Annotated in this window: 46 protein-coding genes, 1 pseudogene and 1 riboswitch; of the genes and pseudogenes, 9 read left to right on the top strand and 38 right to left on the bottom strand. The window is 27.9% G+C overall.

Features of this window, described 5'->3' with window-relative positions; genetic code table 11:
* The first annotated feature begins 284 nt into the window (after nucleotides 1-284).
* Complete coding sequence (locus ACYUCG_RS10395; RefSeq protein ID WP_332830384.1) at nucleotides 285-692, top strand: secondary thiamine-phosphate synthase enzyme YjbQ; 408 nt, start codon at nucleotides 285-287, stop codon at nucleotides 690-692.
* A 280-nt stretch (nucleotides 693-972) separates the two neighbouring features.
* A pseudogene (locus tag ACYUCG_RS10390) lies at nucleotides 973-1,488 on the top strand (cell wall-binding protein); the annotation flags it as partial.
* 411 nt (nucleotides 1,489-1,899) lie between these two features.
* On the opposite strand, the gene ribH reads toward ACYUCG_RS10390, so the two are convergent.
* From ribH to ACYUCG_RS10365, 5 genes are all read right to left on the bottom strand, one after another.
* Nucleotides 1,900-2,361: a 6,7-dimethyl-8-ribityllumazine synthase gene (gene ribH, locus ACYUCG_RS10385; protein ID WP_110020996.1), complete on the bottom strand. Its 462-nt coding sequence runs from the start codon at nucleotides 2,359-2,361 to the stop codon at nucleotides 1,900-1,902.
* A 126-nt stretch (nucleotides 2,362-2,487) separates the two neighbouring features.
* Nucleotides 2,488-3,687: a bifunctional 3,4-dihydroxy-2-butanone-4-phosphate synthase/GTP cyclohydrolase II gene (locus ACYUCG_RS10380; RefSeq protein WP_283704010.1), complete on the bottom strand. Its 1,200-nt coding sequence runs from the start codon at nucleotides 3,685-3,687 to the stop codon at nucleotides 2,488-2,490.
* 152 nt (nucleotides 3,688-3,839) lie between these two features.
* The gene (locus ACYUCG_RS10375; RefSeq protein ID WP_283704009.1) at nucleotides 3,840-4,493 is read right to left on the bottom strand and encodes a riboflavin synthase; all 654 of its coding nucleotides are present in this window, start codon (nucleotides 4,491-4,493) and stop codon (nucleotides 3,840-3,842) included.
* Nucleotides 4,494-4,514: 21 nt separating this feature from the next.
* Nucleotides 4,515-5,612 (bottom strand): bifunctional diaminohydroxyphosphoribosylaminopyrimidine deaminase/5-amino-6-(5-phosphoribosylamino)uracil reductase RibD, encoded by a 1,098-nt coding sequence (gene ribD, locus ACYUCG_RS10370; RefSeq protein WP_283704008.1) that lies wholly within the window; start codon nucleotides 5,610-5,612, stop codon nucleotides 4,515-4,517.
* A gap of 361 nt (nucleotides 5,613-5,973) precedes the next feature.
* A riboswitch (FMN riboswitch) is annotated at nucleotides 5,974-6,089 on the bottom strand.
* Between the two features lie 88 nt (nucleotides 6,090-6,177).
* On the bottom strand, nucleotides 6,178-6,846 hold the full coding sequence (locus tag ACYUCG_RS10365) for a peptidoglycan recognition protein family protein (RefSeq protein WP_460268574.1): 669 nt from the start codon (nucleotides 6,844-6,846) through the stop codon (nucleotides 6,178-6,180).
* A gap of 345 nt (nucleotides 6,847-7,191) precedes the next feature.
* On the opposite strand from ACYUCG_RS10365, the gene ACYUCG_RS10360 reads away from it, so the two are divergent.
* Entirely contained in the window at nucleotides 7,192-9,378 is a 2,187-nt protein-coding gene (locus ACYUCG_RS10360) for a stage V sporulation protein D (protein ID WP_164808545.1), read from the top strand.
* Nucleotides 9,379-9,829: 451 nt separating this feature from the next.
* On the opposite strand, the gene treR is transcribed toward ACYUCG_RS10360, so the two are convergent.
* From treR to ACYUCG_RS10320, 8 genes are all read right to left on the bottom strand, one after another.
* Nucleotides 9,830-10,537, bottom strand: coding sequence for a trehalose operon repressor (treR, locus tag ACYUCG_RS10355; RefSeq protein WP_003471465.1), 708 nt, complete (start codon nucleotides 10,535-10,537; stop codon nucleotides 9,830-9,832).
* 264 nt (nucleotides 10,538-10,801) lie between these two features.
* Entirely contained in the window at nucleotides 10,802-12,469 is a 1,668-nt protein-coding gene (gene treC, locus ACYUCG_RS10350) for an alpha,alpha-phosphotrehalase (RefSeq protein WP_460268573.1), read from the bottom strand.
* Nucleotides 12,470-12,672: 203 nt separating this feature from the next.
* Nucleotides 12,673-14,094: a PTS system trehalose-specific EIIBC component gene (gene treP, locus ACYUCG_RS10345; RefSeq protein WP_460268572.1), complete on the bottom strand. Its 1,422-nt coding sequence runs from the start codon at nucleotides 14,092-14,094 to the stop codon at nucleotides 12,673-12,675.
* Nucleotides 14,095-14,441: 347 nt separating this feature from the next.
* Nucleotides 14,442-15,545: a DUF4179 domain-containing protein gene (locus tag ACYUCG_RS10340; RefSeq protein WP_460268571.1), complete on the bottom strand. Its 1,104-nt coding sequence runs from the start codon at nucleotides 15,543-15,545 to the stop codon at nucleotides 14,442-14,444.
* Complete coding sequence (locus tag ACYUCG_RS10335; protein WP_460268570.1) at nucleotides 15,538-16,113, bottom strand: sigma-70 family RNA polymerase sigma factor; 576 nt, start codon at nucleotides 16,111-16,113, stop codon at nucleotides 15,538-15,540. The genes ACYUCG_RS10340 and ACYUCG_RS10335 overlap by 8 nt, the downstream gene beginning before the upstream one ends.
* 258 nt (nucleotides 16,114-16,371) lie before the next feature.
* Nucleotides 16,372-17,925 (bottom strand): ABC transporter permease/substrate-binding protein, encoded by a 1,554-nt coding sequence (locus ACYUCG_RS10330; protein ID WP_460268569.1) that lies wholly within the window; start codon nucleotides 17,923-17,925, stop codon nucleotides 16,372-16,374.
* Nucleotides 17,918-19,054, bottom strand: a complete 1,137-nt coding sequence (locus tag ACYUCG_RS10325; protein ID WP_460268568.1) for a betaine/proline/choline family ABC transporter ATP-binding protein — start codon at nucleotides 19,052-19,054, stop codon at nucleotides 17,918-17,920. Before ACYUCG_RS10325 ends, ACYUCG_RS10330 begins: the two co-directional genes overlap by 8 nt.
* Before the next feature lie 1,285 nt (nucleotides 19,055-20,339).
* A complete protein-coding gene (locus ACYUCG_RS10320) occupies nucleotides 20,340-20,996 on the bottom strand; it encodes an FMN-dependent NADH-azoreductase (protein WP_460268567.1) in 657 nt (218 codons plus the stop codon).
* Nucleotides 20,997-21,305: 309 nt separating this feature from the next.
* Between ACYUCG_RS10320 and ACYUCG_RS10315 the strand changes: the two genes are divergently transcribed.
* Entirely contained in the window at nucleotides 21,306-23,747 is a 2,442-nt protein-coding gene (locus tag ACYUCG_RS10315) for a heavy metal translocating P-type ATPase (protein WP_460268586.1), read from the top strand.
* A gap of 115 nt (nucleotides 23,748-23,862) precedes the next feature.
* Here the strand turns inward: ACYUCG_RS10315 and ACYUCG_RS10310 are convergent, their stop codons facing one another.
* Both ACYUCG_RS10310 and nanJ read right to left on the bottom strand, forming a co-directional pair.
* Nucleotides 23,863-24,504 (bottom strand): TasA family protein, encoded by a 642-nt coding sequence (locus tag ACYUCG_RS10310; RefSeq protein ID WP_283684274.1) that lies wholly within the window; start codon nucleotides 24,502-24,504, stop codon nucleotides 23,863-23,865.
* A gap of 143 nt (nucleotides 24,505-24,647) precedes the next feature.
* Nucleotides 24,648-28,169, bottom strand: a complete 3,522-nt coding sequence (nanJ, locus tag ACYUCG_RS10305) for an exo-alpha-sialidase NanJ (protein WP_460268566.1) — start codon at nucleotides 28,167-28,169, stop codon at nucleotides 24,648-24,650.
* 209 nt (nucleotides 28,170-28,378) lie between these two features.
* Between nanJ and ACYUCG_RS10300 the strand changes: the two genes are divergently transcribed.
* A complete protein-coding gene (locus tag ACYUCG_RS10300) occupies nucleotides 28,379-28,642 on the top strand; it encodes a DUF1294 domain-containing protein (RefSeq protein ID WP_115649513.1) in 264 nt (87 codons plus the stop codon).
* Between the two features lie 317 nt (nucleotides 28,643-28,959).
* On the opposite strand, the gene speB is transcribed toward ACYUCG_RS10300, so the two are convergent.
* The 5 genes from speB to ACYUCG_RS10275 form a co-directional block, all read right to left on the bottom strand.
* Nucleotides 28,960-29,817, bottom strand: a complete 858-nt coding sequence (speB, locus tag ACYUCG_RS10295) for an agmatinase (RefSeq protein ID WP_057257315.1) — start codon at nucleotides 29,815-29,817, stop codon at nucleotides 28,960-28,962.
* A complete protein-coding gene (gene speE, locus ACYUCG_RS10290; protein ID WP_003449853.1) occupies nucleotides 29,804-30,655 on the bottom strand; it encodes a polyamine aminopropyltransferase in 852 nt (283 codons plus the stop codon). The genes speB and speE overlap by 14 nt, the downstream gene beginning before the upstream one ends.
* Nucleotides 30,656-30,669: 14 nt before the next feature.
* Nucleotides 30,670-32,124 carry an aminotransferase class I/II-fold pyridoxal phosphate-dependent enzyme gene (locus ACYUCG_RS10285; protein ID WP_460268565.1) on the bottom strand — a complete coding sequence of 485 codons (1,455 nt, stop codon included), beginning with the start codon at nucleotides 32,122-32,124 and terminating at the stop codon, nucleotides 30,670-30,672.
* Nucleotides 32,125-32,141: 17 nt separating this feature from the next.
* A complete protein-coding gene (gene speD, locus ACYUCG_RS10280; RefSeq protein ID WP_060796698.1) occupies nucleotides 32,142-32,957 on the bottom strand; it encodes an adenosylmethionine decarboxylase in 816 nt (271 codons plus the stop codon).
* 312 nt (nucleotides 32,958-33,269) lie between these two features.
* Nucleotides 33,270-34,820: a nitrite/sulfite reductase gene (locus tag ACYUCG_RS10275; RefSeq protein WP_460268564.1), complete on the bottom strand. Its 1,551-nt coding sequence runs from the start codon at nucleotides 34,818-34,820 to the stop codon at nucleotides 33,270-33,272.
* A gap of 249 nt (nucleotides 34,821-35,069) precedes the next feature.
* Between ACYUCG_RS10275 and ACYUCG_RS10270 the strand changes: the two genes are divergently transcribed.
* Together ACYUCG_RS10270 and ACYUCG_RS10265 are read left to right on the top strand one after the other, a co-directional pair.
* Nucleotides 35,070-35,300 (top strand): hypothetical protein, encoded by a 231-nt coding sequence (locus ACYUCG_RS10270; RefSeq protein WP_060796696.1) that lies wholly within the window; start codon nucleotides 35,070-35,072, stop codon nucleotides 35,298-35,300.
* A 13-nt stretch (nucleotides 35,301-35,313) separates the two neighbouring features.
* Nucleotides 35,314-35,529 carry a hypothetical protein gene (locus tag ACYUCG_RS10265; protein ID WP_060796695.1) on the top strand — a complete coding sequence of 72 codons (216 nt, stop codon included), beginning with the start codon at nucleotides 35,314-35,316 and terminating at the stop codon, nucleotides 35,527-35,529.
* A gap of 147 nt (nucleotides 35,530-35,676) precedes the next feature.
* Here ACYUCG_RS10265 and ACYUCG_RS10260 read toward each other — a convergent pair whose 3' ends face one another.
* Nucleotides 35,677-37,068 carry a peptide MFS transporter gene (locus tag ACYUCG_RS10260; RefSeq protein WP_060796694.1) on the bottom strand — a complete coding sequence of 464 codons (1,392 nt, stop codon included), beginning with the start codon at nucleotides 37,066-37,068 and terminating at the stop codon, nucleotides 35,677-35,679.
* Between the two features lie 404 nt (nucleotides 37,069-37,472).
* The gene (locus ACYUCG_RS10255; protein WP_460268563.1) at nucleotides 37,473-38,606 is read right to left on the bottom strand and encodes an AI-2E family transporter; all 1,134 of its coding nucleotides are present in this window, start codon (nucleotides 38,604-38,606) and stop codon (nucleotides 37,473-37,475) included.
* Nucleotides 38,607-38,860: 254 nt separating this feature from the next.
* Between ACYUCG_RS10255 and ACYUCG_RS10250 the strand changes: the two genes are divergently transcribed.
* Nucleotides 38,861-39,313, top strand: a complete 453-nt coding sequence (locus tag ACYUCG_RS10250) for a MarR family winged helix-turn-helix transcriptional regulator (protein WP_003471180.1) — start codon at nucleotides 38,861-38,863, stop codon at nucleotides 39,311-39,313.
* A 114-nt stretch (nucleotides 39,314-39,427) separates the two neighbouring features.
* Here the strand turns inward: ACYUCG_RS10250 and ACYUCG_RS10245 are convergent, their stop codons facing one another.
* The 15 genes from ACYUCG_RS10245 to ACYUCG_RS10175 form a co-directional block, all read right to left on the bottom strand.
* A complete protein-coding gene (locus ACYUCG_RS10245; protein ID WP_460268562.1) occupies nucleotides 39,428-40,108 on the bottom strand; it encodes a TrkA C-terminal domain-containing protein in 681 nt (226 codons plus the stop codon).
* 35 nt (nucleotides 40,109-40,143) lie between these two features.
* A complete protein-coding gene (locus ACYUCG_RS10240; RefSeq protein WP_060796691.1) occupies nucleotides 40,144-40,332 on the bottom strand; it encodes a hypothetical protein in 189 nt (62 codons plus the stop codon).
* An 8-nt stretch (nucleotides 40,333-40,340) separates the two neighbouring features.
* A complete protein-coding gene (locus ACYUCG_RS10235) occupies nucleotides 40,341-41,456 on the bottom strand; it encodes a 4-hydroxybutyrate dehydrogenase (RefSeq protein WP_460268561.1) in 1,116 nt (371 codons plus the stop codon).
* Nucleotides 41,457-41,766: 310 nt separating this feature from the next.
* Nucleotides 41,767-42,180, bottom strand: a complete 414-nt coding sequence (locus tag ACYUCG_RS10230) for a hypothetical protein (protein ID WP_060796689.1) — start codon at nucleotides 42,178-42,180, stop codon at nucleotides 41,767-41,769.
* A 210-nt stretch (nucleotides 42,181-42,390) separates the two neighbouring features.
* Complete coding sequence (locus ACYUCG_RS10225) at nucleotides 42,391-43,032, bottom strand: manganese efflux pump MntP (RefSeq protein WP_060796688.1); 642 nt, start codon at nucleotides 43,030-43,032, stop codon at nucleotides 42,391-42,393.
* Nucleotides 43,033-43,557: 525 nt separating this feature from the next.
* Complete coding sequence (locus ACYUCG_RS10220; RefSeq protein ID WP_460268560.1) at nucleotides 43,558-43,698, bottom strand: hypothetical protein; 141 nt, start codon at nucleotides 43,696-43,698, stop codon at nucleotides 43,558-43,560.
* Between the two features lie 468 nt (nucleotides 43,699-44,166).
* A complete protein-coding gene (locus ACYUCG_RS10215; RefSeq protein ID WP_460268559.1) occupies nucleotides 44,167-44,694 on the bottom strand; it encodes a hypothetical protein in 528 nt (175 codons plus the stop codon).
* A gap of 169 nt (nucleotides 44,695-44,863) precedes the next feature.
* Nucleotides 44,864-45,043: a hypothetical protein gene (locus ACYUCG_RS10210; protein ID WP_060796686.1), complete on the bottom strand. Its 180-nt coding sequence runs from the start codon at nucleotides 45,041-45,043 to the stop codon at nucleotides 44,864-44,866.
* Nucleotides 45,044-45,123: 80 nt separating this feature from the next.
* A complete protein-coding gene (locus ACYUCG_RS10205) occupies nucleotides 45,124-45,792 on the bottom strand; it encodes a response regulator (RefSeq protein WP_460268558.1) in 669 nt (222 codons plus the stop codon).
* Nucleotides 45,792-47,342, bottom strand: coding sequence for an ATP-binding protein (locus ACYUCG_RS10200; protein WP_240297671.1), 1,551 nt, complete (start codon nucleotides 47,340-47,342; stop codon nucleotides 45,792-45,794). The genes ACYUCG_RS10205 and ACYUCG_RS10200 overlap by 1 nt, the downstream gene beginning before the upstream one ends.
* A gap of 295 nt (nucleotides 47,343-47,637) precedes the next feature.
* A complete protein-coding gene (locus ACYUCG_RS10195; RefSeq protein WP_003455390.1) occupies nucleotides 47,638-48,636 on the bottom strand; it encodes a 2-hydroxyacid dehydrogenase in 999 nt (332 codons plus the stop codon).
* A gap of 303 nt (nucleotides 48,637-48,939) precedes the next feature.
* A complete protein-coding gene (locus ACYUCG_RS10190; RefSeq protein WP_460268557.1) occupies nucleotides 48,940-49,989 on the bottom strand; it encodes an AEC family transporter in 1,050 nt (349 codons plus the stop codon).
* A gap of 254 nt (nucleotides 49,990-50,243) precedes the next feature.
* Entirely contained in the window at nucleotides 50,244-51,125 is an 882-nt protein-coding gene (locus ACYUCG_RS10185; RefSeq protein ID WP_283684299.1) for a hypothetical protein, read from the bottom strand.
* Nucleotides 51,126-51,590: 465 nt separating this feature from the next.
* Nucleotides 51,591-53,447, bottom strand: coding sequence for an ABC transporter ATP-binding protein (locus ACYUCG_RS10180; protein WP_283684301.1), 1,857 nt, complete (start codon nucleotides 53,445-53,447; stop codon nucleotides 51,591-51,593).
* The gene (locus ACYUCG_RS10175) at nucleotides 53,440-55,737 is read right to left on the bottom strand and encodes an ABC transporter ATP-binding protein (RefSeq protein WP_460268556.1); all 2,298 of its coding nucleotides are present in this window, start codon (nucleotides 55,735-55,737) and stop codon (nucleotides 53,440-53,442) included. Before ACYUCG_RS10175 ends, ACYUCG_RS10180 begins: the two co-directional genes overlap by 8 nt.
* Before the next feature lie 322 nt (nucleotides 55,738-56,059).
* On the opposite strand from ACYUCG_RS10175, the gene ACYUCG_RS10170 reads away from it, so the two are divergent.
* The gene (locus tag ACYUCG_RS10170; RefSeq protein WP_057230759.1) at nucleotides 56,060-56,506 is read left to right on the top strand and encodes a MarR family winged helix-turn-helix transcriptional regulator; all 447 of its coding nucleotides are present in this window, start codon (nucleotides 56,060-56,062) and stop codon (nucleotides 56,504-56,506) included.
* Nucleotides 56,507-56,638: 132 nt separating this feature from the next.
* Here the strand turns inward: ACYUCG_RS10170 and ACYUCG_RS10165 are convergent, their stop codons facing one another.
* Nucleotides 56,639-57,433, bottom strand: coding sequence for an HAD family hydrolase (locus tag ACYUCG_RS10165; RefSeq protein WP_460268555.1), 795 nt, complete (start codon nucleotides 57,431-57,433; stop codon nucleotides 56,639-56,641).
* Nucleotides 57,434-57,671: the final 238 nt, after the last annotated feature.

Raw genomic sequence — 57,671 nt, 5'->3', positions numbered from 1 at the left:
CTGATTATTACTTCATTTAAAAAATTTCAAATAAATAATTATTTTATAAATACATCTGTGAAAGAAAAAACACTATAAAATTTCTCTCATCTAAAAAGCTTCTCCCCTTAATCTTTTTATCCTCTTTATCAAATATGAAATCAAACATACTACTTCCTCCAATATAAGTTCTTCATATGCCATTCTATCCACATTTATTAATATTAAACCTAAGAATATTATGTTATTTCAAATAAAAAAATATTATATAATGTTTATATATTAAGATTTAAAGGGGTGTTTTTATGAATAATTTTTTTAAACATACACTAGAAACTCATACACCTCAAAGTATGAGTAAAATTACATCTTATATAAGAGAGGATATAAAAAATAGTAATATTGAAAATGGAATTGTGGTTGTTTATTGTCCACACACTACTGCTGGTATAACAATAAATGAAAATGCAGACCCTGATGTTGTTAAAGATTTAATTTATGGATTTGAGAAAGTTTATCCAACTAATGATCATAAATACAGACACTTTGAAGGCAATTCACATTCACACCTTAAAAGTTCTACAGTTGGAGTATCTCAGCAATTAATATTACATAGAGGTAGATTAATCCTAGGTCAATGGCAAGATGTATATTTCTGCGACTTTGATGGTCCAAGAAACAGAACTTTTTATGTTAAGATTCTTAAGGGATAATATTTAATTAATTTATTATTAATTATATTTTTAATAATATTCATCCAAAATTTTCTGTTTTTTAGTATAATTTACTTAAACAATTTGTTTTAGGGGGAATATTATGAAAATCAATCACAGAATAACATCGATTGTATTAACACTTGGACTAATATCTTCAAGCATATATACAATCAATGTAAATGCAGAAACACTTAATTCAAAAATCCAAGTATCAAACTTAAATTTATCTAACTCATATAACATAAAAAATGAAAATTTAATTAAATCTTCTAAAGAAGGTTGGATTAATACAAATGGAATATGGTACTTCTATAAAAATGGAATTATGCAAACTGGTTGGTTAAATGATAATGGTATTTGGTACTATTTAAATAACAATGGCTCTATGGCTACAGGTTGGTATAAAGTTGATTCTAAATGGTATTATTCAAATTCTAACGGGATTATGCAAACTGGCTGGCTAAATGATAATGGCACTTGGTACTATTTAAACGACAATGGTTCTATGGCTACAGGTTGGTATAAAGTTGATTCTAAATGGTATTATTCAAATTCTAATGGAGTTATGCAAACTGGTTGGCTAAATGATAATGGCACTTGGTACTATTTAAACGACAACGGCTCTATGGCTACAGGTTGGTATAAAGTTGATTCTAAATGGTATTATTCAAATTCTAACGGGGTTATGCAAACTGGCTGGCTAAATGACAATGGTACTTGGTACTATTTAAATAGTTCTGGTGAGATGGTTACTAACACAATTATTGATGGTTGGAAAATAGATTCTAACGGTATAGCAACACCATTAAAAGATGAAAACCATTCTATTGTATATGTAACTCCAAATGGTAAAAGCTATCACTATAGCAAAGATTGTACAGCCTTAAAAAGAAGCTCTTCTATCCTTGGCATGAGCCTTAATGAAGCTATAAATAAAGGAAAATCTGATCCTTGTAACTTATGTGTTAAATAAACAAACTTTAACATTGAGTTTCTTTAAATAGTTATTCTTAATTTTAATATAAATACTTTTATTATAAGTTCAAGCTATAGAATCTTTAATTTTATAACTTGAACTTATATGCTTAATCTTAGTAGTTTAACATAATTATATTAATTAGCACCTTTCATTTTACAATATATTTTTAACCATTAATTCTACATATTAATAAGTTTATATTAAATGCTAAATTAACTTTGGAATTTATATATTCTCTAAAAGATTTGCCATTTCAATGGCTGCCATAGCTGCATCAAACCCTTTATTCCCAGCTTTAGTTCCGGCTCTTTCTATAGCTTGTTCTATATTCTCAGTTGTTACGATTCCAAAGATAACTGGTACTTCAGTATCTAAGCTTACATTAGCTATTCCTTTTGATACCTCTCCACAAACATAATCATAATGACTGGTAGCTCCTCTTATTACTGTTCCTAAACAAACAACTCCGGCATATTTTCCTGACTTAGCTAACTTTTTAGCTATTAATGGTATTTCAAAAGCTCCTGGAACCCAAGCAAGATCTATATTCTCTTCCTCTACTCCATGTCTTTTAAAAGCATCTAAAGATCCCCCTATAAGCTTTGATACAATGAATTCATTAAATCTACCTGCAACTATAGCAAACTTTTTATCTTGACCTATTAAATTTCCTTCTAAAATCCTCATTCTAATCTCTCCTTTAAACATTTTTATACTTCAAGTATTTTTTTAATTCTTCGTATCTAATATTGATACTTTTTTATCTACTTTTAATCTATCTTTAAATCTAAAATTTTAAATAACTCTATAAAATTACTGCATTATTAAATGGTGCATTTTCTCTTTCTTAGTTTTCAAATAAAACTCATTTTCCTCATTACACTTTATTTCTATAGGTACTCTTTCTACTATTTTAAGTCCATATCCCTCTAAGCCAGTTATTTTTTTAGGATTATTAGTCATTAACCTGATTTCCCTTACACCTAACTCTTTTAAAATTTGTGCTCCAACACCATAATCTCTAAGATCTTCTGGAAATCCTAAGGCTATATTAGCTTCTACAGTATCTAATCCTTCATCTTGCAGCTTATAAGCTTTCAACTTATTTATAAGACCTATTCCTCTTCCTTCTTGTCTCATATAAAGTAATATTCCTTTTCCCTCTTCATTTATTTTTTCCATAGCCCTATGAAACTGCTCTCCACAATCACATCTTCTTGATCCAAAAACATCTCCAGTTAAACACTCTGAATGCGCTCTTAATAATACTGGCTCCTCTGATTTTATCTCTCCTTTAACTAAAGCCACATGATGCTCTCCTGTAAGTTTATCTATAAATCCAATAGCCTTAAACTCTCCATATTTAGTTGGCATATTAGTTTCAACAACTCTATAAACAAAATTATCTCTTTCTGTTCTATAAGCAATTAAATCTTCTATAGTTATTATTTTCATATTATGAATCTTTGCAAATTCTAATAATTCATCAGTTCTAGCCATAGTTCCATCATCTTTCATTATTTCACATATTACCCCAACTTCTTTTAATCCAGCTAACTTTGCTAAGTCAATTGCCGCCTCTGTATGCCCAGCTCTCTTTAAAACGCCACCATTCTTAGCTATTAAAGGGAATACATGTCCTGGTCTTCTAAAATCCTCTGCTTTACTTTCTTCATTTATTAATTCTTTAATTGTATGAGCCCTTTCAAAGGCTGATATTCCTGTAGTTGTATCTTTATAATCTATAGATACTGTAAAGGCAGTTTCATGATTATCTGTATTATGTGAAACCATAGGATTCAACCCTAAATTTTCAGCTATCCTCTCACTTACTGGAGCACATATTAAACCCTTTCCATAAGTAGCCATAAAATTTATCTTTTCTCCAGTAACAAGTTCTCCAGCCATAACTAGATCCCCCTCATTTTCTCTTCCCTCATCATCAATAACAATAACCATTTTCCCATTTTTTATATCTTCTATTGCCTCTTCTATTAAATTAAACTTCTTCATATTTTTCAGGAGATAAAAATCCCCAACACCACCTTTCAAGAATTTTTAAAATTATTAGATATTGTTTTTTGGTAACTGATATATCTACTTTGTAAAATCAAACTTGATCTAAAACAATATATTAAAATAAATATTAAATTTTAAAATACAATTTAAATAAACCCATTAATAGTTAAAAACTCTTCTGTTAAAACAGACTTTTTCTTTCTATTGTCTTTATTAAATCCTAAAAGCTTTTCAACATACTTACCAATAGAGTCACATTCTATATTTACTAAATCACCAATTTTTCTTTTAGTTAATGTTGTCTCTTCCTGGCTATGAGGAATTACTGAAACTTTAAAACTTTCCCCTTTAACCTCTGCAATAGTTAAACTTATTCCATCAATAGCTATAGAGCCTTTATAAACTATATATTTGCTTAACTCATATGAAACTTTAATTTCTACCCATATTGCTTCCCCCTCATCTTTAAAAGAAATTATTTCTCCAGTGGAATCAATATGGCCAGTTACTATATGTCCATTAAATCTGCCATTAATACTCATGGCTCTTTCTAAGTTCACATTACTTGATTTTTTTAAATTTCCAAGATTACTTTTTCTTAAGGTTTCTCCCATAACATATGCAGTAAAATAATCTTTTCCCTTAGTTGTTATAGTTAAGCAAACTCCATTTGTTGATATACTATCACCTATCTTTGTGTCCTCTAAGACCTTATTAGCTCTTATTTTCAGTAAAGATGATTTTTCATTTTTATCTATGCTTATAACTTCTCCTATTTCTTCTACAATACCAGTAAACATATTATTCACTTCCTTTTTCTATTAACTAAGGCTACATTCAATTAAAATATCATTATGAAAGGTCTTCAAATTTACTTCAGGAAATTCAAAGGCATCTAAAACATTTCTTATTCCTTCCCCTTCAACGGGAGTAATAGCATTTTTTCCTCCAAAAACTTTTGGTGAAACAAAGGCATATATCTTATTTACTTTTTTATTTTCTAAAAAAGTAAAATTTAAAATTCCTCCTCCTTCAATAAGAACTGAATCAATATTTTTTTCTTTTAAACACTCTAAAACCTGATTAATATTAATTTTTCCTTCATCTAAATTTACTTCTATTACCTCTATACCTTTATCTTTTAATTTTTCATTTTTTATCTTATCCTTTTTATTTGTTGTAAAAATTAAGGTTTTTGACTCACTTTGATTTTTTAATATTTCTGAATCTAAAGGAATTCTTAATTTACTATCAAGTACTATCCTAAAATGCTTTCTTTCTAACTCTTTATTTTTATTAAGCCTACATCTTAAATCTGGATTATCCTTTAAAACAGTGTTTATTCCAACCATTATTGAACTATATTTATTTCTTAAGGAATGAACAAACTCTCTTGACTTTTTATTAGTTATCCATTTTGATTTAAAATCCTTAGTTGCTATTTTTCCATCTAAGGTCATTGCCCATTTAAGTGCAATAAAAGGTCTGTTCTCCTTAATATAAAAATTAAATATCTCATTTAATCTAATACATTCCTTTTCTAAAACTCCTACCTTAACTTCTATTCCTGACTCTCTTAAAATTTTAATACTCTTTCCTGATACCAAAGGATTTGGGTCTAAGGTTCCAACTACTACTCTCTTAAATTTATTTTTAATTATGGCTTCTACACATGGAGGAGTTTTACCATAGTGACAACAAGGTTCTAATGTAACATATATTGTTGCTCCCTCAGTAGATTTAATAGAACTATTAATAGCATTAATTTCAGCATGATTTCCTCCAAAAAACTCATGATATCCTTGTCCTATTATTTCTCCACCCTTAACAATAACAGCTCCTACCAAAGGGTTTGGATTTACATATCCCTCTCCTTTTCTAGCTAATTCCAAAGCTTTTTTCATAAAAAATTCATCCAAGTTATCCTCTCCTTCCAAATTCTTCTTTAGAAGTACCTAATAAAAAATAAAAGCCCTGAGTAAATTTAAACTCAGGGCTTTTATTAGTTATCCAAGTAATTGAAGTTATTTAAATAGAATCTTAAAATTTTAATTAATATATCTAAGAATATTAGTCTTAATAAAATTTTAAACTGATTTAAATAAATCCTTTAAATATATTTCTAAAAATAAAAATTTTAACCAATTCAAAATAATTGATACAGATATAAATAGTATAAAAAGTAAAGCTCTGAACAAAAAAATGTTCAGAGCTAAAGATTCTAAAGCACAACACTCCATTTAATATGCATATAAAACATAATAAAAAGATAACTTATTAGATATTCTTCTTTCATCCAGACTTTACTGTCGGCCTCGGAGTTTCACCGAATCATGCTAAACTAGCTCGCGGGCTTTACCGCCGGTAGGGAATTTCACCCTGCCCTGAAGAATTTTATTAAATTATATCTATAAATTACCATTTAAACTTTTTCATGTCAATTCAGTATTAAGTTTATAAAATCTAATTCTCACTATATAATCATCACATATTCTTTATTTCCTCAATAATGCTACTTTTTATATTATCCATTGGAAAAAGTTTGCCTGGACATAAAGTATCCACAACTTCCCTGTGTGGAAGTATATCTTTTATTGGATATTTTAAGCTTAAATAAGTTCCTAATCTAACAAGTGAATTTTTTTGTGCTTCATTTAAACCCTCTTTTTCAAAGTTTCCTTCAATGCATATTCCTAAGGTATTATAATTTGCATTTTTCGCATGGGCTCCTATTACATTTTCATCTCTACCTTTATAAATTGTCCCATCCTCTCTTATATAAAAATGATAGCCTATTCCACTCCATCCATTATCTAAATGAAACTTATGAATATCTTCTGGAGTTTCTGGTGAATCCGTTGCTGAATGATGAATAATTAATCTTTTAGGTGAATTCCCCTTTTTAAGCCCACTTCCCCATTTATAATCAACTTCCTTTATATCTAATTCCTGTCTCATTTTTTCTAACTCTCTACTTGAAATATTCTTTTTATAAGCATCTCTATAACTCTCATCTTTATTAATTTTAGAAAAAACAAAGAAAATACTCCCACAAATAATCAATATAATACTAATTAAAAATATAAGTCTTCTTCTAAAAATCTTTTTTCTTCTCTTTGATAAATTAATATTCTTAATTTTAGTATGCTCCAACTCTGCTCTTCCCCCTTTTATTTTTTAATATAGCACCCCAATATTTCAGCTCCTATTTTAAAATATTAAAAAACACCATAGTATTTAAAAACCTTATATGTAAATAATAAACAAAATTCTTTTTAATCTCTACCTTATTTTTAAGAATTTACATTTTGTTGCCCCTATAATTTTTTATTCCATACTTAAAATATTTTAAATCCTAACCTTAAATTATTATGAATCTTACTATACACATAAAAATAAACTTTTATTTTAAATAAGCTTTTTTTTAAATTTTATAATTAATTTCTTATTTAACTAATATTATGTATAGATAAGTTTTTTTGGAGGAGGTATTTAATATTGAAAAGATCATATAGAGATATGGCCATAATAAGAAAAAGACTTTCGTTTATCCTAGCATTTATTATAATTATGTGTTTTATACTAAGCATTAGATTATCTTATGTAATGATAGTTAAAGGACCTGAATATGCAGAACTAGCTGTTGAACAATGGACAAACGAAGTTAAAATATCTGCAAGAAGAGGAAAAATACTAGATAGAGATCTAAATGAGCTTGCTGTTAGTTCTAACGTTTATAGAGTTGACTTCAACCTAAATGCAATTAGATCTTATACAAAGAAAACTGGAAAAACTAATGAAGAATTAGCTTTAGAAATTTCTAAGGTTCTTGAAATGGATAAGGATACAGTTTTAAAAAAATTAGAATTTAAACTTCCTTCTGGAGCTCCTGCTGGTGCTGCAATCCTTGCTAGAAGAATAGAAAAGGAGAAAGCTGATAAAGTTAAAGAATTAGAAATACCAGGAGTAATGGTTTCTCCAGATACTCAAAGATACTATCCTAATGATAATTTTCTTTCTCATGTATTAGGTACTACTAACTCTGACGGTGTTGGACTAAATGGTATTGAGCTAAAATACGATAGAGTTTTATCTGGAAGTCCTGGATTAAAAATAACTGAGATGGTTAAAGACGGTGCTGAATATCCTTATACTATTTCTAGATTTACAGCCCCTGTAGATGGCAAAGATGTAGTCTTAACAATTGATGAAAAATTACAATACTTTGCTGAACAAATCGCTGAAATAGGTTTAGTACATCATAATGCTGATGCAGCATCAGTAATAATAATGAATCCAAACAATGGTGAAATCTTAGCTATGTCTAACAAACCAGACTTTAATCCAAATAAACCTTATGATGGGGCTGAAAATTTTTCAGGAAATACTTCCTCAGATAGAATTCAAAAAATGTGGAGAAATAGATCTGTTTCAGACTCCTTCGAACCTGGTTCTATTTTTAAGATAATAACAGCTTCCGCTGCAGTTCAAGAAGGGGTAGCTGGTAAGGATGAAACCTATACCTGTAGTGGTGGTCTTCAAAAAGGTGATAGATTCATTAAATGCTGGAAAAGAGGTGGCCATGGCACTCAAACCTTTGAAGAAATAATACAAAATTCATGTAACGTTGGATTTATGAATTTAGGAGAAAAATTAGGCGCTGAAAAATTAAATGAATATATTAAAAAATTTGGTCTTGGTAAAAAATCTGGTGTAGATTTACCTGGTGAATCTCCTGGAATAGTTAAGAAAACAGAAAATATAACAGATATGGACTTAGCAACTATTTCTTTTGGTCAAACTAATACTGTTAACCCAATTCAATTCATGACTGCAGTTAATGCCGTTGCCAATGGTGGCACATTAATTCAACCTCATGTTGTTAAAGAAATAAGTTATATAAATGAAAATAATGATAGAGTTATAGATGAAACCTTTGTCCCTAAAAAAACAGAAAATTTAATAAGCAAAGAAACTGCTGATCAAATAAAATTAGCCCTAGAAAATGCAGTAAAAAATGGATCAGCCAAAGGAGCTTATAAAGAAGGATATGGAGTTGCTGGTAAAACAGGTACTGCCCAAAAAGTTAATCCTGAAACTGGTGGATATGGTGGAGGATATGTAGCTTCCTTTGTTGGTTTTGCTCCTTATGATAATCCACAAATATCTGTTATGGTATCTGTTGATAATCCTAAAAATGGAGAATATTATGGTGGTAGAGTTGCAGCACCTTTAGCTGGAATGCTATTCCAAAATATATTTAACTATATAGATTTAACAGAATTCCACTTAGATGAAAAACTTCCTGAAAAAGAAACTGTTATAATTCCTGAAGTTCGTGGATTACCTATAAATGATGCTACAAGTATGCTAAAAGAATTAGGTATATCTTACGAAATAGAAGGTGAAGGTGAATTTATAGTTGAAAGTAATCCTGCTCCTGGCTATCCAATATCTCCTGATACAAAAATAACCTTAATAGCTGGTGATAGTTCAAACTTAAATAGTGATGTTATAATTCCAGACTTTAAAAACTATTCTAAAGAATCTGCTGAAAAACTTCTTAATCAGTTAGGACTTATAGGAGAATTTGTTGGTGAAGGACCATCTGTAACTAAGCAAAGTATTTCACCTGATGAAGTTGTAAATGGAAATTCAAAAATTACATTAACCTTAGGATATTAAAAATTTGTTAATGTAAAATGTATACATTCCTTATTTAAATAATTATTTAATGGTTAAAATTATTTAATTTCAAAATATAGGCTTAAATATTAAAATTATTTAATTCCATTTATTTGACATTAAATGCAAAAAGTTTTATAAATAATTTGTAAACATTATTAACTTTTTTTTAAAAACTGTTTGATACTTAAGTGGCTTTCCTAAATTAGCCTTTACTACATCGAAACTTTTTCCTTTGCTATTTTAGGTGTTAAACATTATTCAGTCAATGAGAGTACGTAAAGTGCTCTCATTTTTTTATTTAAAATAATTAGTAATTCTAAAAGAGGCTTATATCAAAATAACTTTTAATAAAACTTGCAAACATTCTAAAGCTCATCTAACTACTCTTTTTATAATGTTTGCAAGTTTTATTATTATATTTTGATACAGCCTCATCACCATTTTAAAGCTATCTTCTTGCAAAATCTACAAACTTAAATTTATCTGGTCTATGTCTTGACTCTGTATATTGAAATAATTTTCTTCCTTCTAAATATGTATAACTTTTAACCACAGCTACCATATCATATCCTCTTAAATCTAAAAGTCTTTGATCTTCCTCAGTAGCAGTTTGTACTGTTATCTCTTTTTCAGCATAGGCTATTTTTAACCCTAATTCTCCCTCTATATATTTATATAAAGAATCCTTGCATATTTCTTCTGTAAGTCTTGGAACAAACTCTGCATTTAAATAGTCCTTATCTAAAATTATCTTTTCACCATCAATATTTCTAACTCTTACTACACTCCAAACATATTTATTAGGAGAAACCTCTAATTTTTTCATAAGGCTATCACTAGGACTTTTTAATGTTAATTCCTCTAATATAGTTTCGCACTCTTTTCCTAAGCTATTTTCAATCTCTTTAAAGCTCTTTATACCTGACACAGGAAAATCAAATTTATTCATATCAAGTACAAAGGATCCCTTACCTTTAGATTTTTCAATATACCCATTTTGCTCTAATAAATTTAAGGATTTTCTTACAGTATCTCTAGATACATTGTATTCATCCATAAGTTGTGATTCTGAAGGCAATTTAGTATTTGCTTCAAAAATTCCACTATCTATTTTTCCAACAATATCATTATATATTTTTAAATACTTACTAGACATATTTTAAACTCTCCCCAACCTATAATTATAACTTTTACTACTTTTAAAACTTCTTATAACAAATAACTCAATATTTATTATTACCTATAAATATTAAAATTCAATTATATTTTAACATAATAGTAAGTTTTAAGTGAATTTCAAAAAAATAAAGGAGTTGCATCTTATTTAAAATACAACCCCTTCTTAATTTGTAATATATAATTGATGCGCAAAGTATATCTTTTATACTATTTAAGCCTAAAATTTTTCAATTATTATATATTACTTTTCTAATTTATAAACTATTGATTCATATGGTCTTAACTTTAAATTTAATAAATCTAATGTACTCTCCTTATAATTAGATATTAAAATACTCTTATTGTAATTTTCTAGCCCTTCAATTTCCTTTGATAAATCTACTAAGCACTCTTCTCCATAGAAGTTATTTATAACAAGTAACTTTTCACCATTATAATTTCTTTCATAAGCATAAACTTTAGGATGATCTTCTAAAAGCTGAATGTAATCTCCATAAGCTATTACATCTTCATTCTTTCTTAATTCAATAAGTTTCTTATAATGATAAAATACAGAATTCTTATTTTCTAAAGCTCTTTCAACATTTATTTCTCTATAATTATTAGCAATATTTATCCAAGGAGTTCCTGTAGTAAACCCAGCATTTTTTTCTTCATTCCATTGAACAGGAGTTCTTGAATTATCTCTTGATTTACTCTTAAGGATTTCCATTATTTCTTTTTCATCAATTCCCTCTTCTTTTAAAATGTTAAAATAGTTTATTGATTCTACATCCCTATAATCTTTAATACTTTCAAAGTTTGGATTTGTCATTCCAATTTCTTCTCCTTGATATACATAAGGAGTTCCACTCATCATATGAATTGAAGTAGCTAGCATTTTTGAAGATTCATTAAAGTATTTCTTTACATCTCCAAATCTTGAATTAACTCTTGGTTGATCATGATTACACCAGAAAACAGCATTCCAGCCTCCTCCATTAATCATTCCTCTTTGCCAATTATTAAAAAGTTTTTTTAATTCAATAAAATCAAAATCCATTAAAGACCATTTTTGACCATCTTTATAATCAACCTTTAAATGATGAAAATTAAATACCATTGATAATTCTTTTTCCTTAGGATTAGAATATTTTATACAGTTTTCTATAGTTGTTGATGACATTTCACCAACAGTTACTATTTCTACATCTTTACCAAAAGTTCTTTCATTGAGTTCTTTTAAATACTCATGTATTCTATGTCCATCAGTATAAAATCTTCTTCCATCACCTTCATAATCATTTTCAAATTTTTCTGGCTTAGAAATAAGATTTATAACATCTAATCTAAATCCTTTAACCCCTCTATCTATCCAGAAATTCACCACTTTATAAATTTCTTCTCTTAACCCTTTATTATCCCAGTTTAAATCAGCCTGTGAAACATCAAATAAATGTAGGTAATACTCTCCTAGCTCCTCAACATACTCCCAAGCATTCCCTCCAAACTTTGAAATCCAATTTGTTGGTGGTTCTCCTTTTTTTCCTTCTTTAAAAATGTAATAATTTTTATATTTTTCTTCGCCCTTTAAAGCTCTTTTAAACCATTCATGCTCTGTGGAAGTATGATTAAAAACCATATCAAGCATAATATCTATATTTCTACTTTTAGCTTCCTTAACTAGCTCTTCAAAATCTTCCATTGTTCCATATCTAGGATCAATTTTATAATAATCTGCTATATCATATCCATTATCTTTTTGAGGAGATACATAAAATGGAGTCATCCAAATATAATCTACTCCTAAAGTTTTAAGATAATCTAATTTTTCAATTACTCCTCTTAAATCTCCAAGACCATCTCCATTTGAATCCTTAAATGATTTTGGATATATCTGATAAACAACACTTTTCTTAAAATCTTTCATAATTCACACCTCACACAACTTGTACGTATAAGTTATTTTAAATATATTCTAATTCACTCTTTCTGTCAACACTTGTTAAATTTTAAATATAATTTCTAATTATATTTAAATACGTAATTTAATAGATCTTACCTAGTATTTCATGTATTATTTCACCTAAAATCTATATAATCAAAAGGTGGAGTCCCCCCCACCTTTTTATATTATTTTGAAGCCATGTTAGCTAATTTTGTCTTTGAGAACACTATTGTTAAGATGAATGGTACAACTATTGCTATTCCCATTGCAACTAAATACATTAACATACTAGATGATTGCATTGATAAGATCGCTGGTAATCCACCAACTCCTACTGAGTTTGCCATACATCCCATTGCCATTGAGAACATACCAGAAACCCCTGCTCCAATCATAGAGGCTATGAATGGATATAGATATTTTAAGTTAACCCCAAACATTGCAGGTTCAGTTACCCCTAAATATCCTGAAATACATGCTGGTATTGATATTTGTTTTTCATCTTCATTTTTTCTATTTACATATATCATAGCTAAAACTGCTGATGCTTGAGCTATATTTGATAATGCAATTATTGGCCATAAGAATGTTCCACCTATATCACTTATAAGTTGTAAATCAACTGGTAATAAAGTATGGTGTAATCCTGTTATAACTAATGGTGCATAAATCATTCCAAAAATTCCTGCAAATAACCATCCAAATGATGATGTTAAGCCTGCCACTATAGCTCCTGATATTACGCTACCTATTTTCCAACCTATAGGTCCTAAAACAGTGTGTGCTAATAATACTGTTGGAATTACTGAGAAAAATGGTACTATTATCATTTGTATAGGTCCTGGTGTAATCTTCTTAAATAATCTTTCTAAGTAAACAAAAGTGAATCCAACCATGATTGCTGGTAAAACTTGTGCTTGATATCCTATCATTGGAACTTGAGCAAATCCAAAGTCCCAAACTGGAGCAGCGGCTCCATTACCTGCACTATATGCATTTAATAATTGTGGAGATACTAAAGTTATACCAATAACTATTCCTAGCATTTGATCTGCTCCCATTTTCTTAGCAATTGACCAAACAACTCCTACAGGTAAGAAGTGGAATATTGCCTCCCCTATTAACCATAAGAAACTATGTGTTCCTGCCCAGAATTGAGAAATTTCAACTAAAGTCTTAGTTCCATCTTCAAATAATTTCATATCTCCGATTACATTACGGAATCCTAATATAAGACCTCCAACTATGATAGCTGGTATTAATGGAGCAAATATTTCTGCTAAGCCTGCAACTGCTCTCTGAACTATATTCATATTCTTCTTGGCAGCCTTCTTGACTTCTTCCTTACTTTCTCCAGATACTCCAGTCTGTCCAACAAAATCATTATAAAAAGTTGCAACTTCTGGTCCAATTATTACTTGAAACTGTCCTGCTTGAGTAAAAGTTCCTTTTACACAAGGAATAGCTTTTATTTTTTCAACATCTGCTTTGCTTGTATCATTTAAAACGAATCTCATTCTTGTAGCACAGTGAGTAACTGCAGCTACGTTTTCTTTTCCGCCTATGTACTCTGTTAGTAACTTTGCATCTTTTTCAAACTTACTCATCTTTTTCCCTCCATAACTTGTACGTATATCTTATGGCTTTATACTAACATATACGTATATGTTGTGTCAACCTTTTCATTAATCCTTTTCAAAAGTTTTTATTTACTATTTTTATCATTAAATAATAAAATATTTAACTATATGGTTATTAGTTTAAAAATAGTTAATATACAAGCTACTAAAATATTTATAATAGGAAATTAAACTTTAAAATTTAAAACTATAGCAAATAAAAAAGAAGTCAATGAAAATTACTATAAACTCTCATTTAACTTCTCTTTATAAAACTATTTTATGTTAATATATTTTTTATTTTAAACTTAATAAATTAATATTATAAGACTTGTTTATTCTAAATTTATTTCCTTAGAATATAATATAGTTTCTCTAGGATCATGAAAATAATCTTTTCCATTTTCATCTACAAATGGTTTATAAATTTCAACTTTTATTTTTTTAATATCTTCACCTTCCTTGGCAATATCTGTTAAATATTCTCCATCTTTAAAAACTACGTCTCCACTATCTGTTCTTAATATATTTCCTTTTTCATCATAAACTCTTACCCAATAATCATTTTTTTCTGTATCATAACCAGTAGTAACTAATTTTAATTTAATTGGAGTTGATATTATTTCTTTAATTCCAATACCATCCTTATTAATATCATTAACTTTCATTTTCTTAACTAATGATTTATCAACTTTAACAGGAACCTTAAAACTCCAATCCCCATCAATTTCTGAATATTCAGGTTTATCTCCTATTCCAATAAATTTTCTATAATCAACACTAAATTCAAACTCATCTGGTACTTCTTCTTTTAAATTAGTTAAATCATAACTTTCTACTCCAATAAAAGTATGGTCATTTAAGTATCTACCTTCTAATCCTGAAACATGATTGTCATGCAACTCTTCATCTGTAAAACTAACTTTTGCAATTGTACCTTCATCTAATATTTGCGATTTACACATCATTCTCTCTTCTTTGCATTTATTAGTATAGTCCTTTGAGTTTATATCTTTTATTCTTTCTATCTGTTCTTTTCCTAAATACTTAAATGGTTCTTTACTTTCTAGGATATATGTCACGTAAAGCTCATTTCCATCGCAAAGTATTTCTGACATAGTTACTTTCAATCCATTATTGCTTATACTTTTACCAACTGCTCTTGAATACTTAGAATAGTCACCATTAAACCCTATAAAACTTTGCATTTTTTCAAATGCATTTCCTATGCCTGTCACTCCATAAGCCAAGGTAGTTGTACCAACACCAATTCCAGTAATTATTGCAAGTCCTGCTGCAATATTTTTAAATACTTTCTTATACCCTTTACCTTTTATTTTATTTTTCTTTTTATCCTCATGAGCCATACTTATTGCCTCATCTATAATATCATCTAAATTATTTGGTAAATTTATCTTATCTAAATCTTTTTTATTCATTTAAATAGCCCTCCTTTAAAACCTCACCTAAAGCTTGTTTTGCTCTTCTTAAATAAGTTTTAACTGTGTTTTCTGGAATTTCCATAACCCTTGAGATATCTTTTATTTTCATATCATTAAAGTACATCATGATTATTACTGTTTTATAATTATCATTTAATAAATCTATTGCATTATATAAATCTAACTTTTCCTCTGTGGATATTTCACATTTTTCTTTTCTTATCGGTGTACTTTCATCCAACATTTCATTTTTTCCTTTTTTCTTTAGAAAATCAATTGATACATTTATTAAAATTCTTGTAATCCATGTGTTAAAAAACTTTGCTTTTTTTAATTTTTCAATATTTAAAAAGGCTCTATATACGGTTTCATGTATAACTTCAAGAGCATCTTGCTCATCTTTAACATATAGAAACGCCATTTTATATAAGTATTCTTTATTGTTTTTTATAAGGATTCCAAAGGATTCTTTATTTCCTTTCATTGATTCTTTTATTAATCTAATTTCATTTAATTTATTTTTTCTATCTATATCTAGATATGATATATTCATAGTTTTTTCCATCTTTCCCCTCCTAGCAAAAACTTTAACATCGATGTCTACATACATTAGTCTTCTTAAGTAGCTAGAAAGTTTCAATTTTTTTTATTTTTTCTTTAAGTTAGGTTTTATTTAAAAAACTTTCTAAAATAATTTTCTTTAAACATACCTTTACTAAAAACTATACTAATTATAAATTAAGCAATAAAAAAAGCATATTAAGACTTATATAAATCCTAATATGCTTCTTATAATTTTTATTTAACATATAATAAATACTCACTATTGTTCTATTAAACCTTCTCTAATTAAGAAAGCTTTAGCAACCTCTTCAGGTGATTTACCTAATACATCTACTTCATAGTTTAAGTCAATCATTTTTTCTTCATTGATTTTACCACTTAAAGAGTTTAAAACATCCTTTAATTCTGGATATTTTTCTAATGTCTTATTGTTAACTATAGGTACTGCACTATAATTTACAAAGAATTTCTTATCATCTTCTAAAGTTTTTAAATCAAACTTTTTAAGAAGTCCATCTGTTGAGAATGCATCTATAGCCTGTGATTCCCCATTTGATAGTGCTGAGTATCTAAGACTTCCATCTAAAGATTTAACATTTTTAAAATCCATGCCATAGTAATTCTTTAATCCTACTAAACCATCTTGTCTATTTTGGAACTCAATAGTTGGAGATAATACAAATTCATTACTGTACTTTGATAAATCTGATATGGTATTTATCTTATACTTATCAGCTAATTCTTTTGATATAGCTATATTATAAGTATTATTAAAACCTAGGGGTTCCATTACTGTTAACCCATGTTCCTTGTTCATATTTTCTTTTATGCTATTATAATAATCTACACTATTATCAATATTATTTTCTTTCATAACATTAACAAGTAATGTTCCAGTATAATCAACATACATGTCAACATCACCTTTTTCAAGGGCTCCAAAGGCAACTGATGTTCCTCCTAGATTTAGCTTTTTTTCAACTTGTAAATCTGTTTTATCCTGAACTAAATCTGCATACATATTTCCTAAAATAAGTTGTTCAGTAAAGTTTTTTGATCCAATAACCACTTTATCTTTTTTACCTGATATGAATGATGAAATTCCCATAAATAAAATGGCTATTATCATTATTACACTTATTACTTTAAGAACAAAAGTATTTTTCTTTTTATTATCATTACTTAATCCCTTTGGTGTAACAGCTACCTCTATTTTCCCAAAAATAAAGTCAACTATTAAGGCTAAAATACAAGCTGGTATAGCTCCTGCTAAAATCATATTATTATTTACCGTTTGAACTCCTGAGAATACTAAGTATCCAAGTCCACCGGCACCAATAAAGGCAGCTAAAGTCATAAGCCCTACAGCTGTAACTGCTGATATTCTTATACCAGACATTATTATTGGCAATGCTAATGGTAATTGTATCTTAAATAAACTTTGGTTCTTAGTAAGTCCAATTCCCTTAGCAGATTCTAATACTACAGGGTCTATGCCAGAAATTCCTGTATAAGTGTTTTTAACTATTGGAAGCAATGAATATACTACAACCATGAAGATTGCAGGTGTACTTCCTATTCCTAATATGGGAATAAGCAATCCTAGTAAAGCCATAGAAGGCACAGCTTGTACTAAGTTTACAAATCCTAGTATAGGCTTTCTTAAAAATTTGACCCTTGAAACAAGAATTCCTAAAGGAACTCCTATTAATATAGCTATTCCTATAGCCGTAATTGTTAAATATATATGTTGAACTAATAAATCTAATATTTGTGTTTTCTGTGAAATTACATATTGTAATAAATTATTCAAATATATTCACCTCCATGTCTAAGAATTGGTCGCTTAATATTGAAAGTAAACTACTTCTTGTTATAAGCCCTACTAATTTTTCTTCTGAGTTAACAACAGGTATAAATCCTACTGAATTTTCATTCATTACAGTTAAAATATCAACTAAACTGTCATCTTCATTAACTCTTAGTGGATTTTCACTCATAATTTCTGAAAGTGCTCTTGATTTTCCATTTGTAATCTTTATATCTTTAAAAGTAACAATACCTTTAAGTACATTTTCTTTATCAATAACTAATAAACTATCAACCTTATTACTTCTCATTATTTCGATTCCTTGTAATATGGTTCTAGCACCTTTAACAGATACAGGATTTTTTATCATTATATCCTTTGCCTTTATAAAATCAGGATTATTCCAAACCCTATCTGATCCTATAAAATCTCTAACAAAATCATTTGCTGGATTTCTAAGTATATTTTCTGGAGTATCATATTGAGCTATTTTTCCTCCATTCATTATGCATATTTTATCTGCTATCTTTAAAGCTTCATCCATATCATGGGTAACAAAAATAATTGTCTTTTTAAGCTCCTCTTGAATAGTAAAAAGCTCTTCTTGAAGTGAAGTACGCGTTATTGGATCTAAAGCACTAAAAGGCTCATCCATTAAAATTATCTCAGCATCTGTAGCAAAGGCTCTTGCAAAACCTACTCTCTGTTGCTGTCCTCCACTAAGCTCTGATGGATACTTATTTAAATAAATTTCAGGATCCAATCCAACCATATTTAAAAGATATAAAGTTGTCTGCTCTATTTTTTCAACATCTTTGCCCTTTTTTAGTCTTGGAATAAGCTCTATATTTTCCTTTATTGTTAAATGTGGAAACAATCCATTATTCTGAATTACGTATCCAATATTTCTTCTTAATTCAATAGGGTTTTCTTGAGCTAAAGATTTCCCATTTATAAATATTTCACCAGAAGTAGGTGTTATTAACTTATTTATAAGTTTTAAAGTAGTTGTTTTACCGCATCCACTAGAACCTATTAAAACAACTAGACTTCCTTTATCAATAGTTAAAGAAATATTATCTAGTATCTTTCTGTCCCCTATTTGTTTAGATACATTTTTTATTTCTATCATAAAAATCCCCCTTTTCTTCTGACAACTTTTATTGTTTAAAAAAGTTGTTAGTTCATTGTAACACGATTTTAAGTTAAATTCAAATTTTAATTTGTTTAACCTAAAATTTATTTCATATAATTTATTAAATACTAAATACTATGTTAGTCTCTATTAATGGCTATATTACTATATTAATAAGCTTTTAAAATAGTATTTAAAATAATAAAAAAACACCATTATATAAAACAGTGCTCTACATAATAAAATCTATTTATTTTTTGCCTCATTTAAAATATTCTTTACATCTGTACTAGTTCTTCTTTTATTCTTTTTACTTTTACTAAATTCATTACAAATATTATATATTAACAAATTTGTATCCTCCTTTTAATTTACATTTTAAATGAATTCTCCTTATATAGAGAATTCAACTTTCACTTAAATTATAGACATAATTTAATATTTATATATCAAAATTTTTATTTTTTTCCTTTAATTCACAGGTTTAGTTATAAGTATTAAAAATCATCTAGTTTCTCTTTTGAGTTAACAACTAGTATGAATATATTCTATTTTTTCAACAAAAATTAAACTAATCAAATATCATTCTAAATCAACTTTAATTAGTTATAATACATGAAAATACATATTATTAATTTTTCATTCACGTATTACCTTTTTGTAAATCTTAAATAAATAGTCCTATGATGTAAAACTATCCTAAATTAATAATATACTTTTAAATTTTTTACTGGATTTATTAAGAATATTTTAGGTGTTATGTTTTTATACCATTTATCATGTTTTTAGAAATTTTAAAACATTAGTATAAAATAATTTTTTTACCTATTGAAGTGAAAATCCTCTTTACGAAGTGAATTACAATTTACCATATTGTAATTTAAATATTTTATCTCTCTTCTATACCTTTTTAAACCTGAGAATAAACTCTAAACTTTATTACATTATAAAAATAATTTATTTCTATATTCTAGTTTCAGCATTTAAACCCACAAGCTGAGAGTTAAGTATAACATATAAAAGAAATAAATGCAAACATTTGTTCTCTTTTTAATTTAGAAACCTTGTCTTAAAAATATTTTTTCTAATATTTAAAGTAAAAAAATTTATCAAAGTTCATTAATAAAACTTACAATTAATATTTTATGTACTCTAAGTTTTATTAATAAATTACTTTGATAAATTCTCTTAACTCTATTGATCAACCTAAAAATCAATATTTAAATATAACCAAATTTAATTTTTATATAAGATTCTCTTAACTAAATATAAAACTTTTATTTTAACCTTTATTACTAAAATGTATATCTCTTATTACATCATCTATTTTTTCAACAGCCTTATCTTCAGCCTTAAATTTTTCCTCTACACTAAAACCTGTTCCATCCACTAATAATGGGTGGAATTTTTTTATTCCTAAAAATTTCATTACATCTTCAATATAATTTAATCCTTTGTTAAATACTCCTCTAGTAAGCCAAGGAATTTCTCCACCTGAAGATTGTATGTACACCATTTCTCTCTGTTTATCATCTAACAATCCTTTAACTTCTTCTGGTGTTACTTTAATTGTTATTTTATTTTGAACAACACAATCTATATATTCCTTCAATGGTGCTGGGAAAGATAATGTCCATAAAGGGGCTGCTATTACGTATAAATCTGCACTTTTAAATTGCTCACTTAACTCTATTATTCTTTTTACTTCTTCCTTTGTCTTGGCATCTATACTAGCAGTCTCACAATCTACCACAGAACTTCTTCCTGAAAAATGCTTATGCTCTAATCTAGGAATAAAATCTTTGTATAAGTCAACTTCCTCTATTTCAAACTCTGGATTTAACTCCACAAACCTATTTATAAAAGCTCTTCCAATAGTCTTACTTGATGAAAGCTTCTCTGGCTTTGAGTTTACTGTAATATAAAGTAACTTTTTCATATACTCACCTCATTTAATTTTTCTAAATTAACTTCTTTTTCTTATCTTGTGATTTTTTTAGTTTTTTATTAATAATTATCTAATTTTAAATAAGTTTTTATTTTTTAGCCAAAATAAGTTTATATTATTAAAAATACTTACCATAAAACTTAAATTTCATTGATAACACTTATCACTTTATTATTGACAAAAGAAAAATCAAAGAGTATATTTGAATCACAACCACCCCCTAGGGGAGGTAAAAATTTAAAAGGAGGAAAACTGTTATTCCTTTCTTTATAACAAGGGAATATGGCAGCTATAATTTTTATGATAAATAAATCACTTAAAATAAAGGGTATGAGTTGTGCCGCTTGTGCTGCTAGAATCGAAAAAGTTCTAGGTAAAATGGATGGTATATCAAAAGCTAATATTAATTTAGCAACTGAAAAATTAAATTTAGAGTTTGATGAAAATAAAATTTCCTTTAAAGAAATAGAAGAAAAAATAAAGAAACTAGGCTTTGAACTAAAAGGAAACAATCAATCTACTTCATTTAAGGTAGAAGGTATGACTTGTTCAGCCTGTGCAGCTAGAATTGAAAAAGTAACAAGCAAAATGGATGGTGTTGAAAGTTCTAATGTTAACTTTGCAAATTCTACTCTTAATATTTCTTTCGATAAAGATAAACTTTCTACTAATGATATAAAAGCAAAGGTAGAAAAATTAGGATATAAACTTTTAGATGCATCTCAAGAAGATGAACATCAAAAAGCAAAAGAGGATGAAACTAAAAAAATGAAAAATAGACTTATTGGTTCAGCAATATTCACTATTCCATTATTCATAATCTCAATGGGACATATGATTGGTCTTCATTTACCTAATATAATAGATCCAATGCATAATCCCTTAAACTTTGCGCTTATTCAATTAATTCTTACAACTGTGGTTATATTCATATGTAGAGATTTCTTTATACATGGTTTTAAGAACTTATTTATGAGAAGCCCTAATATGGATTCCTTAATAGCTATAGGAGCTGGTGCTGCATATGTTTATGGATTATTTGCAATATATCATATTTATATGGGTGATAGTAACTATGCTATGCAGTTATATTTTGAATCTGCTGGAACAATACTTACATTAATAAGTTTAGGTAAATACCTAGAAACTTTAACTAAAGGTAAAACTTCTGATGCAATAAAAAAACTTATGGGATTAGCCCCTAAAACAGCTACTCTACTTGTAGATGGAAAAGAAAAAATTGTATCTATTGATGAAGTTCAAGTTGGTGATTTAATACTTGTTAAGCCAGGTGAGAAATTGCCTGTAGACGGTAAAGTTGTAGAAGGATATACATCAATTGATGAAAGTATGCTAACTGGAGAAAGTATTCCTTCCGAAAAAAATATAGGTGATACTGTATTTGGAGCTAGTATAAATAAAAATGGAAGAATAATTTATGAAGCTACAAAGGTTGGTAAGGATACTGTAATTTCTCAAATAGTTAAGTTGGTAGAAGATGCTCAAGGATCAAAAGCTCCAATTGCAAAATTAGCTGATACTATTTCAGGTTATTTTGTACCTATAGTAATATCTTTAGCAGTAGTTGCAAGTTTAGCTTGGTATTTCTCTGGTGAAAGTAAAACTTTTGCACTTACAATCTTTATATCTGTATTAGTAATTGCTTGTCCATGTGCTTTAGGCCTAGCTACCCCAACAGCTATTATGGTTGGTACAGGTAAAGGGGCTGAAAACGGAATACTTATTAAAAGTGGTGAAGCTTTAGAAAGCACACAAAATTTAAATACTGTTGTATTCGATAAAACAGGAACTATAACTGAAGGAAAACCTAGGGTTACAGATATTATTTGTGAAAATCTTTCAAAAGATGAACTACTTGCATTAGCTGCCTCAGCTGAAAAAGGTTCAGAACATCCTCTTGGAGAATCTATTGTTAGAGATGCTGAAGAAAAAAATCTTACTCTAAAAACTGTTTCAAATTTTGAAGCAATACCTGGTAAGGGAATTCAATGTTCTATTGAAGATAAAAGAATTTTATTAGGTAACTATAAACTTATGAAAGATAAAAATATAAATCTTAAAAATTTATTAGCAACTTCTGAAGAATTAGCTTTAAAAGGAAAAACTCCTATGTTTATTGCTATTGATGAAAAAATAGCTGGTATAATAGCTGTTGCTGATACAGTTAAAGAAACAAGTAAAAAAGCTATAGAAACTCTACAAAAAATGGGACTTGAAGTAGTAATGTTAACAGGAGATAACCTAAAAACAGCTAATGCTATTGCAAAAGAAGTAGGTGTAGATAGAGTTATTGCTGAGGTTCTTCCTCAAGAAAAGGCTGAAAAAATTAAAACTCTTCAAGATGAAGGCAAAAAAGTCGCTATGGTTGGTGATGGAATAAATGATGCTCCTGCTTTAGCTATTGCTGACATTGGAATGGCTATAGGTTCTGGAACTGATATAGCAATGGAATCTGCTGATATAGTTCTAATGAAAGGTGATATATTACATGTTGTTGGTGCTATTCAATTAAGCAGACAAACAATGAAAAATATAAAAGAAAACTTATTCTGGGCATTTGGATACAATACTTTAGGTATTCCAGTAGCAATGGGAGTTCTTCATATATTTGGAGGCCCATTACTTAATCCAATGATAGGTGCCTTTGCTATGAGCTTTAGTTCAGTATCAGTGTTACTAAATGCTTTGAGACTAAAAAAATTCAAACCAAATTATAAGTAATCTTTTTAACTTAAATATATTATATTTTAATTATAAACTTTTAAAATCCTTAAACTTTAATTACAAAATAAAAAAACAGAGTCTTTTGACTCTGTTTTTTTATTTTAAATTAATATTATTTATTAACTTGTTCTGCTTCAACAACTACTAATGGAACTGATTTATCCTTTAGGAAATCAAATATTTCAACAAACTTATTTCCATCATGGTTAAATCTATTATCCATAGCCTCTTTATCTACTTCTAAAGTAACTTTTAAATCTGCAGCACTTGTAATTTTATCAGAATCTTCAGCTTCAGTATAAAGTGAATCTAACTCAAATTCAAAAGTTCCATCAGCATTGCTCTTCATTGGTAATTCAAGCTCAGCTAATTCAAATTTTAAATTAAACAAATCATCAAAAAGAACAGCTTGGTCACCAATTGTAGCAACAACTTTTCTAGCTATCTCTGGATTTAATTTAACTGATACTTTTTGCTTTAATGTACCTGAATTAGATATTACAAATTCTCTTTGGAAACTATCCCCTGGTCTAACATTTTTAAAATGTTTAGTTGCATTTTTATTTATTATTTCTGATGTTTCATCAACAATCTGCCATCCATCAGTATGTTCTTTTACATCAACATCTAAAGTACCCATTGTTAACTTAATTCCTGAATCAACTTCTGCTCTATCTGAGAACCAAGCATATGATCCAACTGCTCCTACCATTAATGTTCCTGCTAATAACATACCTAATAATTTTTTCTTCATAAAATTTCTCCCCCAAACATTTCATTTTTTATATACACGCAATATATAAATACTTTAATAATCTACATAAATATTTATATTCGTTTACATTACATAATATTACTTATTTTTTACTTATTTACATTTAATTTTAAATTTATTCATTACCTAGCAGTTCTAATAGTCTTACTTTCTTTAGCTGAAAGTTCTCCATTTGAATATTTAGCTGCCACTTTAAAATTGTAAATAGTATGTCTATTTAATTTTGAAACCACAAACTCTGTAGATTCAACTGGAACTTCTATTAATTTCTTTCCATCTTTATATATTACATATCCCTCTAACCCCTCAATTGTTATTGGAGCATTCCATGTTAATTTAACATTTTTCTTATTTATTTCTTGAATTTCAAAATTTTGTACTGGATTTACTACTATCTCTCCTGAAACTTCTTCATTAATTTTAACTTCCTTACTTGAAAGTTCTAACTCATGAGTATTTCCATCTCCAGCTCCTACTAAAGCTGTTGTTAATCCTAAAACTTCTAATTCAGAAGAAATCTTTGGAGTTAAGTTAACTTTTACTAGATCTGAATTTTTTTCTATTTCACTTCCTAAAGAAGCTACTAATATTCTGACTTTTCCAGGTTCAACTTCTTTACTCTTTACAAATAAAGAATCATTAAATGAAGTAATTTCATTTACTTTAAATGCTTCTGCATTATATTCAAATAAATATTCTGCTGAATAAGCTTCTGTATCTCCATTTAATCCCTCAATTCCTAATATAGCATCAAATGCTGAGCCAACTTGAACTTCATCATTAACCTTTAGGGTTGAATTTCCAACAGTTGTTTTTAATTCACCAATCTGTACATTAATTCCTGTATTATCTAATCCATTCAAAGTTGAAACTTTATTATAAACAGTATTAAGTTCTAAAGCATTATTTTCCTTAAGCTTTATTTCATAACTTCCAGGATTAATCCCTTCTGGCATAGTTCCTTTAAATATAGCTGAGCTTTTTCCTTCATAATTAACCATATTTAATGGTACATCTACTCCTCCTATATCTAAAGTTATCTTTCTATCTCCTATGATACTAACTAATTGATTAAAGTTTACTTTTATTGAAATTTCCTCTCCAGGATTGTAAGTTAAATCTTCATCTAAAATTTCAATTGATTGAACTGAAGCTGATGGTGAATCTTCAGAAGCATTAAACTTAAGGTAATTTAAATCAAATTCAGTATATGCCATTCTGCCTGCCCCTTCACCCTCGTAGAATAATCCTAGGTTTCCATCTGGTAACTCTGTTAAACAAGAATAAGCAAATGAACCTGGCTTAACTGTCTTATTATAAATCCAATCAAATTCATATCTTGGTTCTCCATTGTCATAAGTTCCATTCTCATTTATTAAGCCAACCTTAACACTTCCATTTACTCTACTACTTGCATCTGGATTTGAGAATATAATTGCATCTTTACCATTTATTTTTCCACTATAATTTATAACACTTAATTGGCAATAAGGCTCTCTTAAAGAAGTATCTTCTGGAACTTCATCATGCCATGTTGCTCCTCCATCAAAACTAGTTGCAATTCTTGTATATGAACCAGTATTTCTCATAAATAATTTTAGTTGTCCATTTGGCATTTCAACTACTTGGCACTCTGTCAACTGTGTTCCTGAAGAAACTGTTTCAGAGCTTACAGAAGCTGTATCTATTGGAGATTCTCCTAAATTCCAAGTTTCACCAAAGTCATCACTATAAATTACAGCACTTGATTGGAAATTATTTTGATTAGTATAGTATATTGGGAATACTAATCTACCTTTATGCTCTCCATTTTTTATTTGAATTCCCTTTCCTGGTGCAGTTCCAAAGAATTTCATCCATTCTTTCTTAAGTCCTGGATTTAAATCCTCTGGTTCACTCCATGTTTTACCATCATCATCACTATAAATCATTTCAATATGAGCTGTTCCAACAGCCTTAAGTGGAGAATTACTTAGTAAAGCATTTCCTACTTCTTCTCCATTTTGAAGAAGGGTCTTATCATTTTTCATTACATAATCAGTTTCATTTCCTTCTGAATTATAAACAATTCCATCTTCTCTAACTGTATATTCATTATTTTGAGCATCTTTTAATATAAAATAATATTTTCCATCAATTTCTTTATATCCACTTCCACCCTCTGTATTAGGGAATCCATAACCTTCTGGGAAATGAGTTACTATAAGAAATATTCTCTCTTTTTCAATTCCATTCTCTTCTATGGTAGCTGACATAAGAGAAGTATCTATAGCTGCTGATTTACCTGGATAATCTAATATTACTTTTCCTTCTTCCCATTCTCCATTTACTTCTTTTCTTCTTATACCTACATCTATGTTATTATTAGGAGCATCATGATCTCCGTTATTTCTAACATCTATAGAAGCTAAAACCGTTCCTTTTTTAGTTGTTTCTAAAGCAGGAATTCTATATCCTCTTGATTCTAAATATCCAGGATAGAATAATTCTACTGGTTGTGTTTTATAAACATCATCTGGTAATAAACTATCTTCTAATGGTGCTTTAGTTTCTCCTGTTTTTCTTAACAAATAATTATCACTTACTGGTTTATCATAAATATTCATAAAATCTATATTTCCTCTAAATAAGTACTCATTGTACCCATTTGCTCTATCAGTTTTACCAATAAATCCACTATTAAGATTTATTGCATTTAAAAATTTAATATTTGGATCTGATACAGTTTTAACAAGAGAACCATTTAAAAATATCTTAGCTCCTACTCCCTTTTCTATTTTTAAAGCTAAAGTATTTATTCCTTTATTGAAAGTAACCTCTGCACTGTGATGTACATTAAAATCTCCATTTCCTTCTTGTCTTCTAAGCTCATATCCTACTTTCCCCCCACTTACATAAAGTGAAAAATAGTTATTTGCTTTATTTCCATCACTTAAACCAATTAAACTTTGAATTGAGGTATCATTCATATTAAATCTAGTGACTATAGTTCCTTCTTCTAGTGAGGAGAATTTTTCTAAATCCCCAGTTATATTTACCCTTTCTTCCTCCTTAGTTATTTTTAAGTTTCCATAGTTAGCAATTTCATCTACTTCGCCTTTGATTTCATAAACATTTAACTCTGCTATTGAAGCAAATCCACCAACACCTTGAATTGCAGTTATTTTTATCTCTTCTGCATCAATAGGAGAATCAAAAGTTACAGTTTTAACTAAATTATTTTCTTCCCAGGTTCCCTCTGCAACTAAAGCTTCCACTCCATTATTAATAGCATGAATTTCATACTTAGTTATAAATCCATTGTTTCCACTTGTTCTTGGTGTAATAGCTATAGAACTAACTTTTCTAGAACTTCCTAAGTTTACTGATAAGCTCTGTGGAAGTGCATCACTCCCATTCCATTTTGTATGCCACATAGTATTTGTATTTCCATCAATAGCATTTGAAGCTGGATCTTGCCCCTCTTCCGAAGTTGCACTAGCTGTCATTTCTGATTGTGGAATAGCAGTTTCAATAATAGCTTGTCTACTATCTACAACAACTTGCTTATCATTTACATTAGGATTAGCCTTTACTAAATATCCTCCCATATTAGAAATAAATAAACTTGCAACAAATGTAGCAATAATCTTTTTACTTTTCATTATCTCTCCTCCCTTAAAATAAAATTAACCTCATATTATGTATACGTTTAAATAAACTCTAATATGACTAAAAATGTGTAAAATATACTTTATAATACATAAATTTTATATTTATATATTAATTAATAATAACTCCCCACATAAATAAGTTATAATTAATTTGAGAAACATATAATAAATACTAATAAAAAAATTAGGAGGGATAATTATTGAAAGAACTTTTTGTAGGTTATTTAGTTGTAATAAATTTAGTGGCAATAATTCTAATGTATATAGATAAGCAAAAAGCTAAAAAACATCAATGGAGAATAAGTGAAGATACCTTAATAGGCGTTTCTATAATAGGAGGAGGAATTGGAGCATTATGGGGAATGCATGTCTTTCGTCATAAAACAAAACATGCAAAATTTACTATAGGTATTCCTTTAATAATAGCAATTCAAGCACTTTTAATTCTTTACTTTATTAGATAAATACGCAAAAGAACTGTATCAAATTAACCTTAAAAAAATTCCTAAAACTATTTTTGAAAGAGTTACTAAATACTCTCTCTTACTAATTTCTGAATTTTTTCTTGGCTTTTGATACAGTTCTATTTTTTATATTTAACTCTCTAAAAATTCTAAATTAAATTTAACTAAAAATATATTTTGCATAAATTTTAAATTCAATTAACTTTAAAAATCTCTAAATATTCTCTTCACTGAATCGATTAAGAACTAGTTTTAATTTTAACTAGTTCTTAATCTATACCACTTTTATCTAAAGCTAATCTATCTTTAAACTCATTCTATTTGTTATTTGCTACTAATAACATCTCTCTTAAAACTTTACAAGCTACAGCCGTTGATGCTCCTGTTGGGTCATACTGTGGTGATAATTCATTAATATCAAATCCAACAATATTTAACCCTCTAAGTTTTAATATTGAATTTAGAAGCTCATTAAACTGAATTCCACCTGGTTCTGGTGTTCCTGTACCTGGGAATACAGATGGGTCTAAAACATCTAAGTCTATCGTTACATAAACAGGTTTACCTTTAACCCTTTCTAAGGCATAATCTAAAGTATCACAATTAAACTTATTTGTATAAACGTGATCCTTTGCCCATAAAAATTCTTCTTTTTCACCAGAACGTATTCCAAATTGGAATATTTTATTATCTCCTACTAGATCCCAAACTCTATGTATAACAGTAGCATGAGATAGTTTTTGACCTAAATAATCTTCTCTTAAATCTGCATGAGCATCAAAGTGAATTACATGAACATCAGGATATTTTTTAAATACTCCTTTAAATGCCCCTAAAGTTACTAAATGCTCTCCACCTATCATAGCTGGTATTTTTCCATCTTCAACAACCTTAGTTGAAAAATCCTCTATTAAAGCTAATGCTCCCTCTGAATTTCCGAAAGGAAGCTCTATTTCTCCTCCATCGAAAATATTAAAATCATAAAGATCTAAATCTTGATATGGACTATAGCTTTCTAATCCCCAAGATTCTCCTCTCATCACTTGGCTTGCAAACCTAGTACCTGGTCTAAAAGAAGTTGTTGAATCAAAAGGAGCTCCAAATACAACTATGCTTGATTCATCATATTCAGCTTCACACCCTATAAAAGTGCTTACATTTCTATTCATCAACATTCTCTAGCATCTCCTTAACATAATTAGGTAATGCAAAACATCCTTTATGCAAATCAGTGTTATAATATTTAGTTTTTAATCCTAAATCATTCCACTTTTCTATATCAGCATTTAATGGATCATATTTTTTTGATGCAAAACCAAATAGCCAATGTCCTGATGGATAAGTTGGTATATGAGCTTGATAAACTCTACATACTGGGAAACATTCTTTTATTCTCTTATGAGCTCTCTTCATCCCCCTTGCATACTCTTCATAGTATGGGCTTTCATGTTGATTTACAAGTATTCCATCTTCTTTTAAGGCCTTAAAGCAATTTCCATAAAATTCTCTTGTGAATAAACCTTCTCCAGGTCCAAATGGATCTGTTGAATCAACTATTATTAAATCATATTTATTTTCAACTGAACGTACAAATTTTAATCCATCTTCAAAGAATAAACTTACTCTAGGATCATCTAATTTATTAGCTGTTTGAGGTAAATATTCTCTACAAACATCAACAACTAACTTATCAATTTCAACCATGTCTATTTTTTCTATAGTTTCATATCTTGTAAGTTCTCTTACAGTTCCACCATCTCCTGCTCCTATAACTAGTACATTTTTTATATTAGGATTTGTAGCCATTGGAACATGAACTATCATGTCATGATAAATAAATTCATCCTTTTCTGTTACCATCATAAGTCCATCTAATGTGAAGAAAGTTCCAAACTCTTGAGATTTAAAAACATCTATTCTTTGGAAATCGCTCTTTCCACTATAAAGTTGTTCATCTACTTTGATTGAAAAACGTACCTTGTCTGTATGTTCTTCTGTGTACCATAATTCCATAATTAAAAATCCTCCTAACAATCTAAAACATTTATATATTCAATTTCCATATCTTCAGGGCCTGTAACTAAACTTCCCTTTTTCTTAGAATACTCAATATAGTCTATAGTCTCCTTAGTTATAAGCTCTCCTGGGGCAAGTATTGGAATTCCTGGTGGATAACACATTACAAATTCTCCAGAAATTAATCCTTCACTTTCTCTTAAAAGAACCTTCTTCTTTTCAGCATAAAAAGCCTCTTTTGGCTTAACCTTAACTATAGGATCTATATATTCGTGGTCAAAAATATCTTTTTTATCTTTTTCATGAATTCTCTTAATCTCACTTAAAGCTGAAACTAATCTCTCAATGTTATATCTAGTATCTCCAACTGATATTATGGCAAGAATATTAGCCACATCTCCAAGCTCTATTTGAATTCCATAATCATCTCTTAATATGTCATAAACTTCTATTCCAGCAAGTCCAGTTTCTAAAGTGTTTATAGTAAGCTTAGTTACATCAAAATCATGAATATCATCACCATTATTTATTTCTTTTGAGAAAGCGTAATAACCACCTATCTTATTTATTTCTTCTCTTGCATATTCAGCTATTCCAACAACCTCTTCAAATATTTTTTCTCCATTTAAGGCTAAATTTCTTCTAGCAATATCTAAAGAAGATAAAAGTAAATAAGAACCACTAGTTGTTTGTGTTAAGTTTATTATTGTTCTCACATAATCTGGCTTAATTCTGTTACATTTCATAAGTAACATAGAACTCTGAGTTAATGATCCTCCTGTTTTATGTATGCTAACTGCTGCCATATCTGCCCCTGCCTCCATAGCTGATACTGGGAGTCTCTTATCAAAATAAAAATGAGTTCCATGAGCTTCATCAACTAAGACATACATATTATTTTCATGAGCTAACTTAACTATTTCTCTTAAATTAGAGCAAATTCCATAGTATGTAGGGTTATTAACAAAGATAGCCTTAGCATCTGGATTTTCCTTAATAGCTTTTTTTATATCTTCCATTGCCATTCCTAGAGAAATTCCAAGCCTACTATGAATTCCTGGATTTATATAAACAGGAGTTACCCCTGTTATTATTAAGGAATTTATAGCAGACCTATGCACATTCCTAGGCATTATAATCTTATCCCCGTCTTTACAAACACTCATTATCATGGCTTGTACAGCTGATGTAGTTCCATTAACCATGAAAAATGCCTTATCAGCACCAAAGGCCTCAGCAGCTAATTCTTCTGCATCCTTTATAACAGAAGTTGGATGACAAAGATTATCTAAGGGTTTCATTGAATTTACATCTACTGAAACACAATCTTCACCTAAAAATTCTCTTAATTCTGTATTTCCTCTTCCTTGTTTATGACCTGGTACATCAAAAGGAACAATTCTTTGATTCTTGTACCATTTTAATGCTTCATAAATAGGAGCATTTTCTTGAGAAAGTCTTTTCACAGAAATCCCTCCTTTTCTTAATAAATATTTACACCACCGTATATTTCAATCATCTCTTTTGATATTCTATCTCTTATTTCTCTTCTATCATTCGGAGATAATTCATATGGATCAGAGTTAAATAAATAATTATTTAAAGCTATATCCTTAAGCATCATTTTTGTATGGAATATATTAGATTGATAAACATTAACATCCATAGCATCGTATTTTTTTAGGGTTTCTCCATCTATATAATCTTGAATAGATTTTATATCATGGTCTATGTAACACTTTCTGCCATCAACATCTCTAGTAAATCCTCTAACTCTATAGTCAATAGTTATTACATCTGAATCAAAACTTCCAATTAAGTAATCTAGAGCATTTAATGGAGATATTTTTCCACAAGTAGATACATCTATATCCACTCTAAAAGAAATTATATCGTTATTTGGATGAAATTCTGGATAAGTGTGAACTGTAAGATGACTCTTATCTAAATGTCCAACTACACTATCCCTAAGCTCCAAATATGAAAGTTCTCCTTTATTACATGATGGGTCAATTAGTGCTACTGGTAATGCCTCTTCTGTTATAAGAACATTTACACTAGCTCCCTGAGGTTCATAATCTTGTTTTGAAATATTTAGGACATGAGCTCCTATCATTTCTGTAACATCACAGAGAATCTTTGTAAGACGTTCAGAATTATACTGCTCGTCTATATATTTTATGTAATCTTCCTTTTCTCTTTCTGTTTTTGCATAACAAATATCATAAATATTAAAACTTAATGTCTTAGTAAGATTATTAAAACCATAAAGGCATATTTTTTCTTTCAACCCTAACATCAATCCTTTCTTTAACCAACTCATTTTACTGCATAAATATAAATTTTGAATTTATTATATATCACCATTTTATTTTTTTCTATAGAAAATTGTTTCTAACCCTTATTTTAAGCTATCTTCAAATGGCATCGTTAATACTTTGGTAACAAAAACTAAGTAAAATACTTAGTATTACTAAACTTTAATTTTATTAAAATAAACTAAAAAGTATTTAAATATGCCAATTGAAAGTAATTTTAAGTAAAAATCAAAAAAATCCAAAAAAACTTATTTGTTAAGTTTTTTTGGATTTTGTAAATATTTTATTAATAACTATACAGTATATTCTTTAACTATAGCTTTGAATTCTTCACTATTCTCTTTAATCCACTCTTCAAAAGTTGAATTCTTAGCTTCTACAGCCTTTGCAACCTTAATTAAGAACTCTGGAACCTTATCTTGAAGTATATCTCCATAGTAATCACCTAAACGAGTTTCACCTATTCCTAATTTTCCACCAAAATGTAATTCAAATACATTTGATAAAACATCTCCAACTTTTTTCTTCTTACCAGCAAATCCTATATCTCCTATTTCATGCATACCACAAGAATTTGGACATCCTGAGAAACGAACTCTTGGTAATGTTCCTTCTTTAATTGAATTTTCTTTTAATAATTCTACAAATTCTCTTAAAGTTTTTTGACTTTCTAATACTCCCATTTGGCATATTGGTGTACCTATACAAGAAACACTTCTTTGAGCTAAAGTTTCTCCACCTTTACCTTGAGTAAATTCTAAGATAGCTTCAGCTTCTTTTCCATTTAAGTTTCTTACATACAGATTTTCATCCATACCTAATCTTACTTCTACTTCTTCTATTTTCTCTATTTTTTCTATTAATTCTTTTAATACATCTAAGCTTAATTGTCCTCCAACTGGATGGAATAAAACAGTATATAATCCTTCTTGTTTTTGAGGTATTAATCTTTCATGTTTTATATTAGTTTTTTCACCTTTTTTATTATATTTTATATCTTCAACCTTAAGGTCTAATCCACCTTTAGCTTTCACTTCTTCTAAATGTTTTCTAAAGCAGTTTTTAAACTCTTCTTCACCCATTCTCTCAACAATATATCTTATACGAGCTTTTCCGTGATTTTTATAATCTCCTTCAGCTACGAATAAATTAGTCATAGCTTCAAGACAATATAAAACGTCCTTCTCATCTATTAACTCATCAAATTCAACTGATTTCCTTGGATTTCTTCCTAATCCACCACCTATGTAAAGTTTAAAAGCTCTCTTACCATTATTGTTAACAGCTAAAAATCCTAAGTCTGTAACTGTACAATGAGCTGAATCCTCTTCTGTATTTGAAAATGCAGTTTTAATTTTTCTTGGTAAATTATAAGTATATATTTTACTCATATAATGTGCATTAGATGCTAGTGCATAAGGAGTTACGTCAAAAGTTTCTCCTATTTGAACTCCTGATAAAGGATTTAAAGCTACGTTTCTTGGGAAGTTTCCACCACCGCCTCTAGTGTATATTCCTTTAGTTAACCCTTCTTGCATTATGTCGCATACAGCATCTATTGATATTCCATGTAATTGTATTGCTTCACGAGTTGTTAAGTGTATTTTTTCTAAGTTATATTTTTCAGCCCAATTATATGCTTCCTTTAATAAGCTTAATCCAGCAACTCCTGATGGAACTCTTAATCTCACCATGAATTCTTTTCCTCCACGGTGTGCATAAGCTCCCATACCTCCTGATGCCTTTTTAAATTCACCAACAGTCATTTCTTTATTTAAAAACTTATGTCCTTTTTCTCTAAATTCTTCAATTTCTTTTGATAAGATCTCATTTAATGTATCCATTTTATATCACCTCATTAAAATTTTATGCCTCTAAATTCTATTAGTAAACAATTATTTCTTTATATATCATATAAGTAATTACTTATATGATAAAAATACTTTCAAATCAAATTTTTCTCAGAATTATTTTTTTTACTAAATTAAATTTTATACTTTTTATAAACAAAAACCTTTCTTTGTTTACAATATTTTAAAATTTATTTTTTTATTATATAATATATTTATAAAATTTATAAGGAGTTGAATTTTATGGGAGAGGAAAAAATAAAGAAAGAACTATTAGATCTCTATAGTAAATGGAGAGTTTCTGAAAAAAGCTTTTTTGAAAAATTAAAATTAAATCATGATTTTAAAAAGTTAGAAAAAGAGCAACAAAAACTGATAGCAAAAAAATTTTCTGACTTTGCCAAAATTGATACACCATTGACAGAAAAAGAAATACTTGAATTAGAAGAATATTATAATAATACATTTATTTAAGGAGATGTTTTTCATGAGCGATAATAAGTTAAAAGAAGATTTAGTAAAAGTTTATAAAGAGTGGAAAGACCTTGAAAAGAAAGCTGGTAAAAAAATAAAACGTCATCATGAACTAAAAAAAGAGGAACAAGAAGATGCTATTCAAAGATTTTCAGACTATGCTGGATTGCCAGTTCCTATAACTGAAGAAATGCTTTTATACTTAGATGAAGAATATTTTAGAGTTTAAAAAATACTTACCCTTAACTAAAATAAAATTTTTTTAAAATACAAAAAAGACACATTATTTTATTAATGTGTCTTTTCTTATATAAAACTTAAATATCCTAATTTAATTAATCAAATCTTCTTAAAGAGATTTAATTTTAATATCATTTTATTCCATCATAGCTGTAATCTTTTTGCTTAATAGTAATAGTACTAAACCTAATACTATACTTACTCCAGCTATTGAACCAAATAGTTCTAAAGCTCCTAGTTTTTCAACAAATGATGCTATGAATCCTGATAAGTAGTTTGCTACTCCGTTACTAGCAAGCCATACACCCATTAATAATGAAGCGTATTTAGCTGGTGCTAATGAACTTACCATTGAAAGTCCTATTGGTGATAAACAAAGTTCTCCCATTGTGTTAAATAAGTAAGTTCCTACTAACCAGAACATACTAGCTTTAACTGCTGGATTTTCAACATTTCCACCTAATGACATAGTTGCGAAAACCATTAATAAGAATCCACATCCTAAAACTATCATACCCATAGCCATTTTAGTTGGGATTGATAAATCCCCTCTTTTACTATTAGCAAGTGTAAACCATAATTTTGAGAATAACGGTGCTAATATTAGTATAAATAATGGGTTTATAGATTGGAAGAATGCTACTGGTACTGTCCATCCAAATAAACTTCTATTAGTTGCATTTTCAGCAAATAATGTTAAAGTAGTACCTGCTTGTTCAAATCCTGCCCAGAAGAATACAACGAATGATGCAAGTATTAATATAACTGCAACTCTCTTCTTCTCTTGCTTAGTTAAAGGTTTCTTTTCTTTTGCAACGTCTTTTTTATTTTTTTCTCTTTTTATTTCACCAACATGTGCTAAGTATTTTGGAGATAAAGTTATAAAGATAATTTCTCCTAAGATTATACCTATACCTGCTGCTAAGAATCCGTATCTAAATCCATAGTGAAGTATTACTTCTCCTGATTTTGTAGCAAAAAAGTTTTCTGCTAATAATCCACATATTATTGGTGCTATTAAAGATCCTAAGTTTATTCCCATGTAGAATATTGTGAAAGCTGAATCTTTTCTCTTGTCACCATCTTCATATAACTGACCAACTATTGTTGATATATTTGGTTTAAAGAAAGCATTTCCTACTATTATGAACCCTAATCCTAAGTATAAAGCCCATCTAGTTTGCCATCCAAATAAAGTTAAGTTACCTAAAATCATTACTGCTGCCCCAAGCATAATTGATTTTTTCTGTCCTAAAAACTTATCTGCTATTTCTCCACCAATTATTGGTGTAAAGTAAACTAAAAAAGTATAAGCTCCATATATTCTAGCGGCACTAGATACATCATATCCTAATCCACCAGTAACAAATGATGCTGTTAAATAAAGCATTAATAACGCTCTCATTCCATAGTAACTAAATCTTTCCCACATTTCTGTGAAGAATAAAAGGTATAGTCCTGCTGGATGCTTTAATCGTCCATTGCCTTTTTCTACCTCAAAATCAGTAGATTTAATTGCCTCTGCCATTTTATATTGATCCCCCTCTTTTAATTATGACCTCATTCAAATTATCAATTTATATGAATTTATCATTAAACTTATTATTTCGTTAACACATTTTTAATTATAAATACATTTTTACTTGTAATCAAACTTCTTCTTAACAAATTATTGCAAGTTTCTTAATAATTTAATCACATTTCCTCTTAAATACTCCATTTTTCTATGTGTATCATAACGACACATTTGTTCATTATAGAAAAACACATACTTAAAACTTCTATCTCTTATATAAACATTTTAATAAACTACTAAGTTTAATCATCTAATTTTATCACTTTATTAATTTACTCTTATTCTACCTCCTTAAAAAAATCAAAATAAAAAAGTAGCCTATTTATAATAAACTACTTTAAAATGAATATATTAAATTATCTTCTTTCAATTCCCTTTTCATTTATCTTCTTATTAGCTACTCTCTTTAAGATTTTAAATAATACACCAAAGATAGGAATTCCTATTAACATACCTATTATTCCAAATAGACTACCTCCAACTATCATAGCAAACATAACCCACAAGGCAGATAACCCTATAGAGTTTCCAACAACCTTTGGATATATTAAATTTCCTTCTAATTGCTGAAGCACTATTATAAATATAATAAACCAAAGAGCCTTAATAGGATCTATTATTAGTATTATAAAAGCTGATGGTATTGTACCTAAAAACGCTCCAAAAACAGGTATTAAAGCCGTTACCCCAATTACTACACTTATTAATAAAGCATATGGCATTTTTAAAATTATCATCCCTATAAAGCATAAAATCCCTATAACTATGGCCTCTGCACATTGACCTAATATAAACTTTGAAAACATTTCATTACACATATTACCTAGTTCTATAATCCTATCTGCCTTATTTTTATTAACAAAAGCATATATTATAAGTTTTAGTTGACTTATTAAGATTTCTTTACTTGCTAGCATATATATAGCTAAAATTAAGGCTAAAAAGAAATTTATTACTCCATAAGTTATTCCTAGGGTAAAGTCTAATAAATACCCTAAGGAGGTTCCTACTATTTGACTTGTTACCTTTAATATTTCTTTCCACATATTTAGTAACTCATTAATTATATTTTGCATCATAACTTGTGACTGTGAATTATTTATTGCATTTACCTCTAAAAACTTTTCAAATTGAGATAAGTATTCTGGAATACTATTCATTAAAGTTGAAATACTACTTAATAATTGAGGAATTACAAATAATATAAATAATGTTATAGCTAATATAAAGAAAAGAAATGTTAAAGTTATTGAAAAACTTCTTTTCATTCCTTTAAAGAACTTACCATTTCCTAAGTTTTTTTCTATTAATCTCACTGGAATATTAAGAATAAAAGCTATGGCTATCCCCCATATAAAAGGCTTTAGTATTCCTAAAAACTTACCAAGAAAGCTCATAATATCCTTTATATTTATAAAAAAGAATATTAAAAGTATTATGTATGTTGATAATAGAATATAATCTTTAATTTTATTATTTTTAAACTCCAATGTTTTTCCTCTCCTAAATAAATTTATAAAATATATTTTAGTAAATTTTTACTATTTTATCCTTATATTATTAACTTAATTAAAAAATATTAATCTTTTATACATTAAACTTTGCAAAATATTATTAAAAAAGTATATTTTCATATGTATAATGATTATATGCTTTAAATAAAAAATATATAGTTTACTTATAAACCAATTTAAGGTATAATTTATATAAAGTTTACAATTGAACTATTCAAGGAGGAAGGTTAATGGATTTAAAAGCTCTTAATCCTAATGGAAATGCTTTTTTAGTTTCTTTTACTAAAGCAAAAAAAACATATAAAAAATTTATTTCACCAACATTAAATGATTTGGGATTAACGCATAATGAATTTGAAATATTAGTTTTCTTACAAGAAAATTTAGAATATAATACTGCAAAGGATATAGTTGAATTTTCTGGTCTTTCTAAGGGATTAATTTCAAGATCTATAGAAAGTCTATTAAAAAAAGAAATGCTATCAATAAAAAAAGATGACAAAGACAAAAGAATATTTAGATTATACATATCTCCCTCTGCCAATGAAACACTTAATGTTTTAAACAAAGTAAGTAATAGATTTTTTAAGTTACTACTAGAAGATTTAAAAGATGAAGAACTTATATTTTTTGATGAAGTTTTAAATAAAATGATTAAAAATCTAAATAACTTAAAAATCTAATTAGGCTATAAATAATAAAAAAATGGGTTTGTATCTAAATATAAAAAATAAAACTTACAAACATACACTATTTGTAAGTTTTATAAAAAGTTATTTTGATACACGCCCATTTTATTATTTGACTTCATTTATATGCTTAAACATAGCTTTTATATTTTTTACATTACCATACACTGTTACCTTATCACAGACCTCAAAAGTATAGTCAGGAGTTGGGAAATTAACAAACTTATCCCCTTTATCTATATTTAAAACTTCTATTTCATTTGCTTTAAGATTACTATCTCTTATGCTCTTTCCAATAAGTGTTGCCTTGTTTGAAAGATATATTTCATAGACTCCAAAGCCTTTGGTATTAGTTATTAAAGTTAAATGCTTTGAATTAATCTTGTCCCAAATTTTAGATTGCACAATAAATTTCTCAATTTTATTTTCAAACTTTTCTAGCAAAGAACTTTTATGAAAAAACAAAACAAATATAATAAAAAGAACAATTACAGCTATTGATCCTACATCTATGACACTACTAGTTATTATATTAACTGCAAAAGATATAATAGTTGCTGTACTGGCATAACTAAATCCCATAAGCCAAATAGCAAGTTTTCTTCTAGTAGGATGTTGAACTATTATCTCACTTTCTTTTGTTGTAAAACCTGTTCCTGTTAAAAGAGATGTAACTTGAAATCTGGCTTTTTCTATTGGCACCCCTGTAAGTCTGAATAATACAGCAAAAAAATCTACTATAATTAAAAATATCATTAAAAATAAAATAAATGTAAGTACTAAAACCACAATTACCTCTCCTTCCCATTAACTATTTAAAATTACTATCTTATAATATTACAACATAGCAATTTTTCTTGTTGTTCATCATCCAATTTAATATATTGTTCTTTAATATTACTGGCGCTTTTATCTTTCTGCTCATATCCAGCTACTTTAAAAACAATACCTAAAAGTAATAAAATTACAAGCAAAACTTCTCCAGCAATTAAAATCATCCTAAAAAATTTCATAATGCCTCCTAATATAGATATTTATAAATTTCCTCCATATCTTTTATTTCCATAGATACATAATTATTTTTAAGTAATCTTTGTTGATTTTTCATTACACTTTGAGAAAACTTTTCAATTTCATCAATTGTCATACCATATTCTTTTAAATTCTTTCTTCTGATAAGATTATTTAATAAGTTTTCTAACTCTAAATAACAATCCTCTTCCTTTGAATTTATAATACCGCTTATTAATTTTGTTAATTCGCTAATTTTTCCATCACCATTATTTTTCTTGTAGAATTTTAATACTGCCATTAAAAATTGATAATTTGCTTCTCCATGAGGAACATGATATTTTCCTCCTAAAGGATAAGATAAGGCATGAACTGCACCAACTCCTGCATTTCCAAAGGCTATTCCTGCATAATTGCTTGCAATTAAAAATTTATCCATTATAGAATTTCTATATTCTTCACCTTTTTCTATTATCTCTTTATATCCACTTAAAATCATTTCAATTGCTTTAAAAGCAAATAAATCTGTATAAGGAGTAGAATTTGGAGATAAAAATCCTTCTATACTATGTATTAATGCATCAATTGAACTATAAACAAAAGCTTTATAAGGCATTGTTTTACAAAGTTCCGGAATTAAAACTCCCTTATCTGCATAAAGTTCATCTACTGCTAAACCTAACTTAGTATTTTCACTTTTTATTTCAACAATAGATATGTTTGTTACCTCACTACCAGTACCACAAGTTGTAGGAACTATAATAAGCTCCTTATCTCTTATTATAGGAAGTTCTCTTTTAAATAGTTTCTTTGTACTATCCACATCTTTTAATGCTAAAAGTTTACCTACATCTAAGATTGATCCCCCACCAATAGCTATAACTCTATTAAAGTCTATATTTTTTATATCTTTAAAAATTTCATCTATAATTTCATCATTAGGTTCATTGAAATTATATTTGTCCTTTAAGACATAATTACATTTTAAATCTAAAGATTTAAAACTTCCTTCATATATTCTTCTGTTTGTAAAAACTAAGTCTTTTTCATTTAAATTTAATTCTTTTGCAAATGCAGAAGAAGTATCAAAACCTAGTATTTCCGTATTTAAACTTAAAAGTTTCATTATAATCACCTACTAAATCACTAAAATATTTTAACTAATCGTCCTTATAAAAATTACATGAATTAAAACTTTCATTTAACTTTTAATTTTTATTCACAACAAATTAATAATTTTATTATACTAAACTTTTTATTTTTTCTACAACCAAAAGTATTTCCAATAAGTATTTCATAAATTCCTTTATTAAAAACACAATAAAAAAATCTATAAATGTTAGAAAAACAAATAACATTTATAGATTTTAATTATCTAATTCATATAAAACTTATTGTATAAAAATTAATTTAAAAGTTTATTGCACCATTTAAAATTAATCTACTTGTCTTAATAATCTCTTCATAACATCATTAACCTTAGCTATTCCAAGATCTTCATGAGCCATTACCATTATTAATTTTATATCATCGTAAGACATATCCCATTTATATGATCTTATATCTAATATAGCATCTTCTGGCATGTATTCAAATATCATTCCAGCAACCTCTTCTGCTAAATCTAAATAATCTTCAAATAACTCTTCATCATTTAAATCTTTAAGATCAGAATTCTCCTTCATAAGCCCTCTTAAGATATCCATATCTATGCTTAGTTTAAAAGCAATTATATCTTCTCTTTTTGAGCTCTTACATAAATCACTTACAACTCTAGCATCAGTATTAAGTTCTATTTCTTTTTTTATGTCCTCACTATCTAACACTCTGTTTCCAAATGCAACGTACATGTAAATTACCTCCTTAGTTGTTTATAACTCTAAACCATATTTAACACAAATATATTTAATTAAAATTATTATTCTAAAATCTACCTATATATTTATATCACTTGTTCATATATTATTACAAGTAATATTTTTTCTCTTGTTTAAAAAATAGTGATTTTAAGTTTCAACCTAAGATAAAGTTATATATGTATCCTTACCTTAATTATGATACTAAGAAAATAACTTTTCAATAATTCCTGTATGTTCTAATAATATATTTATGCCTATAAGAATTAATATAACTCCACCTACTATTTCAGCATAATTTTTGAATATATCTCCTAATTTCTCACCTATTATTACCCCTAAAAAACATAAAACAAAAGTTATAATACCAATTATTATTATAGTTTGAACTATAGAAATACCTAAGAATGCAAAACTAACCCCAACTGCTAAAGCATCAATACTAGTTGCAATAGCTAATACTGTAAGGTTTTTAGCACTTAACTCCTCTTTGCGTTTCATATTAGCAAATTCTCTCTCTTTATTTTTGCTAACTTCCATTGATACTGCAACCTCAGCTTTTTCTTCATCATCTTCTTTAAAAGCTTCAAAAATCATTTTTCCACCTATGAAACTTAATAATATAAATGCTATCCAATGATCAAAGGCTTTTATATAATCGGCGAAATATCTCCCAGCTCCCCATCCTATTAAAGGCATAAGTGCTTGAAATCCTCCAAAGAATAAAGCAACTTTTAATGCATCTTTAGCTTTTACTCTAGTAAGGGTTATTCCCTTAGCAACTGATACGGCAAAAGCATCCATAGCAAGGCCAAAACCAGTTAAAACAATAGATAAAATACTCATAATATATCCTCCTACTTATAAAAACTTTATAAAAAAAGACTTATATGCAGCAAAAAACTGCATATAAGTCTCGCTATTTAAGATTAAGCCAGACCAAAGCCCTTTGGTCAATTTGTTGACTTAATCACTCATTCAACTTGAGCTAACTACTCCCTCATATGGAAACAAAGTTTGTTAAACACTTTAAAACTTTATCATAAATATTTGCATAAATCAATGATATATTACTATTAAAATTTATTAACATAAATATGTTCTTTATATTTTACTCCAATTTAAGTAAATTTATTTCACTAATTTTATATTTATTTTTATATTATATATTAAAATATCCATAACAAACTTTTATGAAAATTATAATTTCAATTAGTGTAGTATTGATTTTTTTATATGAAAAGTTAAATTAACTAACTCTTAAATTTTCATTGCTTATTAAAAAAATAAGGATAGAGATTAATTTACTATTTAATAAATTTATCTCTATCCTTACATAACATACTTTGACTTTTAGGTTTATGAACTTAATTATTTACCACAACATTTTTCATGACATTTAACTTTATTAGCCATTTTTTTTTCTTCTTTTCTTACTTCGGCCATTTTTTCTTTTTCTATTTTCATTGTATGTTCTGCATCACAATGACTTATTCTATGATGTTTTGACATATAAAATCCCTCCTTATTTTTTATTGCATAGGTAAATCTTTTATATTAAAGACATTGGATTTAGGTTATCCTCATCCTTATTAACATGTTACTCCGAAGCTAGGTCTTTGTAAAAATTAATAAAGACTCATTTATTATGATTTAAAGTTGAAATTTCTTATTTTACCTAATACTCAATATATTTTCTATATATTAAGCCATATCCTGTACTATTTTCAAAAACTCTCTAAAATAAGAACAATTCTAATAAAATACATAATATTTTATTAGAATTATTATCTTTAAAGCATAAAAAAATTAAGAAATTTATAGTGGAAAACTATAAACCTCTTAATTATCTACATTTTTACCATAGTTTTATTTTAGATAGCTGTTTGCTTTATAGCCATTAAGTCATACTTAAAGTTTTATCTAAAATCAATGCTAATATATCCTATTCTTATTTTAAAATATTAAAGGTCAAATAAATTAAATAGCATTCTTATTTACAGTTATTATAGTTTCTTCTCCAACTTCTGAAAGCTTATATTGGTATCCATCTTTTTCCCATGAATAAACTTTAGAATCACCATTTTCTTTATCCTTGCTAACCTTTGGTTCACCTAATACCTTCTTTATATTTTCTAATATATTTTCAGGCCCTATACCTTTAAAGTGAACACTTACTGCACTTACGTTTTTTGAGTCATCAAGTTCTAGTATTAAGTTTGCATTGTAATTAAACATTCTTATAGAATAACTTGAAGACACAATAACTTTCTTTCCTTCAACCTCTTCTATTTTTTCACTTCCAGTTCCATTCTTTTCTGAAACTTCATTATAAGATTTTCCTACATAAGTTCTTAACTCATTAAAATCAGATTGACTTTCAACACTTTCTTGAACTTTTGAATTATTATTTGCATTGGTTTTATTATTGGAACTAACACATCCAACTAGTGATGTAACTAATAAAGAGGTTGTTAAAATACTAGCAACAATCTTTTTTCTATTCATCCTTTTTTCTCCCCCACCTATTTTTCATGTGTTTTTAATATGCAAATGTATATGATTTGCATCTTCATCTAATTATAATATAGTTTTCCTTAAAAAAAATTACAAAACTTATTTTTAGTCTCCTTTTAAATTAAAAATCTACTCTAAACAAAAGAATTTTTCAAATATTTTATTTATTAAATTTAAATGGAGTTCCTATATATATCCAACTGTTCTCATAAAAAAATGTAAACCATAAGAAATTAAGAAAGAAAATATACCATAAAGCATTTCCTCCTGTAAATCCCTTGAGTCCAATTAGTGAAAGCAATCCTAAAAATCCTAAATATCTATGCTTGTTATATTCCACACTATCCCCTCCTAATAAGTATTTATAATATAATTATACTATACAAATTAGGAAATATTTTCTATGAAAATCTTTATTTATTAGCCTAGAGTGTATTTATATTCAGGTCTCCCAACATTCCCACTAGTTAAGGTTACATTTACTTTTTTAACATCCTCTAAATAATCCATATATTTTTTTATTGTTACATTGCTTATTTTTAATTCATAAGCTATTTCTCTTAGTGTCCAAACCTTCCCTTGATTTTCTTTTAAAAACTCCATTATTCTATCTAAAGTTTTTTGATTTAATCCCTTAGGTAATTCAATCTTTTCCTCTAAAGATTTTGAAATAACATCTATATCCTGCTGACTTAAAGCCTCTCTCTTATTTAAAAGATTATTTTTTTGCTTATACTTATTTACAGCCTCCTCAAACCTTTCAAATTCAAAGGGCTTAACTAAGTAATCAGTTACCCCATAAGCAAAGGCTCTCTTCACCTCTTCAACACTATTTGCAGCAGTTATCATTATTACATCAGTTAAATACTTCTTGTATCTTAAACTTTTTAATATATCAATACCATTTTTCTTAGGAAGATATACATCTAAAAGAATTAAATCAATATTTTCTTTATCTAATACCCTTATTATTTCTTCCTCAGTTTGTACTGGTCCTAATATATTTTTAAACCCCATATTTTCTAAAAATCTTTTATTAATAAGAGCCACCATTGGATCATCTTCTACTATAAGTATCTTCTTTTCCATTACTTTTCTCCTTTTAAAATAGTTATAATAAATATTTTCTCTTCATTGAATTCCTCAATATCAATACAACCATCATAAAGCTCAACTCTATTCTTAACTAATGATAATCCTGTTCCTCTTCCTTCTCCCTTTGAGGAAACTCCTAATTCAAATATTCTTTCCTTTATATTATTATCTATAGGTTTTCCATTATCCCTAACTTGCAATTCTATCTTTTCATCATCTTCATATAAAGTAACCTCAACTTCCTTGTTATCACTACTTGAACATACACAAGAATCAAAGGCATTTTCTATTAAGTTACCTAAAATAGTTACAATATCATAGGAATCAACATAATTATGATTTCCAAATAAAAATGATTCCTCTGTTAAGACAAAGTTTACTCCTCTTTCTTTAGCAACTAACTCTCTACTTAGAAGTAATCCTCTCACGTAATAATCCTCTACATTTGAAAATTTTAAAGAGTTATTTTCATGGATCTTTTGAGTTTTTAATATGTATTTTCTAGCTTCTTCATATTCACCTAATTGAATTAATCCTAAAATTACATGTAGATTATTTCTAAATTCATGGACATTAGCTCTTAGATTCTTAACAACCTCGTCAACTCCAGTTATCTCTTTTGCAATTTTTCTAATATCATTTCTATCCATTAAAGTTATTACAGAACCTAAATATTCACCCTTCTTCATAATAGGTTGTATAGTCACAAATACTTTCTTCCCCTGCACTATAATTTCTTTCATTTCTACAGGTTTATTTTCTTCTATATAAGGTAATAATTTTTTCAACACCTTATACTTTGAAAATCCATCTATAAGCTTATAGCAATTATCATTTATCTCTGTTATTTCATTGTTTTTATTTAAAGCAATAATACCTTCGCTTACTGTATTTAATATTATCTTTTTTTCTTTATATAAGGCAGCAATTTCTTCTGGTTCCATTCCCAAAATTGCCTTTTTAACCTTTCTAGCAAAAAGTTTAGATATTAATATAGTAATTAAAAAAACTAAAATAAAAAGTCCCATATATTTTATTAAAGTCTTATGGGTTAAAAGTTGAATCTCATTATAATATTTACCTACCATAATAAAACCAACTTGTTTTCCATTGTACATTACAGGTTGAAACCACCTTAAGGTTTCTCCCATAGAGCCCTTCATCAAAGAATAATAACTACTTCCTTGTGTTAAAACCTCTTTCTTATCCTCATTAACAAATACCTGTCCTATTTGCTTCTCATCTAAATGAGAATACTTAACCCCTCTCATATCAGCAACAACAATAATATCAACATCATTTATGGCTTCAATAAAATGTTTGGTATATTCTTGGATTCTTGAGTTTATTTCTCCATTATTAAGATCTTCCTGAATAAAAGGAATCTGACTTATACTAAAAGCAGTCTCTTTTAAGGTATTTCTTACATCTTCATCCATATATGAAAGCTTATCTTCTATGAATAAAGTAAAAGATAATGCTAGTGGAATGAAAGTTATAAGTATAGCCCATAATAATATTTTATTTTCAAATTTTACTTTCATATTTTTCACCACCGTGAAGGAATTATATCATATTGTAAGGATTACTCCAATTCTATTTTTAATTTTTCACTAATCTTTTTTCTAAACTCATATTTTTAACTTTTTTAATTTTTAAATATATTTTAGATTTAAATTAAACTTAGGAAATCTCATAAAAAAAGAGTATATCATAATTTATAGCTCTAGAAAATATAGATTATATTTTCTTAAGAACATAATTATTGATATACTTCTTTTGTTAGTAAACTTATTTAATTTTAACCTTAATTAAAGCAATTTAAAGATACTCTATTTATTATGCTATTGCATTTTTACAAGTATTTCCCTCTAAATACTCCTTTAAGTTTTCATATGATATTCCTATCATATTTCTTAAAGCCTCATCTGTATATGAACCCATATGAGGAGTTACTAAAGCTCTTGGGTATAAGCTTATTAATTTTTCATATGACTCATTTTCTAACTTTTGTCCCTCTAAGTTTTTGAAGAATACTGCTGATTCACCTTCTAAAACGTCAGCTCCAAATCCGCCTAATCTTCCTTCTTCAAGAGCTTTTACTATAGCTTCTATATCTTGTAATTCTCCTCTTGCAGTGTTGATTATAATAGCATCATTTTTCATTTTTGATATGAATTCTTCATTTATCATGTGGTAATTTTGCCCTTTTATATATGGCATATGTACTGATATTACATCAGAAACTTTTAAAACTTCATCTAAAGGCATAAATTCAACTATTTCCTTAGCAGCATCACTTTGGAATACATCGTATGCTACAACCTTAGCTCCTAATCCTTTAAATAATTTAGCAGTTGTTAATCCGATTCTACCTGCTCCTAATATTCCAACTGTACAGTTTCTTATTTCTTTACTAAACATAAATCCATCTACTACAAAGTTTTTATTGCTTGTTCTATTAGTAGTGTATGCTGTATGTCTTAAAAGCATCATAGCTAAACTTACAGCTAATTCTCCTATAGCATTTGGTGAGTAACCTGGTACTCTAGCAACTTGTAATCCTAAATCCTTAGCAGCTTCTAAATCAACATGGTCAAATCCAACAGTTCTAGTTAAAACATATTTAAGACCCTTACTCTTTAATAGTTCTAAGTTTTGTCTATCAGCCATACAATTTCCTCTTACCATTATAGCCTCAGCCCCTATAGCTTCCTCTACATTTTCATGGTTTAAGTTTTTTTCAACTAAAGTTAAATCATATCCGAACTCTTCATTTAACTTATGGAAGTATGGTACCTCTGTTTCTCTAACTCCATAACATACTAATTTTATCATACGAAAAACCTCCTCTTTTCCCCATCTTTTCTTCTTTATTTTAAAAGTTAAATAAATTTTTCATATTATATATAGTTCAATGATTATTGAATTTCGTGAAGAATTTCTATTACTTCTTCCATATATTCAGCTAAAGCTTCGAAACTCGCTTCGCTTCAAACAATCTCAGCTTTTTAACGCTGAATATATTCCAGAAATAATGAAATTCTAATCACTCATTCAAATATCATCTCACTCATATCTAATATGAAAAATATGTTTTTAGTTTTAAAAAAGTTTGTTAGTTTTTAAATTCTTATATTATTAAGCAAATAATCCTATGTTTTTGATTATTTGTAATATTACTATCCAGAATGGCATTGCTACTACGGCAACCACTGTTGATAGTAATGAACAATTTGATGTTAATAAAGCTTCCTTATCAAAACTTATTGCGTAAGCTGCAGCAACTGTAGCAGTTGGAGTAGCTAACATGATAACTGTAGTAGCCATTCCTTCGAATGAAACTGGTAATATACCTGTTTTATTTAATACTACTAATAATCCTAAGTTTATAACTGGAACTAAGATTATTTTTATTAAACTATATACCCAAGGTTCTTTTTTTCCTACTGCTTGTTTAAATGGTACTTCTGCTAAAGTAATACCTATAGCTAACCATGCAAGTGGTGAACATAATTTATCTAAGTATGTAAGTGGTTTATATAGCCAAGGTAATGTTTGGTCTATTCTTAAGAATGCATAACTCTTATCACCTATTTGAACTTGTGGTAACATACCTTGGAATAACCATATAAATAATCCTAAGAATGTAGCTATAATTACTGGGTTTAATAACATCTCTTTTAAATTTTTCTTTAAGTTTTCTTTGTCCATTTTTACACCTGACATTTTAATGTATCCATATGAATATAAGAAAACTCTATATGCTATGTTAAATATTGATGAGTACATAGCTCCAACTGAGCCATAAACTGCTTTAACTATTGGAACTCCAAAGAAAGTTGTTGATCCAAATATAGTAAGTACTCTAAATACGTCTTGCTTGTCCCCTTTAACTCTTGCAAAGATAAACTTTGTTAATACAATTAATAATATGTAAATTACAAATCCCCATATTAGAATATTAATACCTTCATGTAATTCTTTTTGATTAATATCTTTCATGAATGAAGTAAATGCTAATGCTGGAATTGCAACTGTTAATACAACCTTAGTTAATATTTTAGATGCAGCCCCTGTTAATATATTTCTTTTTCTAATATAAAATCCTAAGAATATAATTGCTATTGATGAAAATATTGCACCTATGATTGCATTATCAGTAAGTGTTTTTTGAATGATTTCTAACATTACTAACCTTCCTCCTATTTTGTGTTTTTTTTAACATTTAAAGTTATGTTGATTTTTGTCGAAATTTCTTCTCACAAGAATTATTGTACAAGCCTTGCCCTTTTCAAACAATTTATTTAAGTTTTTAAATAATTATTTAAGTTATTTAAGTTAAATATTTAACAAAATCAAAATTTATTAAAAGCTAAAAAAAGTCCTCAAAACAGCTTTATAAGCTATCTTAAGAACTTTCAACTATAAAATTATTATTCTTTTTATTTAGAAAGAAGTATGTATCTTACTTCATCATAAAAAAAATCCTTTGTTAATTGTTTAATTATCAACTTAGAATCTAAGGATATGTATTCTTTTAAAGCATCCTCTATAAGAGCTATTTCATTTAAATTTATTCCTTCTTTGCTCATTAATATTAATTTAAATAAATTATCTCTCTGTATTTTAGAAAACTCCCCTAAAATCCTCATAATTACCTCTCCTGAAAAATCCTCCCCCTTAACCTTTCCAAGAGTTAATTTAGAGTTAGCTATTTTTTTTCTATATTCAGACCATTTATCTCCTAAATCATCCTTTAATAATAGGAAATCTATTAAAATATGAATAAACTCATTTAAATTAACATCATAATTATTTAAGACTAAAGAGCACTCTCTAAATCTTGAATCTATATTAGTAACTTTATTAAATATAATCTCTTCATTAAATATGATTAATATCTTGTCCCAATTTATATCCTTTGAAAATTCACCTAATTTATTCATAAATGAAGTTATAAACAATTGATCCTTATTAGCTTTTTTATTAAATAAATCAAAAAAAATTATTTTAATCTCTTCATTTTCACCATTTTTATTTAAATCAAATATATCCTTAAACCTATTTGTATCATTTAAATAAGCTTCATTGAATTCTTTGCTTCCTAATGAATAAAAATTAATTACAGAACCTCTTTTACTTAGATAAATCCTATTAAACTTCTCTTCACTAAATCCATTTTTATATTTTTTTCTATTACAAATTTCTTTATAATCTAAAACCTTTTTATTTAAAGAATATTCCTCACAATTTAAAACCCTAAAAAGCCCCTCTTCTCTATGACTTAAGATTTTATCACCAACATATAAAAACCTAAACTTCATAAAAAAACCTCACAAAATTCACTTTTAATACCTTATTTTCATTAAAATTATTTAATAAAATCCAAGCAATAAAAGCTATTAATAATTATTTTCTCAGTTAAATATAATTATATCACATTAGATTCTTTGCATTCTCTAGTAAATTAAATTATATCTATGAAACTAAATATTTAAAAAGTTATCTTAAAATAAATTTCTTTAAATTAAATAGCTTGCATTAAAGTAACTTATTTTCAATTAAGTAAGCTACTTTAAAATAAAAAAATGTAGCTGATACAAATTTAAAATTCTAAAAATTTATATCAGCTACATTATTCATATATTTTATTTATACTATTTTTAAGAAAAAATACTTTTTAACACTATTTAACCTAAATAATTTATTACATACTTCTATAAAACTCTAATTTAAAATAACTTATTCTAAAGTCTCATAATCTTAAATTTTAAAGTTTATATTTCATTTTATGAAGCACTACTTTGTTCAAATTGGCTATTGTAAAGGCTTGAATAGAATCCACCTTTTTCTAGAAGCTCTTCATGGTTTCCTTGTTCAACTATATCTCCATCTTTCATAACAAGGATTAGGTCTGCATCACGTATAGTAGAAAGTCTGTGAGCTATAATAAAGCTTGTTCTTCCTTCCATAAGTTTCTCCATGGCTTTTTGTATTAAAAGCTCTGTACGAGTATCAACTGAACTTGTAGCCTCATCAAGTATTAATAGCTTAGGATCTTTTAAGAAAGCTCTAGCAATTGTTAAAAGCTGCTTTTGTCCTTGTGATATATTACTTGCTTCTTCATTTAAAACCATATTATATCCATCTGGTAAAGTTTTTACGAAATGATCAACATGGGCAGCCTTAGCAGCTTCTTTAACTTCAGCATCAGTTGCATCTAGTCTTCCATAACGTAAATTCTCCATTATAGTTCCATTAAATAGCCATGTATCTTGAAGAACCATACCAAATAAGTTACGTAAATCAGCACGCTTAAAGTCTCTTATATCATGACCATCAATCTTAATGCTTCCACTATTTATATCGTAGAATCTCATTAATAATTTAACTATTGTAGTTTTACCTGCTCCTGTAGGTCCAACAATAGCCACCTTTTGCCCTGGTTTAACATCTACTGAGAAATCATTTATTATTATCTTATCTGGGTTATATCCAAAATGAACATCCTCAAATTCAACTTCTCCTCTTATTTCTGAAGGATCTACTGAATTAAATGGATCTTTTACCTCATCCTTTTCATCTAAGAATTCAAATACTCTCTCAGCAGCCGCTGCTGTTGATTGCATTATATTTGCAACCTGAGCCATCTGAGCTATTGGTTGATTAAATGAACGTACATATTGGATAAATGCTTGTATATCACCAACAGTTATAACACTTTTAATTGTTAACCATCCACCAAGTATTGAAACTAAAACATATCCTAAGTTTCCTACAAAAGACATGATTGGCATCATCATACCTGATAAGAATTGAGATTTCCAAGCTGATTTATATAAAGTATTGTTTAATTCATCAAAGTCTTTAGTTGACGCTTCTTCTCTATTGAAGGCTTTCATTATATTGTGTCCACCATAAACCTCTTCTACTTGACCATTAAGATGACCTAAGTATTCTTGTTGAGATTTAAAGTATTTTTGAGACTTCTTAACAACTAAAGATATAAGAACCATTGAAACTGGAAGTATTATAAATGTTGCTAAAGTCATAATCCAACTTATTGAGAACATCATTATTAATACCCCAATTAAAGTAACTACTGAAGTTATTATTTGTGATAAACTTTGATTTAAAGTTTGGTTCACTGTATCAACGTCATTTGTAATTCTTGATAAAACCTCTCCATTTGTTCTTGTATCAAAATAATTAAGAGGTAAAGTATCCATTTTTTCTGATATTTGCTTTCTTAAGTTATAAGAAACCTTTTGAGCAACTCCTGACATTATAAAAGATTGTATAATCCCAAATAATGAACTTACTAAGTATAAAGCTACTAAAATCATTGCTATATTGCCAATATATCCAAAATCTATAGAAGCATCTGGTACCCCTGATATCTTTTGAACTAAACCTTCAAATATTTTTGTAGTAGCTTTACCTAAAATCTTAGGTCCAACTATTGAGAAGGCTGCACTTCCTATAGCAAATAATATTACAATAGCTATAGATAAACTATAGGGTTTTAAATAAACCCCAAGCTTTTTCATTGTTCCTTTAAAATCTTTTGCTTTTTCAACGGCTCTTGGGCCTCCGCCCATTCTACCCATTGGGCCACCCATTCCGCCTTTTCTTTCTTTACTCATTACTTAGCTCCTCCTTTGAAAGTTGAGATAAAGCTATTTGCTTATAAACCTCACAATTTTCTAGAAGTTCTTTATGAGTTCCCTTACCAACAATCTTACCTTCATCAAGTACGATTATTTGATTAGCTCCCATAATTGTGCTTATTCTTTGTGCAACTATAAGCATTGTGCTATGTGATGTTTTCTCATTAAGGGCTTTTCTAACAGCTGCATCTGTTTTAAAGTCAAGAGCTGAGAAACTATCATCAAAAATATATACATCAGGATTTTTTACTAAAGCTCTAGCAATTGAAAGTCTTTGTTTTTGTCCACCAGATACGTTAGTACCACCTTGTGAAATTTCCTCTGCATATTTTAAGGCTTTAGTATTTATAAATTCAGAAGCCTGAGCAATATTTGCAGCCTCTTCTAATTCTTCTAATAGTGCATCTTCATTACCATATTTTAAGTTACTTTCTATAGTACCTGAGAATAATATTCCTTTTTGAGGAACATATCCTATTTTCTCTCTTAAATCATGTTGTGAAACTTTTCTTATATCTGTTCCATCAACTAAGATTTCACCTTCTGTAACATCATAGAAACGTGGTATTAAATTAACTAAAGTAGATTTACCACTACCAGTTCCTCCAATGAAGGCAGTTGTTTCACCAGGCTTTGCAGTAAATGAAATATCTTTTAAAACATATTCCTCTGCACCAGGATATTTAAATGAAACATTTTTAAATTCAACATATCCTTTTTTATTTTTATTAAACTCATCATTCTTTTCAGGATCTTTTATGCTTTCTTTAGTTTCTAAAACCTCAGCTATACGTTGACCTGAAACTGATGCTCTTGGAAGCATTACTGATACCATAGATATCATTAAGAATGCCATTATGATTTGCATTGTGTATTGAATAAATGCCATCATATCCCCAACTTGCATAACTCCATCATTTACATTGTGAGCACCAACCCATACTATAAGAATAGTTATAAGGTTCATTATAAGCATCATAAGTGGCATCATTCCACCCATTATTCTACTAACAAAAAGATTTGTTCTAGTAAGATCTTTATTTACACCATCAAACTTATTCTCTTGATATTTTTCTGTATTAAAGGCACGAATTACTAACATTCCTGTAAGTGATTCACGAGCTACTAAGTTAAGTTTATCAACAAGTTTTTGAACTAACTTGAATTTTGGAATAGCAAGTCCAAATAAAACTATTACTAAAGAAAGTATAGCGGCTAAGGCTACAGCTATTATCCATGACATTCCAGTATCTGTTTTTACAACTCTAAAAATACCTCCTAATCCTAAAATAGGTGCATAGAAAACTATTCTAAGAAGCATAACCATAAGAGTTTGTATTTGTTGAATATCATTTGTACTACGAGTTATAAGTGAAGCTGTTGAAAACTTATCAAATTCCGCATTTGAAAATCTAACAACTTTACCAAAAACTTTACTACGAAGATTTCTTCCAAATCCAGCTGCCACTCTTGCGGCTATTAATGTTACTGATACTGCCGCAATCATACTTCCAAAGGCTAAAAGAACCATTATTCCTCCGGTCTTCAGTATGTATTGACTTTGTATCTTCTCTATATTCATACCTAAATCAGTATATTGAGCTTTAATAAAAGTAGCTGCTGTTTGAGTAACTATACTCTCTGGCATCTTTTCAAATTTCTCATTAATTTGCTTAAGCATATCATTCTTTTGCGCCTCTGGCATATTCTTAATCATAAAGAATGGATCTGTATTAGCAGGAATTCCTTGTGTTCTTCCTTCTTTAGGAGTATTGGCTTCCATATTAGCCTTGGAATTATCAGAAGCTCCTGTAAGATTTGAATTTCCCATTACTCCTTGTAGGCCTTTTTCTTCAATTCCACCTACAACTATCATTGCCTTACCCATAATAGGATTTAATTCATTAATTATCTCTTTATCCTGGGTATTTAATTTATAAATATTCTCTTTCTCTAAGGCTGGATAATCTTTTACATATCCATCATAATCACTTTGAGAAAGGTTACCTTTATCTAACAACGTATAATTGCTTTCTACTTTTTCTTTTTCATCTTTGCTCATAAAAAGTGTCAGTTTATCAAACTCTGATTTACTAATTACTTTTGGAACAGCATTTTCTATACCACCTTGCTGAATTCCTACATTGACTATGTTTGACATGTAATCTGGTAAAGATAAATCAAACATTGCCTGAGCAAAAAGAAGTACTATAACAGCTAAAATTGATGCCGTAAATGGTTTTAAGTATTTAATTAGCTTTGACATTTATTTCCCTCTTTTCTTTTTTAATTTATAATGTTTTAAATTTGTATTGCTTTGAAATTAAGTTAGTCCTAAAAATATATTTAAAAATCAATACTCACTAAAACAAAACTTTTCAAATCTATCCCTTTATAAATAGTTATATTTTAATATTAATTATATTTTTATAACTATTCTATGTCAATAACTATTTTTAGTGTATAATAGTTATATGTGGTTATAATATAAAGTGTTTTGCTACAATACTAAAAACTTTAAAAATTTATTCATTTATTATATTATATATCAACTAAAATTTATGAACTTAATACAATAGGAGGTAAAAATGAATACCATAGAAAATTTAATGGGAGCTACTGAAGAACTTTACACACTATTATTGTGTTTAAATAGAAAAGTATTTAGTCATGATGATATTATTAAAAGATTGTCTATTCCGCCATCACATGCCAAGGTTGTATTTCATTTGCATTGCGGTGGAGAAGCTTCTGTTTCGGAAATAGCAAAAAAATTATCTATATCAAAATCAAATATGACTCCAATTATAGATAAGCTTATTCAAGAAAATTTAGTTGAAAGATTTACAGATCCTAATGATAGAAGAATTATCAGAGTTAGAGTAACGGAAAAAGGACATGAATTTTGTTTAAAACAAAGAGAAAAAACTAAAAAGCATCTTGAAGAAAAAATATCATCCCTTTCACCAGAAGAATTAGAAAGAGTAAAAGATTTAGCTAAAGAACTTAATAGCATTTTTTCTAAAATAGAATAAAAACTGTAAAAGAGCTTTTAAAATATAAAAATAAAACTTACAAACAATATAAAGAGAAATCTAGTAATTCTCGGAATATGTTTGTAAGTTTTGTAAAAAATTATTTTTATACACTCACTTCATTATTTTTGATTATATTAAGCCTAGTCCTAATAAAGCCTTATATATTCCTTCATTTGGAACATTTTCTGTTTGCTTGTATGCGTGTGGTATTAAAGTTTCATGGGCATCTCCCATTGCTATTCCATATTTAACTCTTTGGAACATTTCTATATCATTTTCTCCATCTCCAAAGGCATAAGTATCCTTATCACTTAATCCTAGCTCCTTTATTAAATGTTCTATTCCATGAGCTTTTGTACATCCTCTTCTATACATATCATAAGATGAATGTCCTGGATGTTGCATAAATACAAATTCATCCTTAAATCTTTCAAATATGTCTTTAAAGTCTTCCTTATTATTATCAACAATAACAAGCTTATTTGCTGAAAGCTCCTCTTCTGTCCACTCACCAGTAAAACTTTCCTCTGGAAGAGAAAAATTTTCTACCATTTTTTTAGCCACATCATTATTTAAAACATAACTTGTTTTTTGTCCCTCTAATATAAAGTTAATATTATGTTCAACACAATAATCCATTATCTCTTTTAATTTCTCTAATTTTATATCATCATTAAGAATAACTTCATTATTTAACTCTATATATGTTCCATTAGATGCTATATATCCATCTAACTCTAATTCCTTTAAGCCATCATCAACAAAGCTCATTGGACGTCCTGTTGCAAGAATTGTTAAATATCCAGTGTCTTTTAATTTTTTAATTGCCTCTTTAGTTTTATTTGATGGTTTATATAATCCCTTACCACAATCAATTAATGTGCCATCCACATCAAAAAATACTATTCCTTTTAAATTCTCCATAAATGCCCTCCTCCTTTTTAATAATTACTATAATATCATACTTTTTTTAAGATTATAAATCTTTTCAACATAATTAAAGGGAAAGTAACCCTGTATAAAAATAAAACTTACAAACATATTCCGAGAATTACTAGATTTTAAGTGAAAGTCCAAATTTTAATTTGGAACCTTGAACTTATCCAATGGAACTTTAGTTACATTGGAGTCATTTGGATAATTATTACTCCTAAGATATTAC

This window comes from Clostridium sp. CTA-17 (assembly GCF_054767895.1).
The sequence above is the reverse complement of the archived record's forward strand: the minus strand, read 5'-3'. Positions and strand labels throughout refer to the sequence as shown.

What these genes read in the sequence shown, in the direction of transcription:
- ACYUCG_RS10395 (WP_332830384.1), top strand. Translation starts at nt 285, where the DNA reads ATGAATAATTTTTTTAAACATACACTAGAAACTCATACACCTCAAAGT.
- ribH (WP_110020996.1), bottom strand. Translation starts at nt 2,361, where the DNA reads ATGAGGATTTTAGAAGGAAATTTAATAGGTCAAGATAAAAAGTTTGCT.
- ACYUCG_RS10380 (WP_283704010.1), bottom strand. Translation starts at nt 3,687, where the DNA reads ATGAAGAAGTTTAATTTAATAGAAGAGGCAATAGAAGATATAAAAAAT.
- ACYUCG_RS10375 (WP_283704009.1), bottom strand. Translation starts at nt 4,493, where the DNA reads ATGTTTACTGGTATTGTAGAAGAAATAGGAGAAGTTATAAGCATAGAT.
- treR (WP_003471465.1), bottom strand. Translation starts at nt 10,537, where the DNA reads ATGTCTAGTAAGTATTTAAAAATATATAATGATATTGTTGGAAAAATA.
- treC (WP_460268573.1), bottom strand. Translation starts at nt 12,469, where the DNA reads ATGAAAGATTTTAAGAAAAGTGTTGTTTATCAGATATATCCAAAATCA.
- treP (WP_460268572.1), bottom strand. Translation starts at nt 14,094, where the DNA reads ATGAGTAAGTTTGAAAAAGATGCAAAGTTACTAACAGAGTACATAGGC.
- ACYUCG_RS10340 (WP_460268571.1), bottom strand. Translation starts at nt 15,545, where the DNA reads ATGAATAAAAAAGATTTAGATAAGATAAATTTACCAAATAATTTAGAT.
- ACYUCG_RS10335 (WP_460268570.1), bottom strand. Translation starts at nt 16,113, where the DNA reads ATGGAAAAAACTATGAATATATCATATCTAGATATAGATAGAAAAAAT.
- ACYUCG_RS10325 (WP_460268568.1), bottom strand. Translation starts at nt 19,054, where the DNA reads ATGATAGAAATAAAAAATGTATCTAAACAAATAGGGGACAGAAAGATA.
- ACYUCG_RS10320 (WP_460268567.1), bottom strand. Translation starts at nt 20,996, where the DNA reads ATGAAAAAGTTACTTTATATTACAGTAAACTCAAAGCCAGAGAAGCTT.
- ACYUCG_RS10315 (WP_460268586.1), top strand. Translation starts at nt 21,306, where the DNA reads ATGATAAATAAATCACTTAAAATAAAGGGTATGAGTTGTGCCGCTTGT.
- ACYUCG_RS10310 (WP_283684274.1), bottom strand. Translation starts at nt 24,504, where the DNA reads ATGAAGAAAAAATTATTAGGTATGTTATTAGCAGGAACATTAATGGTA.
- nanJ (WP_460268566.1), bottom strand. Translation starts at nt 28,169, where the DNA reads ATGAAAAGTAAAAAGATTATTGCTACATTTGTTGCAAGTTTATTTATT.
- speB (WP_057257315.1), bottom strand. Translation starts at nt 29,817, where the DNA reads ATGTTGATGAATAGAAATGTAAGCACTTTTATAGGGTGTGAAGCTGAA.
- speE (WP_003449853.1), bottom strand. Translation starts at nt 30,655, where the DNA reads ATGGAATTATGGTACACAGAAGAACATACAGACAAGGTACGTTTTTCA.
- speD (WP_060796698.1), bottom strand. Translation starts at nt 32,957, where the DNA reads ATGTTAGGGTTGAAAGAAAAAATATGCCTTTATGGTTTTAATAATCTT.
- ACYUCG_RS10275 (WP_460268564.1), bottom strand. Translation starts at nt 34,820, where the DNA reads ATGGATACATTAAATGAGATCTTATCAAAAGAAATTGAAGAATTTAGA.
- ACYUCG_RS10270 (WP_060796696.1), top strand. Translation starts at nt 35,070, where the DNA reads ATGGGAGAGGAAAAAATAAAGAAAGAACTATTAGATCTCTATAGTAAA.
- ACYUCG_RS10265 (WP_060796695.1), top strand. Translation starts at nt 35,314, where the DNA reads ATGAGCGATAATAAGTTAAAAGAAGATTTAGTAAAAGTTTATAAAGAG.
- ACYUCG_RS10260 (WP_060796694.1), bottom strand. Translation starts at nt 37,068, where the DNA reads ATGGCAGAGGCAATTAAATCTACTGATTTTGAGGTAGAAAAAGGCAAT.
- ACYUCG_RS10250 (WP_003471180.1), top strand. Translation starts at nt 38,861, where the DNA reads ATGGATTTAAAAGCTCTTAATCCTAATGGAAATGCTTTTTTAGTTTCT.
- ACYUCG_RS10240 (WP_060796691.1), bottom strand. Translation starts at nt 40,332, where the DNA reads ATGAAATTTTTTAGGATGATTTTAATTGCTGGAGAAGTTTTGCTTGTA.
- ACYUCG_RS10235 (WP_460268561.1), bottom strand. Translation starts at nt 41,456, where the DNA reads ATGAAACTTTTAAGTTTAAATACGGAAATACTAGGTTTTGATACTTCT.
- ACYUCG_RS10230 (WP_060796689.1), bottom strand. Translation starts at nt 42,180, where the DNA reads ATGTACGTTGCATTTGGAAACAGAGTGTTAGATAGTGAGGACATAAAA.
- ACYUCG_RS10225 (WP_060796688.1), bottom strand. Translation starts at nt 43,032, where the DNA reads ATGAGTATTTTATCTATTGTTTTAACTGGTTTTGGCCTTGCTATGGAT.
- ACYUCG_RS10220 (WP_460268560.1), bottom strand. Translation starts at nt 43,698, where the DNA reads ATGTCAAAACATCATAGAATAAGTCATTGTGATGCAGAACATACAATG.
- ACYUCG_RS10215 (WP_460268559.1), bottom strand. Translation starts at nt 44,694, where the DNA reads ATGAATAGAAAAAAGATTGTTGCTAGTATTTTAACAACCTCTTTATTA.
- ACYUCG_RS10205 (WP_460268558.1), bottom strand. Translation starts at nt 45,792, where the DNA reads ATGGAAAAGAAGATACTTATAGTAGAAGATGATCCAATGGTGGCTCTT.
- ACYUCG_RS10200 (WP_240297671.1), bottom strand. Translation starts at nt 47,342, where the DNA reads ATGAAAGTAAAATTTGAAAATAAAATATTATTATGGGCTATACTTATA.
- ACYUCG_RS10195 (WP_003455390.1), bottom strand. Translation starts at nt 48,636, where the DNA reads ATGATAAAATTAGTATGTTATGGAGTTAGAGAAACAGAGGTACCATAC.
- ACYUCG_RS10190 (WP_460268557.1), bottom strand. Translation starts at nt 49,989, where the DNA reads ATGTTAGAAATCATTCAAAAAACACTTACTGATAATGCAATCATAGGT.
- ACYUCG_RS10185 (WP_283684299.1), bottom strand. Translation starts at nt 51,125, where the DNA reads ATGAAGTTTAGGTTTTTATATGTTGGTGATAAAATCTTAAGTCATAGA.
- ACYUCG_RS10180 (WP_283684301.1), bottom strand. Translation starts at nt 53,447, where the DNA reads ATGAGTAAAGAAAGAAAAGGCGGAATGGGTGGCCCAATGGGTAGAATG.
- ACYUCG_RS10175 (WP_460268556.1), bottom strand. Translation starts at nt 55,737, where the DNA reads ATGTCAAAGCTAATTAAATACTTAAAACCATTTACGGCATCAATTTTA.
- ACYUCG_RS10170 (WP_057230759.1), top strand. Translation starts at nt 56,060, where the DNA reads ATGAATACCATAGAAAATTTAATGGGAGCTACTGAAGAACTTTACACA.
- ACYUCG_RS10165 (WP_460268555.1), bottom strand. Translation starts at nt 57,433, where the DNA reads ATGGAGAATTTAAAAGGAATAGTATTTTTTGATGTGGATGGCACATTA.